Origin of the sequence: Nitrosospira sp. Nsp1 (assembly GCF_900100985.1) — a bacterium.
In the GTDB taxonomy this organism is placed as follows: Bacteria; Pseudomonadota; Gammaproteobacteria; order Burkholderiales; family Nitrosomonadaceae; genus Nitrosospira.
The window spans coordinates 57,672-101,724 of sequence record NZ_FMUF01000012.1 but is presented as its reverse complement, the minus strand read 5'-3'; the positions used below and the strand labels follow the sequence as shown (position 1 = coordinate 101,724).

The following is a 44,053-nucleotide window of genomic DNA, read 5'->3' as shown; positions in this document are numbered from 1 at the left end:
GCTCCAGCCGCATCCGGAAAAGATCATCACAACCACTGCGTTCTTGCTTCTTTGGTTTCATCTCAATTCACCAGAAATGAGGGGGTAACAACCCTAATTCTGGCAAATTCCACGCTTTTTGAATACCCCAGAACGTCAATATTTATGCAGGTCTGGAGGGTATTTCAGGGGCGACTACCTACGGTGCGCCGCACGCTTAGGGGAATCTGATAGCTTGTAACAGGCTTTACCGGTCGCGGGTCCGGATAGTGCAGCATTAATCAACAGCAACTTCGATTGATAGCATTTTCTTATGCAAAAATAGAAGCGGCTAACGTTTTTTCTCGAATATAAAACAGGTTTCTCCCCAATTTCTGGTGGTTTTGGATTTCACTCCAAGGCCTGCCTGTTCCATCAGATTTACCGCTTCCCGTTGCTCCTCAGGGGTTCCCAGCTCGACAATGACAGATCTCAGCGCTGGGTTTTTCAGAACATTTTCCGCACCTTTGATAATGGGAATCTCTATGCCGTCAACATCAATCTTGATATAGTTGGGGTAAGGGAATCCCCATTTTCCGCATAACTCGTCCAGCGTAACTCCAAACATTCCCTGAATATGCGCGGCAGGTTTCTTCATGTTCTTCAGGTCTTCCTTTCCGAACTGTGAGCGATTTCCTCCGCCAATAAATTTCGGGATATACAGCTTTGAAAACCCGCCCTGTCCCGATACGGCTATACCATAAGCCGTAATATTATTCTCGAGCTTGTTCAGGTAAATGTTTTTATTCAGTAAAGAATAATTGATGCACTGAGGCTCAAAGGCAAAAACCTGAATGTCATTCCCGTATTTTTTTGCAGGATATAAGGAATATTGGCCGATATTCGCGCCCAGATCAAAGAATCTCGAGCCGGGTTCAAAATTATCGAGCCAATTCAGTGTATCGGGCTCTTTAATGGAATAAGTTTTGGCGCGCTGAAGTGTCCGAAAGTTATCCACGGCGATGCGTATGGATTGACCCTTGACATTTACTTTTGTGTAACCGCCTTTTAGTCCATAAAGTGCAATAGAGAACCCGGAAAGAACATCCATGAAAAATGAAGACATATTTATTTCAGCTGCAGGCTGATTAATGAAAATAGGGATTAAGTGAATGCCGAAGAATATCTGTTTTATCCGGTTTAATCCCAAATATTTTGCGGCAGGCCAAAGCTGCGGCCGCCGAGGTAGCGTTGACTTATCTCGAACATAAGGGGATTTTCAACTCGGAAGGACGAACTCCACCTCATCTGTAGGGCAAACTCAAGTCGTCAAGGATGTCCATGTTGTAACGAGAAGCGGTTTCTGCCAACACCGGCAAGACCTCTTTAACACTTACGCCCTTTCTTGTCAAAATGCTTTTTTTGATAAACGGGAACTTGAACTCGGTAATAAGAGGCTTCCATAGATGTAAGGTCGGCTCTATCCATCTTATAGGTCTTTGATTAAAACTAATTCGAGCAAGGGCGGGTTCCAAGCCATAAAGAGCGGCCAACCGGAACCGGTGACGGAGAAGCCGGGAAAAACCAATTTCATATTTTCGGATAACGACATTCTTGAACTCCAGAATATCGACCTCTTTGAAAAAGCGAAGAAATTCTTCAGACAACACCACTTTTTTCTTGCAATACAGAAAATAAGATTGCAGATGCGGATGAAATTGAAAAGAATCGGTCATGCCAATCACATCAGCGTCGCAGTTCTCAAGTGTAGTAACGATATCGCTGATGCTGAAAAGTGGCCCTATAACGCTATCGTTGGCTAACAGAAGGCCGGCATGGTCTTTGTATCGAGCATATTTTTCCAGTCCTGTTTTCCATCCGTAAAAATCGTAGCCTTTATTCTCCCGGTTTATGATTCTTACGCAGCATCTTGAAAGTTTCTCCAGGTCTGAAACTGAAATGTCATCGCTCGAGCTGATAAATATGATGTTGAACCCGGCCAGGGCGAGCGCATCAAGGTACTGATACACGTTCTTTCTGACAATATTTTCGTAATCGTAGCTACAAAAAAGGCAAACCGGTTTAGTGTAATCCGGCGATACCAACCCTTTTTCGTTCAATCTGACCAACGGCTCCTTACGCACTTTCTCCCGCATGAGCAAATAGACAGATAAATCCCGGGCATATCTGAAGTCCTTGACTATCATCTTGATAGGCCACCTCATCGGCCAGGCGGTCCACCGATCTTTCGGCTTGTGTGAGAGCATTTTCATACGCCTCGGTCAATGAATTCTACAAGAGTTGGAACATAAAAATAGCCGCTTATATGCAAGGCATATCGAGATATCCCGAAAAATTTTTTGCTGTGCGTTCAGCGGCCTTACTGCGAAAGGGCTGCGCCTCATAAGGAAACACGATACAAACAAACTATCGATAATGATGGTATTTTGTAAAAATATGGGCGTCAGGCGGCTTATCAAGAGATAGAGATAATCGCGCTAGTATGCCTTTCAATGTTTCCAGTGTATCGGGCTTCGTCTATTTTTTTGTCATCGTGAATGCAAAGCATTCGGGGAAATCACACGGCAATACCCTTTGTGCGGTGTATCCCATACCGTGCACTAACCGATTTCAGGCCGCCAGCACATCCGTCAAATACTGTAAGTAGCACTAAATCGCGTAACAGCGGGGAAAGAAGCGGAGCACCTGCTGAGGCTAAGCGTGTAATGAGATCCATGCCGATACGCTATCACGACGGACGGTCGCAGCCCCGTCCGGTTAGCCGCTGAATTCCGCTCCTCAATGCTTCTGATATAAGCCGATCAGTTCAGAATATGCGATGACATGTCCTTCCATCGCTTTCTCCAGCTTTGCCTTGGTTGGTTGCTTCAAATCCGGCAGGACTGTGTCCAGCGCGTAGAGTTTATGGAAATACCGATGTTTTCCAATCGGCGGGCACGGCCCGCCATAGCCGGTACGCTGCCAGTCATTGAGCCCTTCCCGCGTTCCAGGTGGAAGATCCGCCGTAGCGATTGCCTCCGATAGCCCGCTGGCGCCGGGCGGAATGTTGTACAACACCCAATGCACCCAGGTTCTCTTGGGCGCGGCAGGATCAGGCGCATCGGGATCGTCCATGATTAACACCAGGCTTTGCGTGCCCTCGGGCACTTCGGTCCAGAAAAGCTCCGGCGAAGTGTCGTGGCCATCGCAAGTATGGCGCGCAGGAATTACGCCGTGAGGAGAAAAAGATGAAGATGTTATGGTCATTGACATGATAGGTTTCTCCTTTTTCTCGTTTCTTACCTTCTGGCTCATGAGTGAGGCGGTCTCGTCCGCTGCAGCCACTTGAGCCAGCAAACAGACAAGGATAATTCCCGATAAAGCAGCGAGGTGTGTGCGAAAAATAAAATGTAGCCCTCTGTTCATCGTCATGCTCGCCTGTCAGGATATTGGAATGAGCCGCCCTTGCTCTCCATCCAGCTTCGGGAGGCGTACGGTCAGCACGCCATTCTTATAGCTCGCTTCGGCGTGGTCTGCATCCGCCTTGCACGGTAAGGGTATGGTCCGTTGGAAAACGCCGTAAGCGCGCTCCGTGAAATGATACGTGCTATCGCTTGTAGTACGTTCAAAATGTTTTTCGCCTCTCAAATAAAGCATATTGCCGTCTATCGTAATATGGCAATCCTTTTTTTCCATACCGGGCATTTCTACCCGCACCATCATCTCCTTGTCCGTTTCCTCAACCTCTCCCGCCAATATGCTCCAGTTTCGAAAAGCGGGGAGTGTGCCAACTTCCGCGTGCTCTTTATCCTCCTCATCCTTACGATGCGTAAAGTGAGTCAGCGCGCCGCTACTTTGGTGAACCAGTTCGTGCCAGCCCTCTGAAATATGGTCCCAGGTTCGGCTAAGCCCGTGGCTAATGTTTTTCCTGGCATGATTCAAGGCATTCATCATCGTTATGCTCCTTCTCATTATTAGAAAAAATCGTGATAACCAGGATAAGAATGAATTGCCCGGCGCGTACCCGACCGCGCATTCGAAATCGTATTGCACCGTCTAGAGGGGTACAGGATGCGGTATCACCCGCTAGCGTCGCGTCCTCGTTTCCTTTTGCCGTTGATAATTTACCAATTTGGCAATTGCAAGTAATTCTTCCGATAGCAGTTCCAATAAGTCATCCAGTGTCAGTATGCCTACTAGCGCGCCGTTTTCATCCACGACCGGCAAACGCCTTACAGTTTTACTGCGCATGTATTGAATCGCATCGAAGATCGCCACGTCTTCTTTCACGGTGACCAACTCTTGCTCGATGATATCGCCTACGGTGATAACCGCCTGATCGAGTTCAGTCGCCATGATCTCTACAACCAGATCCCGATCGGTGACGATCCCGACTGGAACACGGACGCCATCACGCTCTTCCACAATGATCACATCACCGACGTGGTGATGGCGCATGAGCTTGGCTGCCTCCAGAATGGTTTCATCTCGTCGCAAAACAATAACATCACGGTTACAAATTTCGCCGACAGGCATAATGCTCTCCGCTTGAGTTACATATCGATATGAAGCGTTTGACCGCAGGGATGAAACCGCGCCATGGATGGTGCAGCCGGCAATAAGTCAGGCCTATTCAATCGTTGATTTCTATCGCGTCCAACTCACGCGCAACAGATATTCGTCTGGGTTATAGTGAAATTCCAGTTCGCCCTGGCAGGCATTATGTATGGCTTCGCCAATACCTCGTGCCAGATGGATATCAGTGGTTGTAATCAGCGTCACGCCATTCTTTTCTTCGATTTCCATGATACGTTCAAGCGGATGTTCGGTTCGCTCATGTTTTTCCACGTTATGTGCGAGATGCAGGATTTCCTCGCGATGAGCGAGAAAAAAATCCCCCTGCAAAGTCACAAAACCGGCGGGAAAATGATCATGAATGCGATGGCATGCAGGACAAGGTTCCTGGTGTGCATCGGCGGGAGCCTGGAGCCACTGCCAGCGTCCTTCATGGAATACTGCGCCGCATTGTGGACAAACGGTCGGTTCAGGCAGCTTATGTCTTGCCTTATAGGCATCGTGCACGCGCTCCTCAAACATGTTGTCACGACGGGAAATCGGGCGAAAGCCAGGAGACGTAGTATGAGTGCCCATGGAAAGACTCCTATATGTGAATCCATCTGCTAATGCGTCAGATGAGAATTAGAGACGACATCTGCGATAGCATTGCCACCGCCACAAACAGGCCGGCCGGTCATTGACGCAGTAGCGCGTGCGAGGGGGATGTGCTCCCATAGCGTAGTCGAGGACGCCTTCCATTCTTCCATTTGATAAGGCTGCGCCGATTCCGCAAAAGCAACAAGCGCTTCACCGCCCTGCCAGCCTTGTGCTTTACAGAAGCGAGACGTAGCTTGGCCGAATGCGCCTGAACCTACAGCTCAACCCCTGCAGCTGTTGCCATTCTTTTCGACAGAATGGGCAACAGCTGCACCGGCGAGATCGGCCCGAGGATTAATATGCTATTTAACCTCAATCCGTTTCGCGGTTTTACCCTCTTTCTTCGGCAACGTCAGTTCCAGCGTGCCGTTTTCATACTTGGCCTCGGCTTTGGTCTCATCCACATCGCTTCCCAAAGTAAAGCTCCTGTAGCTCGATCCCTGGTGGCATTCGCGACAAATGACTCTTTCGCCCTCTTTTTCCTCTTTTTCCTGCCGGGTTTCACAGCTGATGGAAACTCTATTGCCCTCTACTTGCACCTTGACATCTTCTTTCTTTATCCCCGGGATCTCTGCACGCACGGTATAGGCCGTGTCGTTTTCCTTTAAATCGATTTTGATCGTAGGGGCGGTATCCGAGTCCATGGAAAACGGTTGCATTCCAAAACCCTTGAACCAGTCATCAACGTTGTAAAACGGGTCGAAACGGGCGATATCACCGAACGGGGAACGACGAGCAATGTTTGCCATGATGCTTTCTCCTTTGAAATATAAAAATTTATCGCACTGTTACTGCTACCTCTCGGATGATCACGTAAACGAATCACGTAAACGGCTAAGCTATCAGAATGTTTTTCAGCGATTAAAAATCCTTTTCGCCATATAGCACCCCGCCTGTTTCCGCGTCAGCCTCCAACCAGTCTTGCGCTTCGTCATAAACGTAACCATCAGGTTCATGTCCCTCAACTCCGTAATAAGCCGCAGTGGAAATCACGTGATGACTTTTTCTTTGCTCGCGCTCGACCGATTCAGAAGCATCTGTTGCCATTGAGTCGGCTGGCGTCGATTTTTTGGACTGCTCAACAGCATTGCCAATAAGATTGCTGGTGACTGTCCTGATTTTATTAGTTACCAGGGCCGGTTTACTGGATGGTTTGCCTGACAAGATAGGCTCCTTGAAAAGTGATCGATCGGGCTATGCGAATGGGTATCACCCAATTGATCACATAGCCCTATCTAACAATCAAAAGAGGCAATTTTTAACACCTCGTTATGCCTGCCTCTGTGCGCTGCCTAACATTGGGCTACACAAAAGTTTGCAGAATAAACCGGCTACTATTTGCCTTCGCAGATTCCGGGACAATCCGCACCGCCGCGTTTCGGATCGCAATCGTCAGCGGGGTTATCTACGCAGGTTTTGCCACTAGGGCATGGAATTCCGGCGATTCCGCCGCATGCTTGGGGTTCGGGCTTCTTGCATTCCCCTTCATGCTCTATCGATGCTCCCGCCGCGGCTGCGGTACACGCATTCCCATAAGTCTTGCCATCGCAACCACAAACAGGGCGAAATTCCCTGGTGCAAATGGTGGGCTTGGTTTTGCACTGGCCTTGCGCGTCCGGCATCTTGCATTTGCCGATACCGAAATCGCAATACTGTTTTGCGTCAGGACAGGCTGTTCCCGCAATACCTCCACAGACTGCCGACACAGCGACATCAATCGGCTTGCATTGATCGGTGAGCTCTACATTGAGGAAGGTTCCCGCCTTGGGATGAATGGCGCGCAACTGCTTGACAAAAGCGTTGAACTGCTTTGGCGTTGCGCTAAAACCTGCTTCCGCGCAGGCGTTCAAGCCGCCTTCGATCGGAATCGGGCCGCCGGTTCTGGGGCTATAGACAGCGAAAGTATCTACGGTATCGGCAATGATCGCTTTTCCGACCAGCTTGCGGACCGATTTCAATGCGGCGTTATCCAGGGCTCCCCCAGAACTGCCGAGAGAGATATTCACGGCACGGCTTGCAGCCTCCGCACGGTCGCCGTCATTCTGGGCAATGGCGGGCAGGCTAAGCAAGGCAGCTCCGATCAGTAAAACATAAGGTAATTTCTTCATTTTTTCCTCCCATCGATAGTTAATTAAATTACATCCATTCGCCCTTCTTGTAAGCTACCGGCCTGGAACGAACGGGCCAATGGCATGATATTTTTTCGGATCCGGGCAACCTGGAACCCGGATCAAGTACTAAACAGTTTCATCGCACCGCCGAATGCAGTTCCGCCGACGGCGGGCCACGACGCCCATCAGACCTAGTCCCGCAAGCAGCATCAGATATTGCTCAGGCTCGGGTACCACTGCCACGGTGACGTCGTGGTCGTGGTAGAACACCTGGAAGGTATTGGGGCTGAACCCGTGCAGGCTGAGGGATGAGAAAGTCGTATCGGCGCGGTCATCGAAAGTCGCCACCACGAAGCTGTCACCAGCCACAGGCGCGTAGCCGAGGTTCCATAAAGCAAGGTCGCCGCCCAATGTTACGTCGCCGGTAACCGTCAGTTGGTCAAAATTATGCAGGCCAGCTAGTTCGAAGTTAACTGCGCCATTCGCTGCCTGATGCAGATTACCGTCAATGGTAAGATGGCCAATGGCGTCTCCCGGATTGATCATTCCGCTATTGACCAGTTCATTGTTGGCCGGTGTTTGAATGGTACCGTTGCCCTGTAAGGTGCCAGTGTTACCAAAACAATTGGCACCGCCGCAAGAGGATTGGAATATTCCACCAGCGCCAACATTCACCGTACCAGCGTTGGTAAATGCGTGTGCGACATTGAACACTCCGGCATTGACATTGACCGTGTTGGTATTGTTGAAGGCAACACCCCCGCCAATGGTGGTAAGAGTACCGGTCTGCTTGTTGTAAGTGCCGCTGTTGTTGAATGTTCCAACACTGACCATATGATCGTTGAAGGCGTTGGTATCGGTAAATGTTCCAGTATTGTTGAAAGTGCCATTGCTGAAAAAGAGATCGTTGTTATTGGCACCAGTATTGCCGCTCCAGGTAGTATCGCCAGCATTCACCGTGCGCCCGCCGGAAATGACCTTGGTACCATTGCCGCTAAGCTCCAACGTGCTGCTGAAGGTCGTGGTAGCCGCGCCAGCAATGGTCCCGCCAGTCCAGGTGGCAGAACCACCGATTGGAGTACTCGTACCGGCCAGCGCCCCCCCGGAAAGAAGGAACGGGGTGGTATGGCTACCACCATTGAGGTTGACTGTACCACCGCTTATTTGAAAGGTACCACCACCGCTTGTTGTTACAGTGTTCAGATTATGGGTACCGAAGTTGAAATCGAGGGTTGCACCGTCAGCAATGGCGAAGCTGCCACTGTGGGTGTCATTCCCCTGCAGGCGCAGAGTTCCAGCATTGACATTGACCGTGCCGGTGTTATTGAAGGCAACACCCCCGCCAATGGTGGTAAGAGTACCGGTCTGCTTGTTGTAAGTGCCGCTGTTGTTGAATGTTCCAACACTGACCATATGATCGTTGAAGGCGTTGGTATCGGTAAATGTTCCAGTATTGTTGAAAGTGCCATTGCTGAAAAAGAGATCGTTGTTATTGGCACCAGTATTGCCGCTCCAGGTAGTATCGCCAGCATTCACCGTGCGCCCGCCGGAAATGACCTTGGTACCATTGCCGCTAAGCTCCAACGTACTGCTGAAGGTCGTGGTAGCCGCGCCAGCAATGGTCCCGCCAGTCCAGGTACTCAGACCGCTGAGCGTAAGGTTGCCTGTACCACCAAGGATGCCACCGGACAAATTAAGTCCGGTTATCCCCGTATTGAAGGATAGAGTTGAATTGCCGCTGTTGATGATCGCTTTGTCACTGATGCCCGGCACACCTATGGGTGACCAGTTCGTATCGACACCCCAATCCCCTGTGCTGCCAAACCATGTGCGATCGACGGCAAGAACTGGCTGGATGAAGCCCGACGCAGCCAGCGCCGCAATGATCGGCAATGTCCGGAAAAGCCCGTTGGTTAATGATCCATTTTTGCTGATTTGATTTTTCTTCATATTTTTCATCGATGTCTCCTTGAATGAACACAGGACTCAGCTATTTACGATTTGTTTTTGTGCTGCCGCATAACACGACATTATTTAAAATAGATCACATTTTTTTAAAAGCAAGGAATTAAATGGGGGCGCTGGGTATAGGAGCGTTCCGCGAAAACACTACCTCAGCGGCACCTACGGCAGAGCCGCGACAGCATTGGTACGGTGCCGGCACACATCTGAGAAGCGAGCATGGAATTACGGATGGGAAAGAATTACGTTGAAACCAGCAACCTGTCGGATTTAAAAAATCGCAGCGAAGAAATGATTGGAGGAGGACAGATTTTGAGGATTTTGAAGGTCAATAGTTATTCTATTGGTCGAAAAAGCGGCAAAATATGAACCGGCCAGACACTTTTGCAGCCGATTTCCTTTAAGTCGACAGGCTGGCAAGCGTCTAAAAACCCGACGGATAGGTCTCGTCCATTTCACCGGGCCTTTTGTGAACAAATGACGGTAACGGCTGCACAGCTTCTGTTTTATCGATATGGATCATGAAATCAAATTGCCGTGGCAGGGATGAATAGAAGTAATGGCTTGCGCGCTCGGTTTCAGGCCGGTAAATTACCCCAATGGCCCGCTGCAGTTTTTTTTCTTTTAACAGGCTGACAGCTTCGTCTTCAGTTCGAAGATCAAGAAGGAAACGTTTCTTTTCGAGTCCCGAAAAAAATGCTTCGTAACTGCCGGGCAATGGGTCGCGAACAGTTTTCGTTTCGGCCGGCCCATCCCAATCCGATGCTGCGGTTACCGTGCCGCGGCTGGTCGAAAATCCGATGCGAAGCGCTCTATCTCCATATTCCTCATTAACCAACTGGCCGATATTGATCTCGCCGCGCTGCGCCATATCCGTTGCCGCAGCGTTGCCCAGATGAGAATTGTGTGCCCACACAATGATTCGCGGCTCTCGCCCTAACCGGTTTTCCAGATGAGCGGCGAGTTTTTCCAGAGTTTCAAACATATGCCGGTCTCGCAAATTCCATGTGTTGGGGCGCCCTCTGAACATTGCGCGGTAATATTCCTCGGCATTTTTTACCAATTCGGCATTCTGCTGAGCCGAAAAATATTCGTTTCCGGCAAAAGCGCCATCCTGTTCAACATAGAGGCGCGCTTTCCGTTGCAATTGCATGAGTTGAGCCATGACTTCCTGCTCGCAGGAATCCCATCTACCTGAGGCAATGGCATAGCCATACGCTTGGGGGTTGCTGATGAACTGGCCAAAGCAGCCATAGCGCGCTCGCGCGGCCGCGGCTTCTTGCGGATCGATCTTGTCCAGATAGGCCAGCACAGCCGCCATTGAGGTCGTCATACTGTACAAATCAAGACCGTAGAACCCTACGGATTCCTTTCGGCCCTTATATTTCTCGCTCCCTCGATTGTAATCGCGCAGCCACGCGACGAAGGCCAGGACCTCGGTATTACGCCACATCCACGTGGGGAATCGTTCAAAATTCGACAGAGCCGCATCGGCCTCCGTATCATCCGATGTGCCGGATACGAAGCGATTGACCCGGTAAGCGTCCGGCCAATCGGCCTCAACCGCGACGGCATCGAATCCTTCTTCTACAATGAGATGCTGGGTAATTTCGGCACGCATCCGATAAAATTCCGCCGTGCCGTGAGAGGCTTCCCCGAGCAGAATGAGTTTTTTGTTTTTTGCAGCGTAAATCAGTGGGCGATAATCGTCACCGACATCCTGCAGAGATTGCGCATGGCGTTCCAGTGTGTCGATCAAGCTGTGATGAGAATCGAGATCAGGCATATTGAATCCTCACACTGCTTTTTCCGGTTTTGTCGCGGCGCCGCCCTGACTTTTGACAGCACTTTCCAGGAGCGCCAGCACGCTCTCATCCGATGTCTGTGAAAAATCGTCATACCATTGTCCGACACCGTAAAAAGGCTCCGGTGTATACAGGCAAACAAGCTCATCCGCATCCTGCTCGACTTTTCCGCAGGTAGACGCCGCACCGACCGGCACTGCCGCGATAATCCTTGCTGCGCCAGCTTGGCGGAGGGAAGCAATTGCAGCACGCATGGTCGCCCCCGTGGCAAGGCCATCATCGATAATTATGATTGTCTTTCCTTCAATATCGGGTGACGGCCTGCCTTGACGGTAAAGCCGGTTACGCCTTTCCAGTTCCGCCTGTTCCTTTACTATTACAGCCTCAATGGTAGTCTTGTCGATATTCAAGACGTTGATGATGTCTCGATTGAGGACGCGAGTATCCTTTCCTGCTATCGCGCCCATCGCCAGTTCTTCCTGTCCCGGCACGCCCAGCTTGCGGACAAGCCACAGATCCATCGGCACAGCCAGAGTCCGGGCCACTTCATAAGCCACCGGCACGCCGCCGCGCGGAAGCGCCAGAACGAGGACGTCGGTTCTTCCAGCGTAGCCGACCAGTGCTTCCGCCAGTCTTTTTCCAGCTTCTGCCCTGTCTGCGAAATAGAGAGCGGAGCTTGCCATTTAAACCTCTTCTCTAGGAAGTCCAGAATGGGTTTGAAACCATTGCGCCGCCAGAAGGGCTGCTGCCTCGAGCGTGCCGGGCTCCTCAAACAAATGTGTTGCGTTTGGTACGATCTCCAACCTGGAGTGGCCGTTGGGGTTAAGCCGCGTAAGCGCCGATTTATTGAGTTTCAGAACCTCGGGATCGTTTTCACCGACGATAAGAAGCACGGGGACCATGACTTCAGGCAAATAATCTCCGGCCAGATCTGGTCGGCCGCCGCGGGAAACCACAGCCACGATATTTTCCGGGCGCCTTGCCGCGGCGATCAACGCAGCGCCAGCGCCTGTACTTGCCCCAAACCAGCCTATTTTTAGATGTTTCGTTTGCGGTTCACGTTGCAACCATGTGGCGATATCGATCAGCCTGTCCGCCAGCATGGGTATATCGAAACGCAAATGCCGTGTCCGCATATCGATAATTTCTTCTTCCTCCGTCAAGAGATCGGCGAGCAACGTGGCGAAGTGATACCTGTTCAGTGTTTCCGCGACATAACGGTTCCGGGTGCTATGCCGGCTGCTGCCGCTGCCATGCGCGAAGGCGACAATGGCCCTGGCATCCGGCGGTATAGTCAGGTCTGCGCTCAGCACGACGTCCCCTGCCGGGATTCGTACGGCTGTCGTCTCAGGCGCTCGGTTATGCAAGGGGCTGGTCATATTTGTCTTCCGATAACATCCTCAGAACCGCGTTAATAAAATGGATGTGCCTGATCCTGAAATAAGGAAATACGAACGCACAATGATTTTTATAGAGTATCGTTAATGATGTTTCCGTACGCTTCCGAACATAGGTTTCAATACGGGCTGGATGACGGTAGAAAATTCTTCATCGGTTTTTTCCGGAATAGGCGAGCACGACGTAAATGCCATGTTTTTAGGATAAAAAATAGCCGGAAATATTTTTGGCGGAGGCTATGATATGGATGTGGTCAAGTTTTTCCGGGATGAATATCAAACTGGCAAGGAGAAGATACCGATGAAAGCGATCTACCGGATTTACCCGGCGATAGGCGTTGCGCGTATAGGAAACAGCGAGACTGGTTATTTCCTGGGGCCGGAGTCTCCAGGGATCGCTCCCCCGGGACCCTATCGTGACGACTCGTCGCCGGGAAAAATAAAGCCGCAAGCGGTTCGATTCCGGATTTATAAATTTATCCGTGACGATTTCGGCAAGGAAGCACTCGACAGCGAGATCGTTCTGGATGAGAAGACAAAAATCAGATGGAGCATCCATCTGGTCAACCGTAAAGCAGCGGGTGGAAATTTTCCACCGGGAGGTCCGTCTTCCACTTCGCTCAGAAATGCGGAATACAGCAGAGCAGGATTAATCGCAGATGCCGGAATACAATCCATATCGGGCAAGAGCCAAGCCGGGGATCTGCTCACTGGAGAAATCAACTTCATCAAAAATGGAGATATCGAGGGAAGTGCAAAAATTGTGCTTGGGCGCGTCCTCACGGACGAACAAGGGCGGTTGATCGTTGTCGGCGGTCTAGGTAAATCAGGCTCCCCCATTGGCCGAGGTCTCGATAATTTTGCGAATAATGATGGCTGGTATGATGGCGTTTCCGATGGACCTGTAAGTGCTGTCGTAGAGGTCGAGGGTGAACCGCCCATCAGTGCGGAAGGCAGCGCATGGGTTGTTGTGGCGCCACCATCGTATGCACCCGAGATTGAAGGTGTCACGACCTGGTATGACCAGGCGCTGAATGTCGCCGTGCGAAATTTCTCTCCGCGTCTTATAAAAGATGTGCCGTCATTTACACGGGATATCTACCCGATCCTGAAGCGGACAGTATTGATTCATTGGGTAGTGGAGCAAAGGAATCGTCATCATGGAGATGCGGGAAATTTCCTCGATCCCGAGCGCCTGAGCAAGCTGGCAGACAAGACCGAGAATGGGAAGTCCGCACGTGAAACGGTCTTGAGGTGGCTGATGAAACCCAATACTCGCGTCGATCCCAATTCTCCCCCGTCCCGAGTTCCGCCCAGCATGCCGAAAGTGAACAGCGGCCTGGATCCCGACAATCCAGAGCGAGGTGAATACACCGCACTGACGGAGTATCAGTACACCATGATGGAAAAATGGTCGCAGGGCGATTTCCACGCCGACTGGGCAACCGAACCTGTACCTGTTCCGTTCGATGAATTGCCGCTGGAACAAAAACCCGATGCCCTGACGCGAGCATCATTGGAAGGCTGCATCGGTGCGCCATTTTTTCCCGGTATCGAGGTAACGTATGTCATTGCGCAGGCAGCGACCTATGAAGCACCGTTCCGGATCAAACATACGCTTCCCCCTGGCTTTCTGACTGAGCGAATGGCATTGCCCTGGCAGGCTGACTTTCTGGCTTGCGGCGAACTGTGGTGGCCGGCTCAGCGTCCTGTCGATGTCGTTACCGCCTCGGGGCAGATTCAGCCATTTTCACGCGGCATAGAAGATTACAGTGATATGGTCAGGTGGTGGTCAGAGCTGGGTTTTATCGTAAAAAAGGGCGATAGATTCGTAGAGGACGAGCGGAATCCTATAGAGGGCCAGTCCTGACCTGGTGGAGATGTCGAGCCGAGGTCGTCCTAAACCCGGTGTTTAACCGCTCATTTGTCAACCAGGCGGTATAACCGAAAAGGGTTTTTGTAGCCCGTCCAACTGCCGGATTCAGGATCATGCTTGCACCTGCTTGAAAACAGCAGGATCGAGCTGGTATCGCTGAAGCAGCTTGTAGAACTCGGTGCGATTTCGCTTGGCCAGGCGTGCTGCCTGTGTCACGTTGCCACCCGTGATCTTCAGCACGCGTACGAGATAGTCTCTTTCGAAACTTTTGCGCGCATCCTCGAAAGAAACAAGCTGTTCCTCTTCCCGGTGCATGGCGTCATACACCGATATCGCCGAGATGAGGGGCGCCGTACTCAGGGCAACACATCTTTCGATGACATTCATAAGCTGCCGCACGTTACCCGGCCAGGACGCGCTAATCAGCATCTCCATGGCTTCGGGAGAGAACCCATTGATATTTTTCTGGTATTTCCCGGAAAATGTGCTTAGAAAGTAATTTGTCAGTAATGGAATATCCTCGCGTCTCTGCGACAGGGCCGGGATCGTCAACGCCACAACGTCCAGCCTGTAATAAAGATCTTCTCGAAAGGTACCGGCAGCGATTTCAGCTTTGAGATCACGGTGCGTTGCTGAAATAATACGAACATTCACGGGCATCGCCTGCGCGGACCCGACCGGTCGCACCTGTCGCTCCTGCAGAACACGCAATAACTTGACCTGGAGCAAAAGCGGCATATCGCCAATTTCGTCCAGAAGCAGTGTCCCGCCTTCAGCCAACTGAAACAGCCCCTTATGGTCCCGGACAGCGCCGGTAAACGCGCCTTTGACGTGACCGAACAATTCCGATTCCAGTAATTGTTCCGGGATTGCCGCGCAATTTATAGCCACAAACGGATGATCGCGGCGTTTGGATGCATCGTGTATCGCGTGCGCGAATAATTCCTTACCCACCCCGCTTTCGCCGTAGATCAGCACACTTGCGTCTCCCTCCGCGACCAGTCCCGCTTTTGTAAGAAGGTCCTCCATGACAGCGCTTTGTGTAATGATATTCTTGCGCCACGCCGCCTGTGATATCTCCTGCTGCGGCAGGGTGCCGGGAACGAACCTGAGCGCCTGGCTAATGTTGGCCAGCAGGGTTTTGCTGTCAAAAGGTTTGGCCAGATAGCCGAATACACCCTGCTGAACAGCGGCAACCGCATCGGGAATGGTGCCATGCGCCGTCAGGATGATTACCGGCAACGTCGGTAATGTCCGATGGATATGCTCAAATAATGCCATGCCATCCATGCCGCTCATCTGCATATCGCTGATGACCAGTTGCGGTCGTGATACATCCAGATAATTCAGCGCAGCCTCTGCACTTTGTACCGCGTCCACTTTGTAACCCGCAGCAGTAAGCCGAATAACCAGCAACTCAAGCAGATCCGTATCGTCGTCGACGATGAGGATTTTGGGTTTGGCATCAAACATGATTTTGCATTATCTATAACTCTCTGAGAATAAGGTTTTTTTCCATATTTTTTATGGCATCGATCTGGTTTTGCAAGGTCTCGACGCGTTTTTGCTCGTCTTTGAGTTTCTGCGACAATTCTTCCACACTGTGAGTCAACCGCTGCTGCTCAGCAAGCAGGCTCGCGAGCAAATTTCTGAAACTTTGCAGATTGGTTGCCGGCTTCGAATCCCGTGGCCACTCATGAAGGAGGTAGACCGCTGAAGTGATGTCGCGAAAGGAAGTATGGGGCAGTATAAGAAGCAATACGAGTCTGGCTCGGTTCGAGTCGCTCTTGTTCTGTACGAAATTCTGTTTTACCTTGTCATATATGCGGGTAAGCTCTGCGGGCGGCTGTTTACGCAAGGATTCATAAAACTCCATCATATCATCCATTTGACCCGTGACGATCGGATCAGCTGGCATGATGGATGACTGATCTTCAGGCAAGGCCGCGCACGCGGCCACAAACATCAACATTATTGCCGGCAGGACCCGCAATTTTTGACGCATGCGATTCATAGGGATCCCTCGGGGTCACAAACGGGTATGGTGAGGCGGAAATGGGCGCCGACACCAATTTTTGGGATAAGCTCAATATTGCCGCCGTGCGCCAGCGCATACTCGCGCGCAATGGATAGCCCCAACCCTGTTCCCCTGACATGGCTGTCGAGTATCCGCCGCCCCTGGTAAAACGGCTCGAATACTTTCTCACGATCTGCTTCGTCAACGCCCAGACCAGCGTCAACAATATCCAATTGAACCATCCCGGCTGTCTTACTGGTCCAAATGCGAATACAGCCGCCTGAAGGTGAAAATTTCACCGCATTCGACAATAGATTATCGATAATTACCTTGATTTTCTGTTCATCGCAGTCGATAACCAATTCCGGGCAAGATAAGTCGATTCTCAAGCCTTTACTCATGATAATAAGATTCTGGTCCTGCAACACCGCGTCCAGAATTTTTGTCAGATTCGCCTCTTGCTTCACCAGCGCGGCTTTTTCGGCCTGGAGCGCGCTGTAGCTCAATAAATCTTCGATGCGCCGCTGGAGTTGTATACTGTTGCTATGGAGAATCCTCGCGATACGCTGCTGTTCTTCGGTCAGTTTCCCCGCCACGCCTTCCGCGAGCAAATCCGCCCCTTCACGCATGGCCGTAAGCGGTGTCTTCAGCTCATGAGAAACATGCTGCAGAAATCGCGTTTTCTGCTCTTCCAGCTTCAGCAGGCGGCGACGCATCCAGTCCAGGCGCTCACCGAAATACACCAGATCCTGAGGTCCATCCACACTTATCGGCTTGAATAGCTCACCTTGCCCCATACTACGGATGGCCTCATCGATCTGGCGGATTGGACGTGCGATCCGTACCGAAAAAAAGAATGCCAGCAGAATGGCGAATGGAATCAGGGCGAGTAGCTGCCATCCGACCGTAAAGCGCGCATACCCCGCCATGTCCTGCATTTCATCCACTTCACGCTCGATTAACGTATAGCCAACCCACGAAAAGGTCCGTGCCGAATCCCGGAGGAGCACGAAATTACCGATTAGATCGCGAAGCTTTTCCGGGGATTGTCTTACAGCCGATACTTTCTTGAAAATCGAGGCTTCCGACGTTTGCAGGTTCGTCAGCAATTGTTTCTGTTCGTCCTGCAACGACAACTCGAAAAGGCTCGCCGACATGCTCTCGAATTTGTTATGCGCGCGGAAATAACCTTCCAGCAAAGACGTATCGCCCAGGATGTAGGCTTGGCGCACAGCCCGCTCCATAGCGGCAATCTCGTCAGCCAGCGCACGGCTGCTATGGGCAATTTGCGCCGCCTGATACACGGCCTTGCGACTCTGATCCGCTAACCGGTCAATGGAAAAAGCACTGTTGATAAGCGCGATGATCAGCGGCAAGCCAACAAGTGCAAAACCGAGCAGAATCAATTTGAGGAACGATTTCGGGTCGCGCCGCAACCGGGACAAGGATCCAATGCCGCTGTCCTGCTTGGCAATTTCTACGCGAGCACTCATTTTTTTCCTTCGATGGCCCGGATCCGGAACAATTTTATTTGCGCTCGCCTCATGCTCACGTTGACAGTTTCGTTTAGAAAGCTCTACCGCATGGGGGATATAAATCTGCTGAAGATATTGCAGTAGATACCGACGCGCTGATCCAATCGTCGGGCGGAGCCCGACCTGCTTTGGTACCGATCTCTGTGTCTTTGATACCCATCACGTATCTTTTACGCCAATCTCCTCAGGCCGGGTGGAGCGGAATAACCCATCATTCCGATGGACAGGCTGTTACAAATCAGCGGTAGGTCGGGCTCCGCCCGACGTCGTTTCTCGATCTGCGAACCTGACCAGGTATTTGCCTCGCTTTTGCCACATATCCCCTTCGATCTCTATTTCTTCGGGGCAAGGTGCGCACCATCCGCATTTGCCTTGCCTTCCGCGATATAGGGCTTGCAGTAATGTTTGGAAGGAAATTCCTCGTTTCGGCGCGAATTCATAATCACGTCGCCGCCGTTTCTTACGCACTCCGTGATCGATTTATTCACGCTCTCATAATGTTGATTCGGCTCTGTATGTTTTGAAACCGGCGTGACTCTCTCCCTGATTTTAAGACAAATGTTCGGTTCATCCGCAACCGGTGGCGCATTTTTTTGAGGTGGCAGCGGACACAACTTGCATGGGTTCCCAGGGCAGAGGCAGCCCGCACACTCTGCCTGTACAAAAGTAGCGAACCCTCCCAGGATGACCGCGAAGGCGAATCGAGATATTAATCGCAAAATTCCAACAGACATCATATTCATTATCAATTTCCTGTACGCAGTTCGAGCATCATTACATTGTCATTACATTTTACGTTCTATCAGCACCAGTTTAAACAGTTATACAATTATTTCAAATAGTGCGCTTGGTTGAACAAGCACTTCACGAACCCCTGCGACCGGAACCATATTGAACCTAAATCCGGTAGTTGACCGCTCATTTAATAGATCAGTATCATGATTAATAACAATATTTTATATTATTTGACCCTCACCTTCCGGGTGAGGGCGCTACGGAGTGAATTGCACAGTTTTTGCGACACATGGCTGCGTTGCAACTCCTTGGAATGGAACGGCGCCCCGAAGCGTCGCCCGAGGGACCCCGCGCAGCGGGGATCGGGCAGCGCAGGGGATGCCGCGATCGCGCTCCACACGCAAGGGGGCGCCCGCATCCCGCTTCGGGGTCGCACCTTCCTGCGGAAGGCACTGCTCCGCCCTGCGCGGTCGCATTCCGCGTCGTTGCGCCTTGCCCTGCACCTCAAAAACCGTACACTTCACCCCGTCCAACTACCGGATTTAGGTTGAATCCAATTCCTGTTCACTGCATTTTCGGGAAAATCATTACAGCAATTTCATCACGTTTTCCGGCGGGCGGCACAGCATTGCCTCGTCGCCACGCACAACAATTGGCCGCTGAATCAGATCCGGATTTTCCACCATGACTCTTATCAATTCTTCATCCGGCAACGCTCGTTCAGCAAGCTTGAGGCTACGCGCTATAGGTTCATCGCCACGCAGCACGTCGCGTACCGACAAGCCAAGCTTATCGATCAGTTCGCGTAAACGCTCAACGGTCAAAGGTGTTTCATAATAATTGACAGCATCGAACGCTTCGCCGCTGCCCGCAAGAAGCTCGAGCGTAGCTCTGCATTTGCTGCACCCGGGTTTCTGATAAACAATAATCCTGTCACTCATTCAATCCTCCTTCAATCTCATACTAAAGTCAGTTTGTGCTGGCCGTACACTTCACCCCGTCCAACTACCGGATTCAGGTTAAATTCCCTACTACTGAATCTTGCGTCTGATAGCAGCTTCTTCATTTATTGGCCGTAATTTTTTCCAGTATGTGTCGTGTCATGCTGAGAGCGAGCTCGTGTTCGCCCATAAATACGGCTCCTCCGCTTTCCCTCCGTAGCAACGCCGCCTCTTCTTCATTATGTGTACGAACAATAATCTCAATCGGAGGGTTAAGTATACGTGCAGTTTCGATCATCCGCCGGGCACGTAGTGTATCGGGAACCGCAATCACCAGTATTGCAGCTCGCGCAATATGTGCTTGTATCAATACGGCCGGTTCGGCTGCATCCCCCGCTACGGCATGAATTCCGTGCTTGCGTAACCCTTCAACCAACTCACGGTTTTGTTCTGCCACAACAAACGATAATCTCTGCTCGGCCAGCGCATCGCCGATGAGCCGGCCGACACGGCCATAGCCCACAAGCACGACATGGCTTGTGACATGGCTTGACGCAACCGTCATCGGCAGTTCTGCGAGTGGATCGTCGGAACGCTCCAGGATACGGGCAAGGTTGGAACGGGAGCGTATCCATGCTTGCGCCGGTTCGATTACCCGGAATACGAAGGGATTAAGGGTAATCGAGATAAACGCGCCCGCCAATATAAGGCTCTGAGCTTCAACCGGAAGTAGCCCGAGCGACACGCCTAGCGCGGCAAGGATAAACGAGAATTCACCAATTTGCGCAAGGCTGGCGGACACGGTTAATGCCGTATTCAGAGGGTAACGGAAAGCAAGTACCAATAAAAAGGCAGCCAGCGATTTCCCGATGATGATAATTCCGAGCGTTGCGAGAACATGGAGTGGCTGCTCTACCAGTACGCCTGGATCAAACAGCATTCCCACGGAAACAAAAAATAAAACTGAAAAAGCGTCGCGGAGAGGCAGCGATTCCTGCGCGGCCCGATGGCTTAAAGCGGATTCCCTCATCACCATGCCGGCAAAAAAAGCACCCAGAGCAAAGGAAACACCGAAGAGCATTGCGGAACCGTAAGCGATGCCTATCGCAACCGCTATCACGCTCAAGATGAAGAGCTCGTTCGAGTTTGTGCTGGCAACGTGCCAAAGCAACCAGGGAAATACACGTTTCCCGACAACAAGCATCAGCGCAATAAAGACCGCCACCTTGCCAAAGGTGAGCAGCAAAGTTGTGAGCAAATCCGAGTTTGATACGCCCGCTGGGCCGCCCGCGTTATCACCCAGCCATCCGGCAAGCGGCGGCAACAGAACAAGAACCAGGACCATCGCCAGGTCCTCGACTACAAGCCAGCCCACCGCAATAGATCCGTTGACGGACTTGAGCAAGCCGCGTTGCTCCAGCCCACGTAACAACACAACGGTGCTCGCCGTGGACAGTGCCACACCAAATACGATGCCGACGCCCAGGTTCCATCCCCAGGAGACTGCGACCATGGCGCCGAAAGTGGTCGCCACCACAATCTGGACGATCGCACCTGGCAGGGCGATCCGCCGCACAGCCAGTAGATCATTCAACGAAAAATGTAGCCCGACGCCGAACATCAGCAGTATCACGCCGATTTCCGCCAGCTGGGCGGACAGCTCCATGTCGGCCACGAAGCCCGGCGTATTGGAACCCAGAATGACGCCTGCAGCAAGATAACCGACCAACACCGGCAACTTCAACCGGTTGGCGATAAGCCCCATCAGCAGCGCAAGACCTAAACTGACCGCAATGGTGGTGATTAGAGTAACACTGTGGGGCATTTGTGTTGCCGCGTGTTTTCGCGTAGACAACGGGTTTACTAACGCGATGGGTGGTCGTACCGTACCGCGTGCAGCACCGCCCCGAGAACGAAACTACGGCTCGGATTGATGCATGCTGATAGCAAAGATGATTTTAAGAACTTGTAATAACCAGCAGATCAGTCAAATAACGCGGATGTGACCCTCCTGCCTGGCAGCCTGTATCCGACTTAAAAGAAATCAGTTGCAAAAGCGTCTTACCGGTTCATATTTCGCCGCCTTTTCGGCCAATAGAATAACTATTGGCCTTCAAAAAATCCTCAAAATCCACTCTCACCCCAGTCACTTTTTCACTGCGATTCTTCAAGTCCGACAGGCTGCTAGCTTTTACGTTCACCTCTTTTACGTTCACTTTTACGTACCGAAGCGCGTAGGTGCCCGCCGAGCAGTCCCAACCCGGCAATCATCAAGGTCCATGTTTCTGGCTCTGGTATCGGCGAAACCTGCCAGCCGATGTCGTTCATGGCGGCGTAGTCGAGTTCCGTGAAATGGCTGCGCTGGTTGGTGGCAATGCTTGGATCCATTGCGGCTTCCTGTCCCTGGTAGCTGAGCTTTGGCGCCCAGTGGCCGTCGCGGGTCAAGGGAGGATTTGAACCATACAGGTCATGAACGGCGGTGCCGGTAAACAACCCGCCGGCGCTCAGGTTATTAAATGATGGAGCGCCGCCGAAACCGAGTACATGAGCGAGCTCATGTACAGCTACCGAATAAAAATCGTACCGGTTGGGGAAAGGCTCATCGGTCGTGATATCGGGGTCAAAGTACCAATTGGAATTGTTATTGAAGGAAATCGCACCACCCCACGGACCAAAATCCGTCTGCATGGGCAAAAGCGCTCCGTCCTGGCCTCTGCTTAATGCATTGTCGAAAAAGCCCGGCGATCCGACGCCAGCGACACTACCAGGGCCACCCGATGCCAGCGTGCCACCCATATTATAGGTCCCGACAAAAACCACGATCTGATCAGGCGCGACACTAAAATTGGAAAGTCGGGTGTTGAGACCGGTATCCGGCTGAAAGAAGCGCGCATCGAATCTATCCGATCCGGAAGAGGAGATTGCAGTCAGGCTATCCTGAAAGCGTGTCTCGAATACAGAAGCCGCCGCATTCAGCAGGTTCTGGCGTGAACTGTTTTCACCCGTAAAAAAGTTGGAGCTATCATACCGATAATCAAAAGTGATATAGATATTGGCCAGTGCCGACTGACTGATAGCAGCGAATAATGGGGCAAGCAGGGCGCCCAACAGCACGGGATATTTGAATTTCATCTTTTTTTACTCCTATGTCTTTGCCTGATTAGTCGAATTGTTTAATTGTTTAGTGGACAATGCCTTAACCGTTATGCTCCAGTGCTTTCAACGGCTCAATATATTGCATGCCAAATTCCCTCGCGACCGCGAGATAAGTGACTGACCCATGGTGGGTATTGAGGCCGTATTGTAGCGCCCGGTTCTTCCGTATAGCCTCCAATCCTTCGTCGGCCAGGCGGAGCGTATAAGCAGCGGTCTGTATATTGAGCGCGAATGTACTGGTGCGCGGAACCGCGCTGGGCATGTTGGAAACACAATAATGTACGACGCCATCGAGCTCGTAAGTGGGGTCGCTGTGAGTGGTAGGCCGCGTCGTTTCCACGCAGCCTCCCTGATCAACCGCCACATCGACGATTACGGAACCTTTCCTCATATTTGGCAACATCCCGGCTGTGATCAGCCATGGCGCGCGCCCACCGGGTATCAAAACAGCGCCAATGACCAAATCGGCGCTGTAGACGACTTCTTCGATATTATATTCGTCGCTGATACGCGTCTGTAACTGGCCGCGATAAATATCATCCAGATATTTCAGACGGTCATGATTGATATCCAGTACGGTAACCTGTGCGCCGCATCCCACAGCCACACGAGCTGCGTTCGTACCTACGATACCCGCCCCCAGGATCGCCACATTGGCTGGAGCGACACCCGGAACGCCGCCCATCAATACGCCACGGCCGCCGCGCGTCTTTTGCAAATAGGTTGCGCCGATCTGGGTCGCCATACGCCCTGCTACCTCGCTCATTGGCGTCAATAGCGGTAATTTTCCATCTTCGGTCTGGACCGTTTCGTATGCGATGGCTGTGGTACCACTCTCCAGCAAAGCGTCAGTGAGGGGTCTGTCCGAGGCCAAATGCAGATAAGTGAAAAGAATCATGTCCCGATGCAGGTAACGATATTCAATCGCGGCCGGCTCCTTGACTTTGACTACCATTTGCGCCGCCCAGGCATCGTCAGCATGAGGCACAATCATCGCGCCCGCTGATTGGTATTCTACATCGGAAATAAAGCTTCCATCCCCTGCTCCGCTCTGTACAAGCACATGATGGCCACGCCGCGTCAAGGCTTTGACTGTGCTTGGCGTCATGCCGACCCGATTTTCGTGGTCTTTGATTTCTTTGGGTAGTCCGATCCGCATGGATTTATTTCTGACTGTCGATGAGCAGAACAGAACCTTTCTTTTAAATAAGATTAATGTGAAATTGAGAGAATATGGATAGCGATCTGCTTCAACTTGAAGGTGAACCGCTTACGCTCCTCTTGACTATATCGCCCGCAACTCGACCTTTTTTTAAGTATACAACCCGATCCCCGAACCACAGGAAAAAATTATCCTGAAGGGTATCTACCGAGCTATTATTGGATGAGTCAGCGGAAGGGGCTATCCGGATCAAGCAATTGCGTTCGCAAATGCTTGATCACCCGTTCTCGTGTGTCGACCCCCCGGTCAAGCGCTTTCTGGTAATCGAATGTAAGTGTCGAGTGCCCTTTCCCGGGCACGACCACAGAATGGAAGCGCGACCCGGTTGGCCCTGCCGGATTCCGCAGTGAGGATTCCAACCGCTCGAATCGAGCCGCAGGGCAACGAAAGTCGTCCTCGAAGCGGAGACCGAGCAACGACATCGTATCTGTACGACTGGATGCGAGCGCAAGTTTTTCCGGTTCGACGTCAAGCGCTCCCGGTTGAAAGAATGGAAGACTGGGCTGCGCCGCCACCGGCGCGAGGAGGGCTGCTTCCACCATCATCGCGAAAATGAAGCCGCCGGTATAACACATGCCCACGGCGCCTACACCGGGCCCGCCACGCTCGGAATGAATTTTCCGGCACAATGCTCGTAGCACTATCGTGATGGGGCTTGATTTCCCGGCGCTGAGGTTGTTGAATTCCTTTCGAATGCATACGAATGGGGCCTTCAAAAGGCCGAGCATCGGATGCTGAAGCGGGCGACCGAACAGGAGCGGCACAACAACGTGAAAGCCGTGGCCCGCAATCCACTCCGCAAACTCGACTGTATCCTGGGTAAGACCGGGCAATTCATGCAGGAGGATAACGCCAGGCCCATCCCCCTTCCCGTAGAGTATTAACGAGTGATTGCCTGTCGTGAACGTTTCCTCGGAAAAACCCTTGATCGCACTCATGTATGCTGCCCATTATTTTGATGTTTTATCGTAATAATGGCTTTAGCCCTTTCGGGCTCCGCACCATGTTTTATGTCGTTGACATATCCCCTGGATTTCGCTTCAACAAAGATGCAAATACGCCATTTACCATGTGAATAAATCGCAGCCAGCAGTTTCCGAGATACTCCGGTGAATGAATCGCCCTCATAACAGACGGAATGTATTCCGATTTTGAGTACTCCAATGAAAACTTACAACGCCTTGACCATCTCCTCGACCACCTTCTTGGCATCGCCAAATACCATCATGGTCTTGTCCATGTAGAACAGGTCATTATCGAGGCCGGCATAGCCCGCTGCCATGCTGCGTTTTACCACCATCACGGTACGCGCCTTGTGGGCATCCAGAATGGGCATGCCATATATCGGGCTACCGGGAACGTTGGCGGCCGGATTCACCACATCGTTCGCGCCCAGCACCAGCACCACGTCGGTGTTGGAAAAATCGCTGTTGATCTCATCCATCTCGAGCACTTGCTCATAAGGTATTTCTGCTTCCGCCAGCAACACATTCATGTGTCCGGGCATGCGCCCCGCGACCGGATGAATCGCAAAACGCACGTTGACGCCTTTTGAGTGCAGCTTTTCCGCCAGTTCCTTGACCGAATGCTGCGCCCGCGCCACCGCCAACCCGTAACCGGGCACAATGATTACGCTGTCGGCGTTGCCCATTAAAAATGCCGCATCATCCGCACTGCCGCTGCGATAAGTTTTCTGGGTCCCGTCGCCTACTGCCGCAGCGCCTGTTTCGCTGCCGAAACCGCCGAGTATGACTGAAATGAAGGGCCGGTTCATGGCCTTGCACATGATATAGGACAGAATGGCGCCTGAACTGCCCACCAGCGAGCCGGCAATGATAAGCATGGGATTGCCGAGCGAGAATCCTATCCCTGCCGCCGCCCAGCCGGAATACGAGTTGAGCATGGAAATCACAACCGGCATATCCGCGCCGCCGATGGGGATGATGATGAGAAAGCCAAGCACGAAGGCAATAGCCGTCATTGTCGCAAAAGCGGTCCAGTTGGTCGTCTCGCTAAAGAAGAACCACAGGCCAAATCCAACCATCACGATTGCCAGGATCAGATTGACCATATGCTGGCCGCCAAAGGTGATAGGTGCACCACTCATGCGGCCGGACAACTTCAGGAATGCGATCACTGAGCCTGACCAGGTCATGGCGCCAATGAATGTGCCGAGGAACAACTCCAGCCTGCTGCCCATAGGCAGCATTTCAGGCAAACCAAACGAAACAGGATTATTAACAGCGGCGATAGCGATAAATACCGCCGCCAACCCCACGAGCGAGTGCATGAACGCAACCAGTTCCGGCATCGCCGTCATCTGAACGCGGCGGGCAACGATTGCGCCAATGGCGCCTCCCAGTGCGATACAGGCAAGGATCAGCGCCCAGTTGCTGGTGATCGTAAGCGTGGTGGCGACGGCGATCGCCATCCCGACCATGCCAAACAAGTTACCGCGACGAGCAGTCAGGGGCGAACTTAACCCTTTCAGCGCCAGAATAAAGAAAACCGACGCGATAAGATATGCGAGTGCAACCGAATTTACCGACATTTACTAGCTTCCTTTTTTATCTTTTTTTCTGAACATTTCAAGCATTCGCTGCGTAACCAGGAAGCCGCCGAAAACATTGATCGCGGCCAGCGTGACGGCCACGGCACCCAACCATACGCCCCAGTCGGTTTCGGCCGGTCCGGCGGCCAGCATGGCACCCACCAGGATAATGCCGGAAATCGCGTTGGTGACCGACATCAGCGGCGTATGCAAGGCCGGGGTCACATTCCATACGACGTGATAGCCTACGAACACCGCCAATACGAATACAGTGAGATTAATAATGGTTGGATCAACTTCGCCAATCATGGCTGCTCCTTCTAATGCGTTCTGTTACTGTGAATGGTGATTTATCTTCAATGAACGAAAGCGGCAAAAAACGCGCATTCGGTTTTCAATGTTGGCCCGTAATGCTTCAAGTTTTCCGGACGACTTCCCCCCCGATGCAAACCAGTGTTCCGGCGATGACTTCGTCCTCACGGTTCAGGTTGAATTCTCCGGTCTTCGGATCAAGCATCAGATTGAGAAAATTCATCAAATTACGTGCATACAGTGCGCTGGAATCTGTCGCTACCAATCCCGGCAGGTTGGCGATACCGACGAGATGCACGCCGTGCTTCACTACAACCTTGTCCAGTTCCGACAAGGGGCAGTTGCCGCCCGCCTCTACCGCCATATCAACGATGACCGATCCCGGTTTCATGGCTCGAACGGTTTCTTCCGTGATCAATACCGGTGCGGGTCGGCCGGGAATCAATGCCGTCGTGATGATGATGTCGGCTGCCGCGGCGCGCTGATGCACCAGTTCACCCTGGCGCCGCTTGTAATCATCGGACATTTCACGGGCATAACCGCCAGCGGTCTCCGCCTGCGCCTTTTCTTCCTCGCTTAGCGGAACCTCGACAAATTTGGCGCCGAGGCTTTCCACCTGTTCTTTTGCCACCGGACGCACGTCGAACGCTTCGATCACGGCGCCTAGCCGTTTGGCCGTAGCAATGGCCTGGAGACCCGCCACACCTGCGCCGAGAACCAGCACCCGCGCCGCCTTTACGGTACCTGCCGCAGTCATCAGCATCGGGAAGAATTTCTGATAGACGTTGGCTGCCATCAGTACCGCCTTGTAGCCGGCGATATTCGCCTGGGAGGACAGCACGTCCATGCTCTGGGCACGGGAAATGCGCGGCAATTTTTCCATCGCAAAGGCAGTGAGGCCGTGACGAGCGAGCGCTTCAATGCCCTCGGCGTGATGCGGAGAAAGTAAACCCAGCAGCACCGCATCCTTGCGCATCAGCGCCAGTTCGTCAGGTTCCGGGCTCCTCACTTTAAGCACTATCTGGGATTGACCGTACAGCTCCGCCGCGCTGGCCACGATGCTCGCACCCTCCGCCTGATACGCCGCATCCGGTATGCTCGCGCCGGCTCCCGCGCCGGACTGTACCAGAACAGTATTCAGACCTTTGGCGGTAAATTTCTTCACCGTTTCCGGTGTGGCCGCGACGCGGGTCTCTCCCCCGCGAATTTCCGCGGGTATGCCTATCTGCATTGCTAATCTCCCTTATTTTTTTAACGTGCGCTATTCTTCAGCAAACTGAAACCGGGCCGCCGGTGCTTCTGTTCGGCCCCTGTTCGTCACGAAGCTCGGATTATAAATGAACCTGCGCTGGATGCACTGCCCGGATCAAGGAAAAAAGCGCATCCCGGTAACCGTTTCTACAGAGTCGGAATCAAAATGGTTTTGGAAAAGACCGCTGGAATCCCGCTTTGCAGGAAGACAATAGTCCTTTTTGATGCCCGACTCCACAGAAAATTCAGGCGCTAACCGGGTTCACTTTTTTCAAACAATGTGTAATCCACCGGGTGGTAAGCTTTTCCTGGACACTGTTCTGGCGTAAACGCGACGCCAGACCGCCGAAGTCAACCTGATCAAGTGGTTGATCCTGATTGAAGCATGAAAATACATAGGTAATCTCACCCGTTACCGGATCTTTATGGGGTTGCAGGCATTGCGCGCAAATCTCTTTCATCATGCACTGCATGGGTGAATTGATGGAGCCGATCGCGAAATGATCTGTTTTCAGGTAAGGCCGAAGCTTGTTATGACGTGCCGCTCCCACCGCCGCCATCATCCGGTCGGAACCGATGGCAATGATACGATCGGCGTCCGACAATCGAACTTTCTGAGGACCCAGCGCGCCGCTTCCATAAGCGGCCATCGCTTCCACGATATTACCGACATAACTGAGATCGCCCAGCCGTGAGGGTTTGAAACCAGGAGATTCGTCACAGCACCACACCACTATGTCGGCTGCCGCCTCGATTTCCGCCACTTTATAGCGGTCGATCAGTTTCTTGTAACCGGCAAAATACAAAATTTTCGATCCTGCGGCTCTTGCTGCCGCACCAATTGAAAACAACACCGCGTTACCCAGGCCGCCGCCCACCAGCACAACGGTTTCATCAGGCAGAATTTCGGTTGGGGTACCGGTGGGACCCATCAGGACTACCGGATCGCCAGGGCTCAGCCTGGCGCACAAGTCTGCCGACCCCCCCATTTCCAGGGCAATCAGCGATACCAGTCCACGGGACACGTCGACCGAGGCTCCTGTAAGGGCAATACCCTCCATCGCCAGTTTCGTATCGCCTGCAGTAATGGCAAGTGTTGCAAAGTTCTGGAAGCGGTAGAATTGGCCAGGATGAAAGCGTTCCACCGCCATCGGCGCATGCACGACCACTTCTATGATATTTGGAGTAAGCCGCTCGACCTTGTGCACCGTGGCGCGTAACTGTCCATTCATTTCGGCAAAAAAGAGCCAGGCCGGTTTGGTGGATGCCGGAGCCAGACGTTCAAGCACGCCGCTTACCACGGGATAACCCTGCTTGGCGCTGGACATCGCTTTTACGACGTTACCGGAATAGGAAGGATGCAAGTCACCGAAAAAGCTGATGAAACGGCCATCTTTATTACGGCTCATCAGTACGCTGGCCGTTTCAGGTTTGGGGTTCGCCCGCGGCGGGCTGACCGGATCGCCATTTTCATCGCAAGCGGCAAAATAACGGCCGTTCAGCTTGAAATTCTTATCGTCTTCTCTGGCAAGTACGGTATTGGGCTGAGTACCAGCCGCAACCAGAACGGCGCGGGCCGGCAACACGGTCTGTCCCGTTTTTTGCCATGATCCCGTTTCATCCAGAACCTGTATCGCGAACTGCACCGCTTTCGCATGTTCCCATTTATCGGTATCCACTCGCACGGGCGTGAGGCCCTCGGCAAACCATATACCTTCCTCCAGCGCCTTTTCGACTTCTTCGTGATTAAGCGTATAGGAGGGGCTATCGATGAGCCGCTTGCGGTAGGCAATGGTGGCGCCCCCCCAGGATTGAAGCAGTTCCAGGATGCGCGGTGCCCGTCCTTCCTTTTCCGCTTCCTCGCGCTCTGCGCGAATAGCGCGCGCGTGGCTGAGAAATTCCTCGGCAATTATCTGCTCTTCCTCATCCCATGCGCCACGAATCGCGGCATCGCCCTGCACGGCTGCAAGAATTTCGTAACGACGCAGAAATTTGTCTACTTGCACCGGATAATAAGCCAGTGCTTCGGTCGCCGTATCGATGGCTGTCAGCCCTCCGCCGATCACTACCACAGGCAAGCGCAGCTGCATATTGGCGACTGAATTAATCTGGGCCGCGCCGCTCAATTGCAACGCCATCAGGAAATCGGATGCGGCACGAACCCCCCGCGCCAGACCATTGGGCAGGTCGAGTACAGTGGGCCGCCCGGCCCCCGCCGCAAGCGCCACATGATCGAACCCCATGGCGAAAGCGTCATCGGCGGTAAGCGTCCCGCCAAAACGGACACCCCCAAAAAGCGCAAACTCCTCTCGCCGCTCCAGAAGCAAACGGATCAGCTTGAGAAAGTTTTTATCCCAGCGCACGGTGATGCCATATTCGGCAACCCCACCAAATCCTCCCGGCATGCGCTCATCCAGGTCTTCGGCAATTTCGTCGGCGTTCCGGATGGCTCTGAATGGAACATGTTCCCCCTGCTGGTTTACCCCACAAATTTCCGGTGACAACGGCTCGATCTTGAGGCCGTCAACACCTACTACCGTATGGCCATCGTTCATTAAATGGTGCGCCAGGGTGTATCCCGCAGGTCCCATGCCCACAACAAGCACCTTCCGGCCTGTGGGTGCTTTCGGTACCGGTCGACGCAGATTAAGCGGATTCCAGCGGGTGAGAAGGCTGTATATTTCGAAGCCCCAGGGCAATTCCAGTATATCCTTGAGCGTGCGCGTTTCAGCCTGGGGAATATCGACCGGTTCCTGTTTCTGGTAAATGCAGGACTTCATGCAATCGTTGCAAATGCGGTGGCCGGTGCCGGCGCACATGGGATTATCCACCACAATCATGGCAAGGCCGCCGATTGCCACGCCTTGCGTCTTGAGTTTGTGAAACTCGGAGATACGCTCTTCCAGCGGGCAACCCGTTAGCAGGACACCCAATTGGCTTTTCTTGAAAGAAGGAATTTCATCGGGTGTTTTCGCCTTTTCCTTCATTCCCTTCGAGCAGGAATCCTTTCCTTGTTCGTGGCACCAAATGCAATAATTCGCTTCATCCAGCGCCCCCACCAGATCGGTTCCCTGATCGGTGAGCGTGAAACCTTCCCGGCGTCGTATATGATGCAGCTTATGGACGGTATAGCCCGCAGTGCTATCGGTATCCGTCGATAAAAGATGCAGAAAATCGAGCTTGGCCGGTGCCTTGAATAACACTCCGTCCCGGTTACGCTCTCGCCCTGCGGGCGTCTTCAACGCCCAGGCCGCATAGAGCAAAGCAGTCTTCAGATGTTCTTCGTTCGCGGCTTCATCCAATAACCATTGGGTGACCTTGCCTGCAAAGGCCAACTCTGAGAAAGGCGCTTCGAATTCGGCAACCAGTTTCTCTTCCAGCGCAATCCCATCCACCGCCGCTGCCTCCGCCTCGCTTACCTTGCTCATCGCCTTGCGTTGAACGAATTGTCTTTTGCAGGAATAAAGCGGAGCAAGCTGATGGTGACGGGCGGCAAGAGCACTGACCTCTCTCTCGATACCGAACAGTCTGGCAATGAAATCTTCCATCCACGGCGCCACCTCGATCAACAGAGCCGCTTCGGCTTTCCGGTCCAGGCTATCGGGATGAGCGCGAGCATGATCCAGACGAACGCGCAGCCCGGCTTCTCCTTCATGCAGAAATTCCAGGAATGCCTGATCCAGACGCACAAGCCCTTCGCGGCGATATAGATCGGCAAAAGCCATGCCGAATCCAAGCACGGGAGAAGGTGCGACATTTTCCGGTACAGGGTGGCGCGCCAATTGTAAACTTGTCATGATAAAGTCATCAAAAGTAAAAAGTGAATCAAAAAGGACACGAAAAAGTTATCTGATAGATTGTTAGAGCGTAACCGTACAAAAAGAGTTTTGCAGCACCTAAAAACCCTTCTCATCTTGTGCTTTTACATGGCCGAAAAATACAAAAGCGGCAAGGCTTCCTCTCCACCTTGTCCGCCCTTTTCAGCATAATGGCTCCGCGCACTCAAGCGGCCCTTTGCGCAGTACCATCAGAATCGATTGAAACTCCCGCTAATCTTTTGCCGGGCAGATCATGCCTGCAGCAACGGTATTGTTGTTGACTTCGTCAATGACGATAAAACTGCCCGTAGCATGGTTACGCTGGTAAGAATCGTATGCCAGAGGCTGCTGTACTTTCAGCAATACCCGCCCGATGTCATTCATTTTCAAACTATCGACCGCTTCATGATTCAACGTATTGATATCGACACGATACTCTATCCGGGATACCACCGCTTTTACGGTGCGCGTAGTGTGCTTGATGAGGTATTTGCGCCTCGGGTCCAGGCTCTGCTCAGACAACCAGCACAGCATCGCTTCAAACTCTTTCGCAACCCGCGGAACGTCGAGCGTTTTAACCAGCATATCGCCCCGGGAGATATCCAGATGGTCTTCAATAGTCAGTGTTACGGACTGTGGCGCAACCGCGTCGTCGACATTCCCGTCATAAGTGACAATCTCCTTGATACGCGAGGTCAACCCGGAAGGCAGAACCTTCACCGCATCACCAACACTGATGAATCCGGATTCGATGCGCCCCATGTAGCCCCGAAAATCGGGTAATTCCTCAGTTTGTGGCCGGCATACCCATTGCACCGGAAACCGGAAATCCTGAAGATTGATGTCGTGGTCGATGGGAACATTCTCCAGCAAATCCATCAGCGTCACGCCCTTATACCAGTTGAGCTTATCTCCACGCTCGACCACCATGTCGCCGTTCAAGGCAGACATCGGGATGTATGCGATGTTGCTCAGCTTGAGTCCTGCGGCGAAAGCCGCGAAATCCTTGCAAATTTGCTCGAACACGTCCCTGGAATAGTCCACCAGGTCCATCTTGTTGACCGCTACCACCAGATGAGGGATGCCGACCAGGCTGGCGAGGTAGGCATGGCGGCGCGACTGGGTAAGCACACCCTTGCGCGCGTCGATCAGGATGATGGCGAGATTGGCCGTGGAAGCGCCCGTCACCATGTTGCGCGTATACTGTTCGTGGCCCGGTGTGTCGGCAATGATGAATTTGCGCTTGGGCGTCGCAAAGTATCGATAAGCCACATCGATGGTAATGCCCTGCTCACGCTCCGCTTGCAGGCCGTCGGTGAGCAACGATAGATCGACGCTTTCCATTCCACGCCTGCTCGAAGTATGGGTGATGGCGCTCAATTGGTCCTCAAAAATGGACTTCGAGTCATGCAACAGGCGCCCGATCAGCGTGCTTTTGCCATCATCCACGCTTCCGGCGGTGATGAAACGTAACAACTCGCTATGATCGAATGAAATACTATCAATGGCTGACATTTAATACTCTTTTGGAATTCTGGTTTCCGAAATATGCCGGCAATCACGCCGGTGAAAGAGATGCGAAGAAGGTCGGGTATTACCGACTTTTTACAAGGGTAAATTCTTGAGAAAAGCGGTATCACAACCTCATGAGCGGAAAGATACGCGTCAGAAATAACCCTCTTTCTTGCGCAGTTCCATCGATGCGTCCGACGTCTGGTCGTCCATGCGCGTGGCGCCGCGCTCGGTAATTCGCGTAATCGCGGTTTCAGCAATGATTTCCGTCACGCTGACTGCGATGGACTCTACCGGGCAGGTGCAACTCATATCTCCCACCGTCCGAAAGCGCACCATGAGATTTTCCACTCTTTCACCTTCCTTGAGCTCAACCAGGTGAGATACCGGCAGAAGACCGTTACCCCGCCGGATGACATCGCGTGTATGAGCGAAATAGATGTGAGGCACTTCCAATTTCTCACGGGCAATGTATTCCCACACATCCAGTTCGGTCCAGTTGCTGATGGGAAACACGCGAATATTTTCGCCTGGATGCACGCGAGTATTGTAGATGTCCCATAATTCCGGCCGCTGGTTCTTCGGGTCCCATTGACCGAATTCGTCACGGAAGGAAAATATGCGTTCCTTGGCCCGAGCTTTTTCCTCGTCGCGACGCGCCCCACCGATACAGGCATCGAAGCCGAATTCAGCGATGGCATCCAGTAGCGTCACCGATTGAAATGGATTGCGGCTCTGGTTCGCCGAACGCAATACCACTCTTCCCTGCTTGATGGAATCGTCCATGCTGCGCACGATTAAACGTTCCCCCAATTGCTTGGCGCGGCGATCGCGGAACTCGATCACCTCGGGAAAATTATGGCCGGTATCGACATGCAGCAATGGAAATGGAAAACGCCCTGGCCGGAAAGCTTTTTCCGCCAGACGCAGTAGTACGATGGAATCTTTTCCACCCGAGAACAGCAGGGTCGGGTTGGCACATTCGGCTGCAACCTCGCGCATGATATGGATGGCTTCGCTTTCCAGTTCATCCAGATGACCCAGATGCCTTGCAGGCTGGCATTCAAGCGCCGCCCCCTCATTCTCCATGACAAGATCCGGAACGGGAGCAGCAAATTCTTGTTTATCGTTCAATATGAGATCCATCAATCATTCCTCACGGTTTCACAAGCATGGACTTGGCAAGCGCCGGCCCATGTTCTTTCTTATCCAAAATTCTGGCTCAACCCGGCGCGGGTAGATCTGTTGTCCCGCCAAAAGCCGTTGTAGCATTGTTAATGCGCCGTTTGTCCGGATGCAAACCGCACTCCTTGTTTTCCGGGTCTTCCCACCACCAGCGGCCGGCACGCACATCTTCACCGGGCGTAATGGCACGGGTACAGGGCGCGCATCCGATGCTGGTGTACCCCTTGTCATGCAATAGGTTGTACGGCACATCGAACTGTTTGAGATAAGCCCAGACGTCGGGCAGGCTCCAGTCCAGCAACGGGCTGATTTTTTGCAAACCATTGCCGGCATCGAATTCCGATACCGCCATATCCTTTCTGGTCAGCGCCTGATCGCGGCGTACACCGGTGATCCATGCGCGCTTGCCGCTCAAAGCACGTTTCAGCGGTTCCACTTTACGCATATGGCAGCATTTTTTACGTAACTCCACGCTGTCGTAGAAGCCGTTGGGCCCGTTGCGCGCGATATAGGACTCCACCGCGGCGGATTCCGGAAAATATACCGGCACATGAATGCCATAACGATCCGCCACTTTTCTCATAAGACTGTAGGTCTCTTCAGGCAGGCGTCCGGTATCCAGCGTAAACATCGCGATATCGGGATAATCCCGCGCAATGAGGTCCATCAACACCATGTCCTCAGCACCGAAACTGCTAGCGAAGGTGGCTGGCGCATAGTCTGCCTGCGCGTCATCCAGCAATGCTCTCACTTCCGCAATCTTGTGATCCAGGCTCATATTACCGGCTCGGTCCGTGTATCAAAATTTATCAGGCCATGACGGATGGCTGCGCTGCCCCGGATGCCGGCGATTTGGCTGAGGCGGAGAGCGGAAACGGTAGCGCACCCGTCAGATCAAGCTGGCGATCGAAACTCAGGCAAAACTCCGCAACCTCCATTGTCCAGGCATCCAGTTCAGAAAACCATCTGGTCAGATCATCGTCGTTCAACGCCTCGGCCGGGCGCGCAGAATCCTCCGCAAACTGGGCTAACGCTTTGGCCAGGCGCGGCTTGGTAGGAAATACCCGGCGCAACTCTTCCGCCTGTATTTTCAAATCTTCGTGCTTCTGGCCACCGAGTAACTCAGCCAGACCCTGGCCGATCAATCGGGCCATTTCCTCGGCGCACTTGGCCGAATCCTCGAATTTTCTCTGAAACTTGAGCGCATCCCGGTAATTTCGCTCATGAGCCGCTTCAAAGAAGATTGTGCCGATCTTCACTTGGCTCACACCAGCGCACTCACCCCCGCCCAGTTGCAGCACCTTGAAATCGTTGCTGTTGCCATGATCGCGCAAGACCGACGCTAGTTCTTCCGGCTTGACTTCCACCAGGTCCGCCAGTAAATCGGCGAAATAGGGTTTATCCATCCGGTGTGCCCAGGAATAGAATGTTTCGCCCGACTCACGGTTAATATCAAAAGCGGACTGTACTCGCTCGATTGCCTCTTCGATGCGCGCGGTGGGTATGGACGGCCCTTTAAACGCCAGCGCACCACGCGCCATGGCATTGCCGCCGAAATGCAGCTGATAATGCGGCACGAGCTTGCCGTGCATGCGCTTGCCTTCGCCATATATGCCAATATCTCCAGCCTCGGGCTGGGCGCAACCGTTATGACACCCCGATACGCGCATTTTCAGGTCATGCTTGCCGCCGCTCAGTTTGGGTCCGAGAATCGTGCTCGAAGTTATCCCCAAGCGGCAAGTCGAAGTACCGGGACAAGCCACCACATCATCACCCGTCTTCGGCACGCCCAGGCCCAGCTCAGCCAGTGCTGCACGCAAGGGTTCAATTTTAGCCTCCGGTACATCTGTCAGAAACAAGTTCTGATCCTGGCTGGCACGAATGTCAGGCAACTCGAACGTTTCGCAAATATGAGCCAGGCCACGCAAATGAGTCACACTCAGGTTACCCATTGGCACACTGATCGGAAATACGTAATAGCCGGGCTGTTTTTGCGCGAAAATATGACGCGGCGCACCGAGACCGGGAACCTCGCTATCGACGCTACCATTACTCCATTCGCCTTTCGGATAGTCCAGGGTTGCAAGTGCCGATTGAGTGCGCGACAACTCTTCACGATATTTCTCGACAAAACCCTCGGGGCCAAATTTATCGACCAGGAATTTGATTCGTGATTTAGCACGCTTGGGACGGTCTGAATAACGGTTGTGTAACTGGATGACCGCTTCCATCACAGGCAGCAGATCCTTTTCTTCAATGAATTCTTCAATGACGATCGCTTCACGCGGTTTATGTCCGAGGCCGCCTCCGGCCACGACCTTGAAACCAAATTGCGTACCATTACGTACTGCAACAACGCCCAGATCATGCATCATGCCTTGCGCGCAGTCGGATTCACAGGCTGACATGCTGATCTTGAATTTGCGCGGCATTTGTTGAGTCAGCGGATTTCGCAGCAAATGCTGGACCGTACCCTCCAGATGCGTCGTGATATCGACATTCTGGCGGGGGCATACGCCGGAAAGGGAACAGGTCGTGATATTGCGTATAGTATTGCCACAGGCTTCACGGGTCGTCAATCCAGCTTCAGCCAGGTGATGCAACACGGCCGGCGTCTGCTCGAGCGGCACGTAATGCATCTGGATATCCTGACGTGTAGTGATATGCACAACGTCATGGCGCGAGTAATTCTCCAGCGCACTGGCGATCTTTCTCAATTTCGGTGCACTCAGGCGTCCTCCCGGAAGCTTGATGCGTACCATATTGACGCCTTCCTGCCGCTGACCGTAGATCCCCATTTGCAGGCGACCCGCGGTAAAACGCGCGGCATCTATATTCAGGTCCCGATACTCCTGTACCGACTGACCGTACGAATTGATTTCCTCATCATTAGCGAGGTGATCCAACAGACTCATCTTATATCCTCCACAATTTATGGCTATCCGCCTGACGCCACAAGATTACGTGCACGGCAGCATATTGGTCCGACTCTCCACTGATTCGGCACTCCGCCTGGATTTCGGGCGAGGTGATACTCAAGCCGAGTGAACCAAAATTCGCTGCTTCTTCTTAGCTTCCGCCCTTCAGACCTGTCAGAACGCCCTGCCTGGCAGCACAATCGATGTCATGTTGCATCGTATTGCGTCTTGAGGGCGACATAATAGCAGGAACATATATATCGCGAAAGAATATTATGTTAGATTAACATAACCAAATCTTATGTAGACCGAATATATGAAATTGCAACAATTGCGCTATTTATGCGAAGTCGCCAATCACGGCCTGAATTTATCCAAAGCGGCGGAATCCCTGCATACCTCGCAACCCGGGATCAGCAAGCAGATCCGTCTTCTGGAAACCGAGCTGGGGGTCGACATTTTTGTGCGTAACGGCAAGCGCGTGGTTGAAACCACGCCGCCGGGACGAGCGATTCTGGAAATTGCCGAAAGAATGCTGAAAGACGCAAAAAACCTGAAACAAGTTGGTCAGGAATTTGCTAACGAAGCCAGCGGCTCTCTTACTATTGCTACAACCCACACTCAGGCACGGTACGCACTTCCCTCTGCAATCAAGGATTTTACCTTACGCTACCCCAAGGTGAAATTAATTTTGCGCCAGGGCAACCCGACGCAGATTGCGGAATTGGTCAGTTCAGGCGTAGCGGACATCGCCATCGCCACTGAAGCGATCGAGCTATTCAATGAACTGGTGATGCTGCCGTGCTATCAATGGAACCGCTGCATTGTCGTCCCGCCGAGGCATCCGCTGCTTAAACTCAAGGTGTTGACACTGGAAGCCATCGCCGCATATCCGATTATTACTTACGATTTTGCTTTTACCGGCCGCTCGAGAATCAACCAGGCATTCGATGCAAAAGGGTTGGTTCCCAATGTTGTGCTGACAGCGATAGACGCGGATGTCATCAAGACTTACGTAGAACTGGGATTGGGCATTGGCATCCTGGCGCAAATGGCGTTTGAACCCAAGCGTGATAAGCACCTGAGGTCTATCGACGCGAGCCATCTCTTCGAGCCCAGCACGACCCGTATAGGCATAAGCCGCAATAGTTATTTGCGTGGATATGTTTATGATTTTATTGAAATATTTTCCCCTCATCTTGATCGCGCCACCGTGACGGCCGCGATGATAGAGCGTTCGTGAGCATGATGATGCCGCCAACGGGCGATATAATCCTAAATCCGGCAGTTGACCGCTTATTTTCCGATTAAACGCTATAATCGAAAAGAAAAGGATTTTCGTATTCCGTGAGCCTCACCTTCTTGGTGAGCTCGCTACAAGGTGGATTGAACAATTTTTGCGGCACAGCGCCGCGTTGCAACTCCTTGGAATGGAATGGCGCCTCGAAGCGTCGCACGAGGGACCCCCGCGAAGCGGGGATCGGGCAGCGTAGGGATGCCGCGATCGCGTTGCACACGCAAGGAGGCACCAGCATCCCGCTTAGGGGTCGCACCTTCCTGCGGAAGGCACTGCTCCGCCCTGCGCGGTCGCATTCCGCGTCCTTGCGCCTTGCTCTGCACCCCAAAAACCGCTCACTCCACCTCGTCCAACTGCCGGATTTAGGATAATGGCAGCAAATTTTTGTTGAATCTGCTTATGAATGCGATCAAACCGCTACCCGACCTGCTCATCAGCCAGATTGCGGCCGGAGAGGTAGTGGAACGCCCGGCCGCGGCACTCAAGGAAATGCTGGAGAATAGCGTGGACGCGGGGTCCACCGAAGTCACTGTGCAACTTTTCCAGGGTGGCATCAAGCTGATCCGGGTAGCGGACAATGGAACAGGAATTTCCAAGGATGATCTGCCGCTTGCGCTTGCGCGACACGCCACCAGCAAGATCGGCTCCCTGGAAGATTTACAAAAAGTAGCAAGCCTCGGTTTTCGGGGCGAGGCGCTGGCAAGTATCGCGGCCGTTTCGCGGCTGACGCTGGCAAGCCGCAGGGCGGAAGAAAAGCATGCCTGGCGGATAGAAACCGAAGGGGGCCGCCTGTCAACACCGGAACCTGCCGCACTTGCCCACGGTACTACGGTAGAAATGCATGATCTCTACTTCAACACCCCTGCCCGGCGTAAATTTCTAAAGACTGAAGCTACTGAATTATCCCACTGCGAGGAAGCATTCAAGCGCATTGCGTTGTCGCGCGCCGATATCGCTTTCTCGCTACAACACAATGGCACCGTACGCAACCACTTGCGTGTGGCGGACGCACGACTTCGCATCGAGGCGATACTGGGCAATGAATTCAGCCGGACCTCGGTAGTTATAGAAGAGCAGGCGGCGGATTTGCGTCTTTGGGGCCTTGCGGCATCACCCGCCTATTCCCGGTCTTCTCGAGATGCCCAGTATTTTTTTGTCAATGGGCGGTTCGTTCGCGACAAATTGATCGCTCATGCGCTACGTGAAGCCTATCGGGATATTCTCCATCTGGACCGACACCCGGCTTTTGTCCTGTTCCTCGAAATGAATGCCGAAGGCGTGGATGTGAATGTGCATCCCACCAAGACCGAGGTGAGGTTCCGCGACCCGCGCGCACTGCATCAATTCGTCTTTCATGCGATCGATAAAGCGCTGGCATCGCCGCAACCCCCGTCTGCAGCAACTTTTTCCGTAGGCGGAAGCCGGCAGGAAAGCGGTGACCAAAACGGTGCTGGCGCTGCACCCGCCGCGTTTTCAGCTTATTCGCGACAAAATACCATATCGCTTGCTCCACCTTTAGGCATCGCTCAATCACAAGCTTTTTATCCCGCCCTGTTCGGTGCCGATAGCCGCAACCTGAAATCGGCGGATACATCGGCAGCCATTGCCAGTGCCGAGAAATGCGACATTCCCCCATTGGGTTTCGCATTGGGGCAACTCCTCGGCATTTACATTCTGTCGCAGAATGAACGGGGGTTGCTCATCGTGGATATGCATGCCGCGCACGAGCGGATTCTGTATGAGAAGCTAAAATCGGCACTGGATAACCATACGCTCTCGATGCAGCCCTTGCTGATCCCGGCGATATTTCATTCGGATAGCCTGGACGTTGCCGCGGCTGAAGAAAACAGCGCTACTTTACAAGAGCTTGGGTTTGAAATCTCCGCACTCTCGCCTACCATGCTGGTGGTGCGGTCGGTACCGGCCGCGCTCAAGGATGCCGACGTAGTGAAACTTGCACGCGACGTATTGACCGAAATCCGCGAATTCGGCGCCAGCCGGGTACTGACCAGCAAGCGTAACGAAATTCTTTCCACCATGGCTTGCCACGGCGCAGTTCGCGCCAACCGCATATTGACCGTTACGGAAATGAATGCCTTGCTGCGTGAAATGGAAACAACCGAGCGTGCCGGCCAATGCAATCACGGCAGGCCCACATGGTTCGAAATAAGCCTTGCGGATCTCGATAAGATGTTCATGCGCGGCAGATGAGCCTGATGCCGGCGCTGGTACGGCACCCCTGCATATTGCCCTGGCTGGAAACGCCGGTTGCCGAATTTACCGGCGAAGGCAGGATGGGGCGCGCAGAAGATCGGGAAGACCACGCCGTTTTTTATGGGAAGCTCATATGAGCTTGGGCAAATAATGAAAAACAAGCTGCTGGGGAATATTTCGGTGGGAAATTTTCTCCGGGATTACTGGCAAAAGAAACCTTTGCTCGTGCGCGGAGCCCTGCCGGATTTCCAGGGTTTTCTGACTCGAGACGACCTCATCAATCTCGCCTGCCACGACGATGCGCAGTCGCGCCTGATAACCCGGAAGAAGGGTAAATGGGAGGTCAGGCATGGTCCTTTCACACCTCGCGTTTTTTCACGTCTGCCGGCGAAAGACTGGACGCTGCTGGTGCAGGACATCAACCACTTCTTGCCGTCAGCCCGTGAATTGCTACTGAAATTCAATTTCATCCCGCACGCTCGTCTCGATGATCTGATGGTCAGTTATGCCCCTGAGGAAGGAAGCGTCGGGCCCCATTTCGATTCCTACGATGTCTTTTTGCTGCAGGGTATGGGGTGCAGAAACTGGCAGATCTCAGCCCAGCAGGATAAAAGGCTGGTGATGGATGCCCCGCTAAAAATCCTGCGGGAATTCAGACCTGAACAGGAATGGATGCTGGAACCCGGCGATATGCTGTATCTGCCCCCCGGCTATGCACATCATGGGGTCGCAAAAGGTCATTGCATGACCTATTCCATCGGCTTTCGGGCGCCAACCTATCAGGAGCTCGTTATTCAATTTCTCGTTTACCTGCAGGATCACACCGAAGTTGAGGAGGGAATTTATCATGACCCGAATCCTGGCTTCCAGTCGCATCCGGGACGCATCGGCCCGGATATGTTGCAACAAGTGGGAGCAGTGCTCAATAAGATCACATGGGGCCCGACCGACATAGAACGTTTCCTTGGAATCTACCTGACCGAGCCCAAACATCATGTTTTTTTTACGCCGCCGTCGAATCCCGTAGCTCAGCAGGAATTCGCGTATCAGGTTAAGGAAGGGAAGCTGCAACTGAACCTGAAAAGCCGAATGTTGTGTAGAGGCAAGAATATTTTTTTGAATGGGGACGCGTATACCGCAGGCGCCGCGGCATGCAGGGTGCTTGGAAAATTAGCCGATCGCCTTGCGCTGCCAATGTCGGAAGAACTCGACGATGAGGCTCTCTCCCTGCTTTACCCGTGGTACCTCGATGGTTATGTCGAAATAGTAAAGGTATCGGCGGACGCGGTATAATTCATTTCTGAGGGACGGGCGAGCTTACCCGGATTGTAAATTTTGTAACTGCCGGGAGAGTCGTGCGGGCCATCAAAATTTACCACTCTGTAGAGAGGTAAAACTTTCGGTCAGCATTCCGTCAAATGCCTGTAAGGCTCGCCCACCGACGATTTGCCGCTATTTCTTGGGGCTGTGAGATGCAACGACTAGACAACATTTCTGAATTCTGCTATTAAGATAGTGGCTATTAAAATGGTCGTTTCTCAGATTTGAATGGCCGAAACGCTCGTATAATTTATTTGTCTAAACCTATAAAGGAGATTAAAAAAATGAAATACTCGCTCCTCGCCGCCGCTTTGGTAACACTGACCTTTAGCGCATGTGATCAAATGAGAGAGAAAACCCCTGGGGAAGGAAAACCGGGGCAATATCCACCCAGCCTTTGGGATAAACGTGAAGGGCAACTTAGCGATGCGGAAATTGATGCGGCACAGAAAGAAGGCGCTGCTGAAACCGAATCAAAAAAATCCGCTGACTCGGGATATACGCCCGCCAGTCCTAAAGAGACCGATGTTAGCGGCAAACCCGTAGACTAATCGGTAATGGACAGAATTTGATAATGCCGTCCCTCGGGACGGCATTTTTTATGGGGAAATGCATCCAGAAAGCCCATCAATTCACATCCCTATGGCCGGGTTTGAATGATCCCGAAGCTTTTGTTACACTACGGTTTCTCTTTGAAACTATAGGATGACTTAATGATGAAATACCTGCTCCTCGCTGCTGCCGTAACGGCATTGACGCTGACCGCTTGTGACGGCAAAAAACATCCTATGGATAAGCCGCCTCCCTCCGCCTCGGTTGAACGTGACTCAGCGCCGAATTTTGACGACCTTGATAAACCTTCGACTGATGAGGCTGCTGGAAGTCACGGTGCGGCGGGTGGCGATAATGTCAAAAAAGAAGAACCTGCCAAGTAAAAAACTGATAAAGGCTACTCTTAGCAAGGTTTTATAGATCATATATCTAGTGACTCAGTCCAAACCAGCAGATAGCAAGCTCAACCACTAGTCTTGAGGGAAATTTCGACTTGTTTGGGGGTATTTTTGCTATATAATATGATCCGTCACAACCTATTTCTATTTTTATTAAGGACTCTCCGATAATGAAACTATCACTTCTTGCCGCTGCTTTGATGGCACTTGCTCTCACAGCCTGCGACAGACCAAAACAAGCCCTGCCTGAAAATTCCACCACATACGGAACCAGAACGGAAGAAGGCTCGACGATGGATGAAGAACGTGCCGCTGCCGGTAAGCCAGCCGAGCACACTGCTGCTGCCGCTGATGGCGAGGATGAATATTCAGGTCAAGCCGTTCTCCCCGGACACGCGCTTGATGGCAATGGCAACCCCGTAAAGGAAGGTCAAAGCGCTATCCCGGCCGCTCACTAATAAAGTGCACAGGCAAAAAAAGCCATCCTGAGGATGGCTTTTTTATTGATCAGAAAGCGTACTGAACAAGTAACCTGAGCATCAATCTCCACATCCATTTGCGGCACTCGTATCCTGCCTGCGGCTTGGGAGCTAAACGCTTTCGTTACATAATCAAGTTTTATAACCCATTGTTTAGGGAGAATTAGATAATGAGACTCACGTTACTCGCTGCTACCCTGGTGGCGCTCGCCATGACTGCCTGTGGTAAGCCGAACCAGGCACTTCCCGAACAGGAAAAAGAGAATTTCAGCAAAATCATATCGCAACCAGCCGCGCCAGCAGAACCGGAAGCATCC

40 protein-coding genes (1 of these 40 running past the window's edge) are annotated in these 44,053 nt (G+C 52.6%); 10 read left to right on the top strand and 30 right to left on the bottom strand.

Annotated elements, in window-relative coordinates; translation table 11 throughout:
* Nucleotides 1–310: 310 nt before the first annotated feature.
* The 10 genes from BLP78_RS09400 to BLP78_RS09355 form a co-directional block, all read right to left on the bottom strand.
* Nucleotides 311–1,084 carry an FkbM family methyltransferase gene (locus tag BLP78_RS09400; RefSeq protein ID WP_090458665.1) on the bottom strand — a complete coding sequence of 258 codons (774 nt, stop codon included), beginning with the start codon at nucleotides 1,082–1,084 and terminating at the stop codon, nucleotides 311–313.
* 178 nt (nucleotides 1,085–1,262) lie between these two features.
* Nucleotides 1,263–2,165 carry a rhamnan synthesis F family protein gene (locus tag BLP78_RS09395; RefSeq protein ID WP_256330190.1) on the bottom strand — a complete coding sequence of 301 codons (903 nt, stop codon included), beginning with the start codon at nucleotides 2,163–2,165 and terminating at the stop codon, nucleotides 1,263–1,265.
* Between the two features lie 592 nt (nucleotides 2,166–2,757).
* Nucleotides 2,758–3,231, bottom strand: coding sequence for a YbhB/YbcL family Raf kinase inhibitor-like protein (locus tag BLP78_RS09390; RefSeq protein ID WP_090458680.1), 474 nt, complete (start codon nucleotides 3,229–3,231; stop codon nucleotides 2,758–2,760).
* Between the two features lie 168 nt (nucleotides 3,232–3,399).
* Nucleotides 3,400–3,912, bottom strand: a complete 513-nt coding sequence (locus BLP78_RS09385) for an Hsp20/alpha crystallin family protein (RefSeq protein WP_090458661.1) — start codon at nucleotides 3,910–3,912, stop codon at nucleotides 3,400–3,402.
* 132 nt (nucleotides 3,913–4,044) lie between these two features.
* The gene (locus BLP78_RS09380; protein ID WP_090458660.1) at nucleotides 4,045–4,494 is read right to left on the bottom strand and encodes a CBS domain-containing protein; all 450 of its coding nucleotides are present in this window, start codon (nucleotides 4,492–4,494) and stop codon (nucleotides 4,045–4,047) included.
* A gap of 111 nt (nucleotides 4,495–4,605) precedes the next feature.
* Nucleotides 4,606–5,109, bottom strand: coding sequence for a BCAM0308 family protein (locus BLP78_RS09375; protein ID WP_090458658.1), 504 nt, complete (start codon nucleotides 5,107–5,109; stop codon nucleotides 4,606–4,608).
* A gap of 365 nt (nucleotides 5,110–5,474) precedes the next feature.
* Complete coding sequence (locus tag BLP78_RS09370; RefSeq protein WP_090458656.1) at nucleotides 5,475–5,921, bottom strand: Hsp20/alpha crystallin family protein; 447 nt, start codon at nucleotides 5,919–5,921, stop codon at nucleotides 5,475–5,477.
* A gap of 112 nt (nucleotides 5,922–6,033) precedes the next feature.
* Nucleotides 6,034–6,336, bottom strand: a complete 303-nt coding sequence (locus BLP78_RS09365; protein ID WP_090458655.1) for a hypothetical protein — start codon at nucleotides 6,334–6,336, stop codon at nucleotides 6,034–6,036.
* A 170-nt stretch (nucleotides 6,337–6,506) separates the two neighbouring features.
* Nucleotides 6,507–7,280, bottom strand: coding sequence for a Kazal-type serine protease inhibitor domain-containing protein (locus BLP78_RS09360; RefSeq protein WP_090458653.1), 774 nt, complete (start codon nucleotides 7,278–7,280; stop codon nucleotides 6,507–6,509).
* A 129-nt stretch (nucleotides 7,281–7,409) separates the two neighbouring features.
* Entirely contained in the window at nucleotides 7,410–9,242 is a 1,833-nt protein-coding gene (locus BLP78_RS09355; RefSeq protein ID WP_090458652.1) for a beta strand repeat-containing protein, read from the bottom strand.
* 234 nt (nucleotides 9,243–9,476) lie between these two features.
* Between BLP78_RS09355 and BLP78_RS15585 the strand changes: the two genes are divergently transcribed.
* Entirely contained in the window at nucleotides 9,477–9,614 is a 138-nt protein-coding gene (locus BLP78_RS15585) for a hypothetical protein (RefSeq protein WP_176752831.1), read from the top strand.
* 55 nt (nucleotides 9,615–9,669) lie between these two features.
* On the opposite strand, the gene BLP78_RS09350 is transcribed toward BLP78_RS15585, so the two are convergent.
* The 3 genes from BLP78_RS09350 to BLP78_RS09340 are packed head-to-tail and all read right to left on the bottom strand — an operon-like array spanning nucleotide 9,670 to nucleotide 12,429.
* On the bottom strand, nucleotides 9,670–11,031 hold the full coding sequence (locus BLP78_RS09350) for an erythromycin esterase family protein (RefSeq protein ID WP_090458650.1): 1,362 nt from the start codon (nucleotides 11,029–11,031) through the stop codon (nucleotides 9,670–9,672).
* 9 nt (nucleotides 11,032–11,040) lie between these two features.
* Nucleotides 11,041–11,733: a phosphoribosyltransferase gene (locus BLP78_RS09345; RefSeq protein ID WP_090458649.1), complete on the bottom strand. Its 693-nt coding sequence runs from the start codon at nucleotides 11,731–11,733 to the stop codon at nucleotides 11,041–11,043.
* A complete protein-coding gene (locus tag BLP78_RS09340) occupies nucleotides 11,734–12,429 on the bottom strand; it encodes a dienelactone hydrolase family protein (protein WP_090458647.1) in 696 nt (231 codons plus the stop codon).
* Nucleotides 12,430–12,748: 319 nt separating this feature from the next.
* On the opposite strand from BLP78_RS09340, the gene BLP78_RS09335 reads away from it, so the two are divergent.
* Nucleotides 12,749–14,317, top strand: coding sequence for a LodA/GoxA family CTQ-dependent oxidase (locus BLP78_RS09335; RefSeq protein ID WP_090458678.1), 1,569 nt, complete (start codon nucleotides 12,749–12,751; stop codon nucleotides 14,315–14,317).
* A gap of 117 nt (nucleotides 14,318–14,434) precedes the next feature.
* On the opposite strand, the gene BLP78_RS09330 is transcribed toward BLP78_RS09335, so the two are convergent.
* The 17 genes from BLP78_RS09330 to BLP78_RS09250 all read right to left on the bottom strand — a co-directional run bounded on the left by BLP78_RS09330 (nucleotide 14,435) and on the right by BLP78_RS09250 (nucleotide 37,473).
* On the bottom strand, nucleotides 14,435–15,796 hold the full coding sequence (locus BLP78_RS09330; RefSeq protein ID WP_090458645.1) for a sigma 54-interacting transcriptional regulator: 1,362 nt from the start codon (nucleotides 15,794–15,796) through the stop codon (nucleotides 14,435–14,437).
* A 13-nt stretch (nucleotides 15,797–15,809) separates the two neighbouring features.
* The gene (locus BLP78_RS09325) at nucleotides 15,810–16,337 is read right to left on the bottom strand and encodes a dihydrolipoamide acyltransferase (RefSeq protein ID WP_090458644.1); all 528 of its coding nucleotides are present in this window, start codon (nucleotides 16,335–16,337) and stop codon (nucleotides 15,810–15,812) included.
* A complete protein-coding gene (locus tag BLP78_RS09320; RefSeq protein WP_090458642.1) occupies nucleotides 16,334–17,833 on the bottom strand; it encodes a sensor histidine kinase in 1,500 nt (499 codons plus the stop codon). Before BLP78_RS09320 ends, BLP78_RS09325 begins: the two co-directional genes overlap by 4 nt.
* Before the next feature lie 374 nt (nucleotides 17,834–18,207).
* On the bottom strand, nucleotides 18,208–18,618 hold the full coding sequence (locus tag BLP78_RS09315) for a hypothetical protein (protein WP_090458640.1): 411 nt from the start codon (nucleotides 18,616–18,618) through the stop codon (nucleotides 18,208–18,210).
* Nucleotides 18,619–19,197: 579 nt separating this feature from the next.
* A complete protein-coding gene (locus tag BLP78_RS09310; RefSeq protein ID WP_090458638.1) occupies nucleotides 19,198–19,551 on the bottom strand; it encodes an arsenate reductase family protein in 354 nt (117 codons plus the stop codon).
* Nucleotides 19,552–19,672: 121 nt separating this feature from the next.
* Nucleotides 19,673–21,376: a cation:proton antiporter domain-containing protein gene (gene ybaL / locus BLP78_RS09305; RefSeq protein WP_090458637.1), complete on the bottom strand. Its 1,704-nt coding sequence runs from the start codon at nucleotides 21,374–21,376 to the stop codon at nucleotides 19,673–19,675.
* Nucleotides 21,377–21,735: 359 nt separating this feature from the next.
* Nucleotides 21,736–22,683 carry a PEP-CTERM sorting domain-containing protein gene (locus tag BLP78_RS09300; protein WP_090458636.1) on the bottom strand — a complete coding sequence of 316 codons (948 nt, stop codon included), beginning with the start codon at nucleotides 22,681–22,683 and terminating at the stop codon, nucleotides 21,736–21,738.
* A 64-nt stretch (nucleotides 22,684–22,747) separates the two neighbouring features.
* On the bottom strand, nucleotides 22,748–23,866 hold the full coding sequence (gene ald / locus BLP78_RS09295; protein ID WP_090458635.1) for an alanine dehydrogenase: 1,119 nt from the start codon (nucleotides 23,864–23,866) through the stop codon (nucleotides 22,748–22,750).
* 230 nt (nucleotides 23,867–24,096) lie between these two features.
* Nucleotides 24,097–24,867, bottom strand: coding sequence for a dienelactone hydrolase family protein (locus BLP78_RS09290; protein WP_090458634.1), 771 nt, complete (start codon nucleotides 24,865–24,867; stop codon nucleotides 24,097–24,099).
* Between the two features lie 233 nt (nucleotides 24,868–25,100).
* Nucleotides 25,101–26,480: an NAD(P)(+) transhydrogenase (Re/Si-specific) subunit beta gene (locus BLP78_RS09285; RefSeq protein WP_090458632.1), complete on the bottom strand. Its 1,380-nt coding sequence runs from the start codon at nucleotides 26,478–26,480 to the stop codon at nucleotides 25,101–25,103.
* A 3-nt stretch (nucleotides 26,481–26,483) separates the two neighbouring features.
* The gene (locus BLP78_RS09280) at nucleotides 26,484–26,789 is read right to left on the bottom strand and encodes an NAD(P) transhydrogenase subunit alpha part 2 (RefSeq protein ID WP_025041967.1); all 306 of its coding nucleotides are present in this window, start codon (nucleotides 26,787–26,789) and stop codon (nucleotides 26,484–26,486) included.
* A 106-nt stretch (nucleotides 26,790–26,895) separates the two neighbouring features.
* On the bottom strand, nucleotides 26,896–28,023 hold the full coding sequence (locus BLP78_RS09275; RefSeq protein ID WP_090458630.1) for a Re/Si-specific NAD(P)(+) transhydrogenase subunit alpha: 1,128 nt from the start codon (nucleotides 28,021–28,023) through the stop codon (nucleotides 26,896–26,898).
* A gap of 265 nt (nucleotides 28,024–28,288) precedes the next feature.
* Entirely contained in the window at nucleotides 28,289–31,840 is a 3,552-nt protein-coding gene (locus BLP78_RS09270) for an FAD-dependent oxidoreductase (protein ID WP_090458628.1), read from the bottom strand.
* Nucleotides 31,841–32,092: 252 nt separating this feature from the next.
* A complete protein-coding gene (gene cysN / locus BLP78_RS09265) occupies nucleotides 32,093–33,376 on the bottom strand; it encodes a sulfate adenylyltransferase subunit CysN (RefSeq protein ID WP_090458627.1) in 1,284 nt (427 codons plus the stop codon).
* Nucleotides 33,377–33,526: 150 nt separating this feature from the next.
* The gene (cysD, locus tag BLP78_RS09260; RefSeq protein WP_090458676.1) at nucleotides 33,527–34,462 is read right to left on the bottom strand and encodes a sulfate adenylyltransferase subunit CysD; all 936 of its coding nucleotides are present in this window, start codon (nucleotides 34,460–34,462) and stop codon (nucleotides 33,527–33,529) included.
* 133 nt (nucleotides 34,463–34,595) lie between these two features.
* On the bottom strand, nucleotides 34,596–35,336 hold the full coding sequence (locus BLP78_RS09255; protein WP_090458625.1) for a phosphoadenylyl-sulfate reductase: 741 nt from the start codon (nucleotides 35,334–35,336) through the stop codon (nucleotides 34,596–34,598).
* A 31-nt stretch (nucleotides 35,337–35,367) separates the two neighbouring features.
* A complete protein-coding gene (locus BLP78_RS09250; protein ID WP_090458624.1) occupies nucleotides 35,368–37,473 on the bottom strand; it encodes a nitrite/sulfite reductase in 2,106 nt (701 codons plus the stop codon).
* Between the two features lie 319 nt (nucleotides 37,474–37,792).
* Between BLP78_RS09250 and cysB the strand changes: the two genes are divergently transcribed.
* The 8 genes from cysB to BLP78_RS09210 form a co-directional block, all read left to right on the top strand.
* Nucleotides 37,793–38,719: an HTH-type transcriptional regulator CysB gene (gene cysB / locus BLP78_RS09245; RefSeq protein WP_090458623.1), complete on the top strand. Its 927-nt coding sequence runs from the start codon at nucleotides 37,793–37,795 to the stop codon at nucleotides 38,717–38,719.
* 453 nt (nucleotides 38,720–39,172) lie between these two features.
* On the top strand, nucleotides 39,173–40,984 hold the full coding sequence (gene mutL / locus BLP78_RS09235) for a DNA mismatch repair endonuclease MutL (RefSeq protein WP_090458620.1): 1,812 nt from the start codon (nucleotides 39,173–39,175) through the stop codon (nucleotides 40,982–40,984).
* Nucleotides 40,981–41,124 carry a hypothetical protein gene (locus BLP78_RS15580; protein ID WP_176752829.1) on the top strand — a complete coding sequence of 48 codons (144 nt, stop codon included), beginning with the start codon at nucleotides 40,981–40,983 and terminating at the stop codon, nucleotides 41,122–41,124. The genes mutL and BLP78_RS15580 overlap by 4 nt, the downstream gene beginning before the upstream one ends.
* A 13-nt stretch (nucleotides 41,125–41,137) precedes the next feature.
* A complete protein-coding gene (locus BLP78_RS09230) occupies nucleotides 41,138–42,280 on the top strand; it encodes a cupin domain-containing protein (protein WP_090458619.1) in 1,143 nt (380 codons plus the stop codon).
* A 311-nt stretch (nucleotides 42,281–42,591) separates the two neighbouring features.
* Nucleotides 42,592–42,858, top strand: coding sequence for a hypothetical protein (locus BLP78_RS09225; protein ID WP_025041977.1), 267 nt, complete (start codon nucleotides 42,592–42,594; stop codon nucleotides 42,856–42,858).
* A 162-nt stretch (nucleotides 42,859–43,020) separates the two neighbouring features.
* Nucleotides 43,021–43,242 carry a hypothetical protein gene (locus BLP78_RS09220; RefSeq protein ID WP_090458617.1) on the top strand — a complete coding sequence of 74 codons (222 nt, stop codon included), beginning with the start codon at nucleotides 43,021–43,023 and terminating at the stop codon, nucleotides 43,240–43,242.
* Nucleotides 43,243–43,427: 185 nt separating this feature from the next.
* Nucleotides 43,428–43,715, top strand: coding sequence for a hypothetical protein (locus tag BLP78_RS09215; protein ID WP_090458616.1), 288 nt, complete (start codon nucleotides 43,428–43,430; stop codon nucleotides 43,713–43,715).
* 191 nt (nucleotides 43,716–43,906) lie between these two features.
* Nucleotides 43,907–44,053 carry the 5' end (the start) of a hypothetical protein gene (locus tag BLP78_RS09210; protein WP_090458614.1) on the top strand. Its footprint extends 261 nt past the window's final position, so the window shows 147 of its 408 coding nt (coding positions 1–147); it begins with the start codon at nucleotides 43,907–43,909; the stop codon falls past the right edge of the window.

Bases quoted from the DNA above. Each gene is read 5' to 3' on its own strand.
- BLP78_RS09400 (WP_090458665.1), bottom strand. From the start codon at position 1,084: ATGTCTTCATTTTTCATGGATGTTCTTTCCGGGTTCTCTATTGCACTT.
- BLP78_RS09395 (WP_256330190.1), bottom strand. From the start codon at position 2,165: ATGATAGTCAAGGACTTCAGATATGCCCGGGATTTATCTGTCTATTTG.
- BLP78_RS09390 (WP_090458680.1), bottom strand. From the start codon at position 3,231: ATGTCAATGACCATAACATCTTCATCTTTTTCTCCTCACGGCGTAATT.
- BLP78_RS09385 (WP_090458661.1), bottom strand. From the start codon at position 3,912: ATGATGAATGCCTTGAATCATGCCAGGAAAAACATTAGCCACGGGCTT.
- BLP78_RS09380 (WP_090458660.1), bottom strand. From the start codon at position 4,494: ATGCCTGTCGGCGAAATTTGTAACCGTGATGTTATTGTTTTGCGACGA.
- BLP78_RS09375 (WP_090458658.1), bottom strand. From the start codon at position 5,109: ATGGGCACTCATACTACGTCTCCTGGCTTTCGCCCGATTTCCCGTCGT.
- BLP78_RS09370 (WP_090458656.1), bottom strand. From the start codon at position 5,921: ATGGCAAACATTGCTCGTCGTTCCCCGTTCGGTGATATCGCCCGTTTC.
- BLP78_RS09360 (WP_090458653.1), bottom strand. From the start codon at position 7,280: ATGAAGAAATTACCTTATGTTTTACTGATCGGAGCTGCCTTGCTTAGC.
- BLP78_RS09355 (WP_090458652.1), bottom strand. From the start codon at position 9,242: ATGAAAAATATGAAGAAAAATCAAATCAGCAAAAATGGATCATTAACC.
- BLP78_RS15585 (WP_176752831.1), top strand. From the start codon at position 9,477: ATGGGAAAGAATTACGTTGAAACCAGCAACCTGTCGGATTTAAAAAAT.
- BLP78_RS09350 (WP_090458650.1), bottom strand. From the start codon at position 11,031: ATGCCTGATCTCGATTCTCATCACAGCTTGATCGACACACTGGAACGC.
- BLP78_RS09345 (WP_090458649.1), bottom strand. From the start codon at position 11,733: ATGGCAAGCTCCGCTCTCTATTTCGCAGACAGGGCAGAAGCTGGAAAA.
- BLP78_RS09340 (WP_090458647.1), bottom strand. From the start codon at position 12,429: ATGACCAGCCCCTTGCATAACCGAGCGCCTGAGACGACAGCCGTACGA.
- BLP78_RS09335 (WP_090458678.1), top strand. From the start codon at position 12,749: ATGAAAGCGATCTACCGGATTTACCCGGCGATAGGCGTTGCGCGTATA.
- BLP78_RS09330 (WP_090458645.1), bottom strand. From the start codon at position 15,796: ATGTTTGATGCCAAACCCAAAATCCTCATCGTCGACGACGATACGGAT.
- BLP78_RS09325 (WP_090458644.1), bottom strand. From the start codon at position 16,337: ATGAATCGCATGCGTCAAAAATTGCGGGTCCTGCCGGCAATAATGTTG.
- BLP78_RS09320 (WP_090458642.1), bottom strand. From the start codon at position 17,833: ATGAGTGCTCGCGTAGAAATTGCCAAGCAGGACAGCGGCATTGGATCC.
- BLP78_RS09315 (WP_090458640.1), bottom strand. From the start codon at position 18,618: ATGAATATGATGTCTGTTGGAATTTTGCGATTAATATCTCGATTCGCC.
- BLP78_RS09310 (WP_090458638.1), bottom strand. From the start codon at position 19,551: ATGAGTGACAGGATTATTGTTTATCAGAAACCCGGGTGCAGCAAATGC.
- ybaL (WP_090458637.1), bottom strand. From the start codon at position 21,376: ATGCCCCACAGTGTTACTCTAATCACCACCATTGCGGTCAGTTTAGGT.
- BLP78_RS09300 (WP_090458636.1), bottom strand. From the start codon at position 22,683: ATGAAATTCAAATATCCCGTGCTGTTGGGCGCCCTGCTTGCCCCATTA.
- ald (WP_090458635.1), bottom strand. From the start codon at position 23,866: ATGCGGATCGGACTACCCAAAGAAATCAAAGACCACGAAAATCGGGTC.
- BLP78_RS09290 (WP_090458634.1), bottom strand. From the start codon at position 24,867: ATGAGTGCGATCAAGGGTTTTTCCGAGGAAACGTTCACGACAGGCAAT.
- BLP78_RS09285 (WP_090458632.1), bottom strand. From the start codon at position 26,480: ATGTCGGTAAATTCGGTTGCACTCGCATATCTTATCGCGTCGGTTTTC.
- BLP78_RS09280 (WP_025041967.1), bottom strand. From the start codon at position 26,789: ATGATTGGCGAAGTTGATCCAACCATTATTAATCTCACTGTATTCGTA.
- BLP78_RS09275 (WP_090458630.1), bottom strand. From the start codon at position 28,023: ATGCAGATAGGCATACCCGCGGAAATTCGCGGGGGAGAGACCCGCGTC.
- BLP78_RS09270 (WP_090458628.1), bottom strand. From the start codon at position 31,840: ATGACAAGTTTACAATTGGCGCGCCACCCTGTACCGGAAAATGTCGCA.
- cysN (WP_090458627.1), bottom strand. From the start codon at position 33,376: ATGTCAGCCATTGATAGTATTTCATTCGATCATAGCGAGTTGTTACGT.
- cysD (WP_090458676.1), bottom strand. From the start codon at position 34,462: ATGGAGAATGAGGGGGCGGCGCTTGAATGCCAGCCTGCAAGGCATCTG.
- BLP78_RS09255 (WP_090458625.1), bottom strand. From the start codon at position 35,336: ATGAGCCTGGATCACAAGATTGCGGAAGTGAGAGCATTGCTGGATGAC.
- BLP78_RS09250 (WP_090458624.1), bottom strand. From the start codon at position 37,473: ATGAGTCTGTTGGATCACCTCGCTAATGATGAGGAAATCAATTCGTAC.
- cysB (WP_090458623.1), top strand. From the start codon at position 37,793: ATGAAATTGCAACAATTGCGCTATTTATGCGAAGTCGCCAATCACGGC.
- mutL (WP_090458620.1), top strand. From the start codon at position 39,173: ATGAATGCGATCAAACCGCTACCCGACCTGCTCATCAGCCAGATTGCG.
- BLP78_RS15580 (WP_176752829.1), top strand. From the start codon at position 40,981: ATGAGCCTGATGCCGGCGCTGGTACGGCACCCCTGCATATTGCCCTGG.
- BLP78_RS09230 (WP_090458619.1), top strand. From the start codon at position 41,138: ATGAAAAACAAGCTGCTGGGGAATATTTCGGTGGGAAATTTTCTCCGG.
- BLP78_RS09225 (WP_025041977.1), top strand. From the start codon at position 42,592: ATGAAATACTCGCTCCTCGCCGCCGCTTTGGTAACACTGACCTTTAGC.
- BLP78_RS09220 (WP_090458617.1), top strand. From the start codon at position 43,021: ATGATGAAATACCTGCTCCTCGCTGCTGCCGTAACGGCATTGACGCTG.
- BLP78_RS09215 (WP_090458616.1), top strand. From the start codon at position 43,428: ATGAAACTATCACTTCTTGCCGCTGCTTTGATGGCACTTGCTCTCACA.